General features: G+C 60.4%; 39 protein-coding genes and 1 pseudogene. 18 read left to right on the top strand and 22 right to left on the bottom strand.

Going from position 1 to position 47,326, the window contains the following annotated elements; all coding sequences use genetic code 11:
* Positions 1–53 precede the first annotated feature (53 nt).
* The 5 genes from glpK to SMC1_RS07415 all read left to right on the top strand — a co-directional run bounded on the left by glpK (position 54) and on the right by SMC1_RS07415 (position 5,127).
* A complete protein-coding gene (gene glpK, locus SMC1_RS07435) occupies positions 54–1,553 on the top strand; it encodes a glycerol kinase GlpK (protein ID WP_119086149.1) in 1,500 nt (499 codons plus the stop codon).
* Positions 1,554–1,693: 140 nt separating this feature from the next.
* The gene (locus SMC1_RS07430) at positions 1,694–3,184 is read left to right on the top strand and encodes an NAD(P)/FAD-dependent oxidoreductase (RefSeq protein ID WP_119086148.1); all 1,491 of its coding nucleotides are present in this window, start codon (positions 1,694–1,696) and stop codon (positions 3,182–3,184) included.
* Positions 3,184–4,458, top strand: a complete 1,275-nt coding sequence (locus SMC1_RS07425) for an NAD(P)/FAD-dependent oxidoreductase (RefSeq protein WP_207799357.1) — start codon at positions 3,184–3,186, stop codon at positions 4,456–4,458. Before SMC1_RS07430 ends, SMC1_RS07425 begins: the two co-directional genes overlap by 1 nt.
* Before the next feature lie 10 nt (positions 4,459–4,468).
* Positions 4,469–4,852: a DUF1667 domain-containing protein gene (locus tag SMC1_RS07420; protein ID WP_119086146.1), complete on the top strand. Its 384-nt coding sequence runs from the start codon at positions 4,469–4,471 to the stop codon at positions 4,850–4,852.
* Between the two features lie 8 nt (positions 4,853–4,860).
* Entirely contained in the window at positions 4,861–5,127 is a 267-nt protein-coding gene (locus SMC1_RS07415; protein ID WP_119086145.1) for a hypothetical protein, read from the top strand.
* Positions 5,128–5,518: 391 nt separating this feature from the next.
* Here the strand turns inward: SMC1_RS07415 and SMC1_RS07410 are convergent, their stop codons facing one another.
* The 3 genes and pseudogenes from SMC1_RS07410 to SMC1_RS07400 form a co-directional block, all read right to left on the bottom strand.
* Positions 5,519–6,718 (bottom strand): BMP family lipoprotein, encoded by a 1,200-nt coding sequence (locus SMC1_RS07410; RefSeq protein WP_119086144.1) that lies wholly within the window; start codon positions 6,716–6,718, stop codon positions 5,519–5,521.
* Positions 6,719–7,042: 324 nt separating this feature from the next.
* Positions 7,043–7,351, bottom strand: a complete 309-nt coding sequence (locus tag SMC1_RS07405; protein ID WP_119086143.1) for a hypothetical protein — start codon at positions 7,349–7,351, stop codon at positions 7,043–7,045.
* Between the two features lie 114 nt (positions 7,352–7,465).
* Positions 7,466–8,910: pseudogene (locus tag SMC1_RS07400) on the bottom strand (bifunctional metallophosphatase/5'-nucleotidase).
* A 191-nt stretch (positions 8,911–9,101) separates the two neighbouring features.
* Between SMC1_RS07400 and SMC1_RS07395 the strand changes: the two are divergent.
* Positions 9,102–9,422, top strand: a complete 321-nt coding sequence (locus SMC1_RS07395) for a tRNA-binding protein (RefSeq protein WP_165849319.1) — start codon at positions 9,102–9,104, stop codon at positions 9,420–9,422.
* Between the two features lie 64 nt (positions 9,423–9,486).
* Entirely contained in the window at positions 9,487–11,799 is a 2,313-nt protein-coding gene (locus SMC1_RS07390; protein ID WP_165849318.1) for a helicase HerA-like domain-containing protein, read from the top strand.
* Between the two features lie 84 nt (positions 11,800–11,883).
* Here the strand turns inward: SMC1_RS07390 and SMC1_RS07385 are convergent, their stop codons facing one another.
* From SMC1_RS07385 to SMC1_RS10650, 4 genes are all read right to left on the bottom strand, one after another.
* Positions 11,884–14,517 (bottom strand): response regulator, encoded by a 2,634-nt coding sequence (locus SMC1_RS07385; RefSeq protein WP_119086140.1) that lies wholly within the window; start codon positions 14,515–14,517, stop codon positions 11,884–11,886.
* Between the two features lie 199 nt (positions 14,518–14,716).
* A complete protein-coding gene (locus tag SMC1_RS07380) occupies positions 14,717–15,913 on the bottom strand; it encodes an ATP-binding protein (protein WP_119086139.1) in 1,197 nt (398 codons plus the stop codon).
* 3 nt (positions 15,914–15,916) lie between these two features.
* A complete protein-coding gene (locus SMC1_RS07375; RefSeq protein WP_165849317.1) occupies positions 15,917–17,530 on the bottom strand; it encodes a PAS domain-containing protein in 1,614 nt (537 codons plus the stop codon).
* Complete coding sequence (locus SMC1_RS10650; protein ID WP_165849316.1) at positions 17,527–17,826, bottom strand: hypothetical protein; 300 nt, start codon at positions 17,824–17,826, stop codon at positions 17,527–17,529. The genes SMC1_RS07375 and SMC1_RS10650 overlap by 4 nt, the downstream gene beginning before the upstream one ends.
* A 306-nt stretch (positions 17,827–18,132) precedes the next feature.
* Here SMC1_RS10650 and SMC1_RS07370 point away from each other — a divergent pair, with 306 nt between their 5' ends.
* The 5 genes from SMC1_RS07370 to SMC1_RS07355 all read left to right on the top strand — a co-directional run bounded on the left by SMC1_RS07370 (position 18,133) and on the right by SMC1_RS07355 (position 23,467).
* The gene (locus SMC1_RS07370; RefSeq protein ID WP_119086137.1) at positions 18,133–18,777 is read left to right on the top strand and encodes a TetR/AcrR family transcriptional regulator; all 645 of its coding nucleotides are present in this window, start codon (positions 18,133–18,135) and stop codon (positions 18,775–18,777) included.
* Positions 18,770–20,512 carry an ABC transporter ATP-binding protein gene (locus SMC1_RS07365; RefSeq protein WP_119086136.1) on the top strand — a complete coding sequence of 581 codons (1,743 nt, stop codon included), beginning with the start codon at positions 18,770–18,772 and terminating at the stop codon, positions 20,510–20,512. The genes SMC1_RS07370 and SMC1_RS07365 overlap by 8 nt, the downstream gene beginning before the upstream one ends.
* Complete coding sequence (locus tag SMC1_RS07360) at positions 20,505–22,337, top strand: ABC transporter ATP-binding protein (RefSeq protein WP_119086135.1); 1,833 nt, start codon at positions 20,505–20,507, stop codon at positions 22,335–22,337. Before SMC1_RS07365 ends, SMC1_RS07360 begins: the two co-directional genes overlap by 8 nt.
* 310 nt (positions 22,338–22,647) lie before the next feature.
* Positions 22,648–22,818 carry a hypothetical protein gene (locus SMC1_RS10645; RefSeq protein WP_165849315.1) on the top strand — a complete coding sequence of 57 codons (171 nt, stop codon included), beginning with the start codon at positions 22,648–22,650 and terminating at the stop codon, positions 22,816–22,818.
* Positions 22,819–22,870: 52 nt separating this feature from the next.
* Positions 22,871–23,467: a LysE family translocator gene (locus SMC1_RS07355; protein ID WP_243626528.1), complete on the top strand. Its 597-nt coding sequence runs from the start codon at positions 22,871–22,873 to the stop codon at positions 23,465–23,467.
* A 203-nt stretch (positions 23,468–23,670) separates the two neighbouring features.
* Here the strand turns inward: SMC1_RS07355 and SMC1_RS07350 are convergent, their stop codons facing one another.
* The 10 genes from SMC1_RS07350 to SMC1_RS07310 all read right to left on the bottom strand — a co-directional run bounded on the left by SMC1_RS07350 (position 23,671) and on the right by SMC1_RS07310 (position 38,322).
* Positions 23,671–25,842, bottom strand: coding sequence for a histidine kinase N-terminal 7TM domain-containing protein (locus SMC1_RS07350; RefSeq protein ID WP_243626527.1), 2,172 nt, complete (start codon positions 25,840–25,842; stop codon positions 23,671–23,673).
* A 219-nt stretch (positions 25,843–26,061) separates the two neighbouring features.
* The gene (locus tag SMC1_RS07345) at positions 26,062–28,818 is read right to left on the bottom strand and encodes a DUF4209 domain-containing protein (protein ID WP_165849313.1); all 2,757 of its coding nucleotides are present in this window, start codon (positions 28,816–28,818) and stop codon (positions 26,062–26,064) included.
* 35 nt (positions 28,819–28,853) lie between these two features.
* Entirely contained in the window at positions 28,854–29,225 is a 372-nt protein-coding gene (locus SMC1_RS10640) for a hypothetical protein (protein ID WP_165849312.1), read from the bottom strand.
* 542 nt (positions 29,226–29,767) lie between these two features.
* Positions 29,768–32,851 (bottom strand): PAS domain-containing sensor histidine kinase, encoded by a 3,084-nt coding sequence (locus SMC1_RS07340; RefSeq protein WP_165849311.1) that lies wholly within the window; start codon positions 32,849–32,851, stop codon positions 29,768–29,770.
* Positions 32,852–33,243: 392 nt separating this feature from the next.
* Positions 33,244–33,801: a GNAT family N-acetyltransferase gene (locus SMC1_RS07335; RefSeq protein WP_207799353.1), complete on the bottom strand. Its 558-nt coding sequence runs from the start codon at positions 33,799–33,801 to the stop codon at positions 33,244–33,246.
* A gap of 20 nt (positions 33,802–33,821) precedes the next feature.
* Positions 33,822–34,904: a VIT1/CCC1 transporter family protein gene (locus SMC1_RS07330; protein WP_119086129.1), complete on the bottom strand. Its 1,083-nt coding sequence runs from the start codon at positions 34,902–34,904 to the stop codon at positions 33,822–33,824.
* Positions 34,905–34,972: 68 nt separating this feature from the next.
* On the bottom strand, positions 34,973–36,055 hold the full coding sequence (locus SMC1_RS07325) for a DUF362 domain-containing protein (protein WP_119086128.1): 1,083 nt from the start codon (positions 36,053–36,055) through the stop codon (positions 34,973–34,975).
* 48 nt (positions 36,056–36,103) lie between these two features.
* Positions 36,104–37,291, bottom strand: coding sequence for an MFS transporter (locus SMC1_RS07320; RefSeq protein ID WP_119086127.1), 1,188 nt, complete (start codon positions 37,289–37,291; stop codon positions 36,104–36,106).
* A gap of 264 nt (positions 37,292–37,555) precedes the next feature.
* On the bottom strand, positions 37,556–38,068 hold the full coding sequence (locus SMC1_RS07315; RefSeq protein ID WP_119086126.1) for a hypothetical protein: 513 nt from the start codon (positions 38,066–38,068) through the stop codon (positions 37,556–37,558).
* Complete coding sequence (locus SMC1_RS07310; protein ID WP_119086125.1) at positions 38,068–38,322, bottom strand: hypothetical protein; 255 nt, start codon at positions 38,320–38,322, stop codon at positions 38,068–38,070. The genes SMC1_RS07315 and SMC1_RS07310 overlap by 1 nt, the downstream gene beginning before the upstream one ends.
* A gap of 188 nt (positions 38,323–38,510) precedes the next feature.
* Here SMC1_RS07310 and SMC1_RS07305 point away from each other — a divergent pair, with 188 nt between their 5' ends.
* The 3 genes from SMC1_RS07305 to SMC1_RS07295 all read left to right on the top strand — a co-directional run bounded on the left by SMC1_RS07305 (position 38,511) and on the right by SMC1_RS07295 (position 40,485).
* Positions 38,511–38,690 (top strand): hypothetical protein, encoded by a 180-nt coding sequence (locus SMC1_RS07305; protein ID WP_119086124.1) that lies wholly within the window; start codon positions 38,511–38,513, stop codon positions 38,688–38,690.
* A gap of 153 nt (positions 38,691–38,843) precedes the next feature.
* Positions 38,844–39,266, top strand: a complete 423-nt coding sequence (locus SMC1_RS07300; RefSeq protein WP_119086123.1) for a MarR family winged helix-turn-helix transcriptional regulator — start codon at positions 38,844–38,846, stop codon at positions 39,264–39,266.
* 43 nt (positions 39,267–39,309) lie between these two features.
* Entirely contained in the window at positions 39,310–40,485 is a 1,176-nt protein-coding gene (locus tag SMC1_RS07295; RefSeq protein WP_207799352.1) for an FprA family A-type flavoprotein, read from the top strand.
* 124 nt (positions 40,486–40,609) lie between these two features.
* Here SMC1_RS07295 and SMC1_RS07290 read toward each other — a convergent pair whose 3' ends face one another.
* The 4 genes from SMC1_RS07290 to SMC1_RS07275 all read right to left on the bottom strand — a co-directional run bounded on the left by SMC1_RS07290 (position 40,610) and on the right by SMC1_RS07275 (position 44,083).
* The gene (locus SMC1_RS07290) at positions 40,610–41,671 is read right to left on the bottom strand and encodes a WD40/YVTN/BNR-like repeat-containing protein (RefSeq protein ID WP_119086121.1); all 1,062 of its coding nucleotides are present in this window, start codon (positions 41,669–41,671) and stop codon (positions 40,610–40,612) included.
* Positions 41,672–41,882: 211 nt separating this feature from the next.
* Entirely contained in the window at positions 41,883–42,629 is a 747-nt protein-coding gene (gene gpmA / locus SMC1_RS07285; RefSeq protein WP_119086120.1) for a 2,3-diphosphoglycerate-dependent phosphoglycerate mutase, read from the bottom strand.
* Positions 42,630–42,718: 89 nt separating this feature from the next.
* Positions 42,719–43,249: an ECF transporter S component gene (locus SMC1_RS07280; protein ID WP_119086119.1), complete on the bottom strand. Its 531-nt coding sequence runs from the start codon at positions 43,247–43,249 to the stop codon at positions 42,719–42,721.
* A 186-nt stretch (positions 43,250–43,435) separates the two neighbouring features.
* A complete protein-coding gene (locus SMC1_RS07275; protein ID WP_119086118.1) occupies positions 43,436–44,083 on the bottom strand; it encodes a hypothetical protein in 648 nt (215 codons plus the stop codon).
* Between the two features lie 281 nt (positions 44,084–44,364).
* Between SMC1_RS07275 and SMC1_RS07270 the strand changes: the two genes are divergently transcribed.
* The 3 genes from SMC1_RS07270 to SMC1_RS07260 all read left to right on the top strand — a co-directional run bounded on the left by SMC1_RS07270 (position 44,365) and on the right by SMC1_RS07260 (position 45,272).
* On the top strand, positions 44,365–44,571 hold the full coding sequence (locus SMC1_RS07270) for a cold-shock protein (protein WP_119086117.1): 207 nt from the start codon (positions 44,365–44,367) through the stop codon (positions 44,569–44,571).
* A gap of 230 nt (positions 44,572–44,801) precedes the next feature.
* Positions 44,802–45,005, top strand: a complete 204-nt coding sequence (locus SMC1_RS07265) for a cold shock domain-containing protein (RefSeq protein WP_207798757.1) — start codon at positions 44,802–44,804, stop codon at positions 45,003–45,005.
* A gap of 123 nt (positions 45,006–45,128) precedes the next feature.
* Entirely contained in the window at positions 45,129–45,272 is a 144-nt protein-coding gene (locus SMC1_RS07260; RefSeq protein ID WP_119086116.1) for a TipAS antibiotic-recognition domain-containing protein, read from the top strand.
* A gap of 77 nt (positions 45,273–45,349) precedes the next feature.
* Here the strand turns inward: SMC1_RS07260 and SMC1_RS07255 are convergent.
* Positions 45,350–47,326 (bottom strand): DsrE/DsrF/DrsH-like family protein (locus SMC1_RS07255; protein WP_119086115.1); only part of this gene is annotated, 1,977 nt, incomplete at its 5' end.

The following is a 47,326-nucleotide window of genomic DNA, read 5'->3' as shown; positions in this document are numbered from 1 at the left end:
ACTCCGAATCTCCCCGAGAAGAACTAGCAATAGTTGACAAAGGAGAAATCGTCATGGCAAAGTATGTAGGAGCAATAGATCAGGGTACGACCAGCACCCGGTTCATGATCTTCGACCATGCTGGACAGGTCATCGGTATCGACCAGAAAGAACATGAGCAGATTTATCCCAAGCCCGGCTGGGTCGAACATGATCCAATGGAAATCTGGGCAGCCGCGCAGGCGGTTATAGCCGGTGCACTTGCAAAAGCACATGTCGATCCTAAGGATCTCGCAGCAGTCGGCGTCACCAACCAGCGTGAGACCACGGTGGTCTGGGACAAGAACACTGGCAAGCCGGTCTACAATGCCATCGTATGGCAGGACACACGTACTGACCTCATCTGCAATGAGCTGGCAAAAGTCGGTGGACAGGATCGCCTTCGTGCCAAAGTAGGACTCCCCCTGGCCACGTACTTCTCCGGTCCCAAGATCAAATGGATTCTTGACAACGTTCCTGGCGCCAGAGAGAAGGCCGAGAAGGGCGAACTGTATTTTGGCAACACGGACTCCTGGATTATTTGGAACGTGACGGGCGGAGTCAAGGGCGGCGTTCATGTCACCGATGTGACAAATGCCAGCCGCACTATGTTGATGAACCTCGAGACCCTCAACTGGGACGAAGAGAACCTCAAGCTGATGGGAATTCCGCGCTCTATGCTCCCCGACATCAAGGCCTCTTCAGAAGTCTACGGTACAGCCGTTGGCGCACTCGCAGGCATTCCTGTCTCCGGTGACCTTGGCGACCAGCAGGCAGCTCTCTTTGGCCAAACCTGCTTTAGCGCGGGAGAAGCCAAGAACACCTACGGTACCGGCTGCTTCATGCTGCTCAACACCGGCACCAAGCCCGTTCCTTCCAAGAACGGTCTGCTTACCACTCTCGGCTACAAGATCGGCAAAGAGCCCGCCGTGTACGCTCTTGAGGGCTCCATCGCCATTACAGGCGCTCTGGTTCAGTGGCTGCGCGACAACCTCGGCCTGATCCAGAAATCCTCCGACATCGAGGCCCTGGCCAACACGGTCGAGGACAACGGTGGCATCTACTTCGTACCCGCATTCTCCGGCCTCTTCGCCCCGTACTGGAAGAGCGACGCTCGTGGTGTCATCGTCGGCATGACCCGTTACGTCAACAAGGGTCACATTGCCCGCGCCGCACTCGAAGCGACTGCGTATCAGACCCGCGAAGTCCTCGAAGCCATGAACAAGGACTCCGGCGTTCCGCTTACCGCACTCAAGGTAGACGGCGGCATGGTGTTCAACGACACATTGATGCAGTTCCAGTCGGACATCCTCGGCGTTCCCGTCATCCGCCCGAAGGTAGCCGAAACCACCGCTCTCGGTGCTGCCTATGCAGCTGGCCTTGCAGTCGGTTTCTGGGCCAAGGTCGAAGATCTGCGCGCCAACTGGGGAGTGGACAAGACTTGGGAGCCCAAGATGGACAGCGCCAAGCGCGCCAAGCTCTTTGACGGCTGGCTTGAAGCCGTCAAGCGCACGTTCGGTTGGGTAAAGCAGTAGGAGTATCGTTGTAGGTTTCTCGTATCCGAAACGAGCCGCGACCGGCGGTCGCGGCTCGTTCTTGTTTGGTCAGAGTCTATCAACGATGTTCCGACTCTGTTCTCTAGAATTACGATACTGAGCAAAAAGGAATGGCGAATATGGCGGATAAGAATTATGACGTCATCATCATAGGCGCGGGTGTGGTCGGGAGTATGGTGGCCCGGTTTCTCTCGCGCTACAAACTTGATGTCCTTCTGATTGAAAAGGATTCCGACATCGGCATGGGTGCCTCCTCCGCGAATACGGCGATTATCCACGCCGGCTATGACCCAAAGCCAGGTACTCTGAAGGCCGAGATGAACGTTGTGGGAAACCAGATGTTTGATCAGCTGGCAGGCGAACTCAACTTCACCTTTGAGAGGCGCGGTGACTATGTCGTTGCTATAGGACCGGAGGAATTTGCCAAGCTTGAGAGTCTGCGGCAGCAGGGACTTGAAAATGGGGTTCCCGGAATGGTCATACTCAACGGTGCAGACGTTCGCCGGCGGGAGCCCAACATCAATCCCGAGGTAAGCGGTGCTCTCTGGGCCACTACCGGCGGTATCTGTGACCCCTTTGGTGTTGTGATTGCTGCTGCGGAGAATGCTGTCGTCAATGGGGTCACCCTTATGACCGACACGGCATTTCAGGACTTCATTATGGATGGAAAACACATCGTCGGCATCAAGACAAACCGCGGCGATTTCAGTTCTCGCTGGGTCGTCAACAGTGCAGGCCTGTATTCCGATGTGGTGATGCACAAGGCTGGCCTGCGGCCGGAGTTCAAGATTACGCCTCGAAAGGGCGAGTATTACGTCTTCGACAAAGCCGAAATCACCATCAATAACGTGCTTTTCCCGGTGCCGTCTGCAACCAGCAAGGGTATTCTAGTTACCACAACCGTGCATGGCAATACCATCATAGGACCGAACGCCCTGGAGATAGATGACAAAGAAGACCGCTCCATCACCCGTGAAGGATTGGATGAAATCTGGCAGGGGGCTATCAACCTGGTTCCCTCGCTCAGTCTACGATATTCGATAGCCGAATTTGCTGGACTCAGGCCGGGAGGAAACGCCCCGTGCGAAAACCCCGACGTCAAGTACAACAAGGATTTCATTATCGAGATTCCCAAACAGGTCGAGGGATTGGTCAATCTTGGTGGCATCGAGTCGCCCGGACTTAGCTCGTCTCCTGCCATTGCCGTCCGAGTCGTCGAGCTGCTGAAGGGCGCCGGTGAGAAGCTGGAGGAGAAGTCGGAATGGAACCCCATACGCAGGGCTCGTCCGCGCTTCCGTGACATGTTGCCGACTGAGCAGAAGTTGCTCATAGAGAACGATCCCAGCTATGGACGCATCATCTGTCGCTGCGAGAACGTCACCGAGGGCGAAATCGTCGCCGAAATACACGCACCCATACCCGCGCGAACCTACGACGCCATAAAGCGGCGCACCTGGCTAGGTACGGGACGCTGTCAGGGTGGTTTTGATACTCCGCGCGTCGTCGAGATTCTTGCCCGCGAACTGGGTGTCTCACCGCTCGAAATCAGCAAGAAGGGTAAGGGATCAGAATTCCTTGTCCGGCCGACCAAGGATGAGGAGGCAGAATAATGTTAAAGGAAAAATACGACGTGATCGTCATCGGTGCTGGCCCTGCCGGTCTGGCTGCGGCCATAGAAGCAAAGAAGACGGGTGCCCAGGAGGTGCTCGTTATCGAGCGGGCACAGGAACTGGGCGGGATTCTGCAGCAGTGCATTCATAACGGATTTGGCCTCCAAATATTCAAGAAGGACCTGCCGGGTCCTGCCTATGCGCAGCGTTTTATCGATGAGCTTGCAGGGCTTCACATCGATACGTTGCTGGATGCGATGGTACTCAATGTGACCAGCGAAAGGCGTGTGTATGCGACGAGTCGGTGGTCCGGTTTTGTCGAACTGGACACGAGGGCTCTGGTGCTGGCTATGGGCTGCCGTGAGCGAACGCGGGCACAGATTGCTTTGCCGGGAACAAGGCCGGCGGGCGTGTATACCGCGGGAACGGCCCAGCGCTTTGTTAATATCGAAGGCTTTATGCCTGGCAAGCGCTTCGTGATTCTGGGCTCGGGCGACATCGGCATGATCATGGCACGTAGGCTCACCTTCGAAGGTGCCAAGGTAGAACGAGTGCTGGAGATTATGCCCTTCCTGACCGGCCTGACGCGCAACTATGTGCAATGCCTTTTGGACTACGATATTCCACTCCAGTTGCATCATACGGTCAAGCGCATTATCGGCAACGACAGGGTAGAAGCGATAGAATCGGTTCAGATCGATGAACAGCGCCAGCCGATACCGGGCACTGAGGAGACCATTCCCTGTGATACACTGTTGCTTTCGGTGGGTCTCATCCCGGAGAATGAACTTTCACGCAAGGCGGGCGTTTCACTTGACCCCGTCACCGCTGGCCCATTTGTCGATGAAAAAATGCAGACCAGCGTGCCCGGCATTTTTGCCGCGGGCAACGTGGTACATGTCTACGACTTGGTGGATTGGGTGACTCAAGCCGGGTTGTTATGCGGGCGGAACGCGGCGCAATACGCCATCGCTGAGCGCAAACACCACGGCCGACGGGTAAAGATGAAAGCCGGAGACAATGTTCGCTACGTCGTCCCTCATGTTTTGGACAAGGAAAGCCTTGCGGAATCGGCCCAGCTTTTACAGATGCGGGTGACACTGCCGATCGAGGAACCCGTCTGGGTTGAAGTCATGAACGGCGAAGAACGCGTGACCAGAAAGGCGGAACTCTATGTGCGCCCCGGCGAGATGGTCAATATCGACATTCCACAGTCTGCCTACGACGCGGTGCAACGCGCGTCCGAGTTGAGCGTGCGAGTCGTCAGGCGATAAGGAGACTGATATGACGCAGGAACATAGGAAGTTTATCTGCATTACATGTCCAAGGGGCTGCGCCTTGGACGTGACAATGGAGGGTGAGGCCGTCGTCAAGTTGGAAGGGAACAGCTGCAAGCGCGGTGTCGACTATGTGACGGGGGAACTAAAGGACCCGCGGCGCATGGTGACGACCACGGTCCGGGTAAAGGGCGGCGTACATCCTCTTGCCCCAGTCTACACCGAATCGCCGATTCCCAAGCCACGTATTCTTGATCTACTGGCCGAAATCCGGAAGATCGAGCTTACGGCTCCCGTAAAGTTCGGGGACGTAGTGATTGCAAACGCATTCGGCACCGGCGTCAACGTTCTGGCAAGCAGAAATATTCCGGCAAAAAGCGAGGCATCATAGGAACTGACATGGCAAAAGACCTGCAGGAAGATAAAGGCGTCATCGTACCACCAGAAACACCGACATCCACTGTCGAGCCGAAGCCTGGGCTGAGTCAGAAGAAGCAACCACGCTACTGGGTCAGGCTCGCAGTATTCCTTGTGCCGCTTATCCTCAGCGAGATCATGTTCTTGCACGTCGGAAGAAGATGGAACGCTGTGATATTTCCAGTAGCCTGGGTAGCCTTCTTCTACTTCCAGATGAAGCGGGGCGGGTGGAACGTTTTCAGACCCTGAAGAGGTAGCCAGTATCTCAACTGGACGGCAAGCGAATAGCGGTCACCATTGGTTCTGGCTTTGAAGACCTGAAGTACTGCGCGCCCTTGTGCGCATGCACGAAGAGGGCACCTTGGTTTCTGGAATCGGGTGTTCGTGGACTGCCGTGCGTTTACCGCAGGCGTGACAATAGTGTGAAAAATCCGGTTGCATTGCCCTCCCGGGCGCTATACTGTTCGCAGCTGTAGCAAGCAGCAATTCCCTTTCCTTTTTCACATTGCTCCGGGCTCAACCCACCCGGGGCATCTCCTTTTCTGGGCTCATCCTCTCCTCATCGTTCACATGAGAGCGTCCGCAGATGCAAAACCCCCGGCGTAAAGCCGGGGGTTGGCGGTTTGCTCTGGAACAGATTCTAGTAACCGGTCGGAGCGGTCCAGGCTGGAACGGCCTTCGGATCAGTCGGCGGAACGATGGTACCGTCGATGATGGCCTGGCGGAGGTTGTTGATCTTGGTGATCTGGTCAGCGGACAGGACCTTGGCAACGTTATCTTGGGCCCAGCCAACGCCACCGTCGGTCAGCGACAGAGTGACAACCTCTGACTTGAAGGTGTCGTCAACAACGGACTTGATGGCCGTCCACGTAGCAAAGTCGACGTGCTTGATGGCGGAGGTCAGCGTTCCCGCGGGATACAGGTTCGGGTTCTTGCCCATGTCGACGTCGACACCGATGCCCCACAGACCCTTGTCAGGTCCGCCGGCTTCCTTGATGGCTTCGAACATGCCGTTGCCAGTGGCGCCGGCAGCGTGGAACAGGATATCACACTTCTGAGCAATCATTGTCTGGGCGATAAGCTTGCCCTTGGGCTGGTCGCCGAAGCTGCCAGCGTAGACGTCAGCCACGTTCTTGCCAGCGGTGCCGTAGGCAGTCGGGTTCGTGGTCTTGATGCCAGCGAAGAAACCTGCTTCATAGCGCTGGACGGCCGGAACGGCGATACCACCGATGTAGCCAATTTTGTTCGCCTTCGTGGCATAGCCAGCGATGGCACCGACAAGGAACCCGCACTGCTCTTCCTTGAACAGGTAGTCGACAAGGTTGGGGAGGTTAGGGAGCGGTGCAAACGTCGTGGCGTCGGAGGGAACGGCGTCGATGAGCATGAACTTGACGTCCGGATGATCCTTGGCGACCTGGTACGTGGCGTCGGCGAGCATGAAGCCGACGGCGATGATCATCTTGCAGCCCTCGTCCTCGGCAAGCTTGGTGAGGTTGGGGACGTAGTCCGTCTGTTCCTTGGACTCGAGCACGACGGGGGTGATGCCAGGGATCGGAGCGATGTTCTTGTCGGTAAGGTCAGGGGCGTTGTCGGCCAGAGACTGTGCATAGTCTGCATCAGACATGTCAATGTAGCCGCCACCCTTGACGAAGGACTTCTTGGCAGCCCAGATCTCGAGACCGCGCAAGGCGGAATCGTTGAATGACTGGTCGCCACGGCCACCGACATCGGTGACAAGGCCAATCTTAATCTCGTTGACGACCGGCGTGGCCTTCTTGCAACCGGTGAAGACGGAGGCAGCAAGAGCTAGAATCAGTACAACAGACAGCAGTCTTCTCATTTGTTCTCCTCCAGAACAGAATAGCCTAATAGTAAGTATTCTAGCACAAATACGTGATCCATGTCTCGACACCGGCAATTGCGCCGGTCTGTCAGTCACACGCCAAGCTCATGTACCTGTGGTTCACCTCCCATTACGCATGTCTGAGCGCCCGCTCATAGTCAGGACATATCCAGCCGTCAGCGAAATGCATCAAACTGGCCTCAGTCTCCTGGGAGACTGTTCACCGACGTGATCGTCGGTCTACTTCCCATGTGGGGCGCGACAGACCTCGAGGAACATGCCAACGCTCCACCCATGAGCCTAACCATAACACATCTTCGGTCAAGGCTTGTGGGGTCCCTTCGTATCGTTCTCCGGCCTGCCGACGTAGATGCCATGCTGTGATGATAGGGCAAGACCCGTCCGCAGGAAGACAACCGGCGGGACGTAAACTGTCCAGACTCCGGTCAGGGCATAGCGGACGAACCGCCCGATCTGGGCGGTCAGGCCAGTGCCGGGGGGCAGGACAACGGCGAGTCCGCGCGATATCAGGAGGACTGCGACGATGCCCAGCACGAACCGGAGAATCCTGGTTCGGACGGGACCGGCTGCATTGAAACGGGTATGCCGCTGCTGGAACACCAGACCCACGAGGCAGCCCCCATTGCAGGATGGGACCGGGAACAATGGTCATACAGACGCCTCTTTGTCGTACCGTGGTCTGGTCCGTCTACAGACTAAGCCGGTTCAGCACGGGCGCAAGGTCTAGAGATACTGGAGGCGGCGCTCGACCTTCGCCTGAAGGTTCTGGTGGTTACGCAGGTACTCCTCGACGACGTCCCGGCCGGACGTTGCAAGCAGGCGGGGCTGCTCCACCTGTGCCAGTTCCTCGCCCGTCAGCTGCAGCCCGACGGTCGAGTTCTTGTAGTGGTATCCCTGCAGACAGATGGAGTACCGCGAGGAATCGTCGACAGGGACGCCGTTCAGAGTCAGCGACACCAGTTCATGCTTCACCAGGTCGTAGACCGCCTTCACGCCCCTGTTCACCTGGTAGTACTCGCCCTCGCCTTTGCGGTTCTCCGGGCGCATGAACCCGGCGAATGCGTGCCTGAGTTGTGCGCGGGTCACGGTGAACCGGGTGACGGAGTCGTCGTAGGGGAACAGCGTCAGGTAGTCGCCTAGCGTGACGACGGAACCCAGCTCCGTCTTGCGGATGCTGCCGCTGCCGACGAATGTGACGTCGACCCCGGTCTTCTCCTGGATTGCGTCGGCAAACAGGTTTCCAGGCTCTGTCTCGCGTGTGCGTTCCGGGTGCGTGAGTGTGCGTGGGAACTTGGAGATGATACTGCCGTACTTCCTGTCGACGACGTCCTTGAACCCGTCGATGAACGCGGTGAGCTTTTCGTCGGGCTGGCAGTGGGCGTTGTCAATTGGGACCAGCTTCCATGTCCAGTCGACGATACTGTTGGTGTCGTCATCCACGGTGATGTCGAACCGTCCAACCTGGTCGGTGCCGGTGCCGGCCTGTGCGATCAGAATGTTGTTGACGATGGCGGGCTGCTCCAGTATCGTGTGGCTATGCCCTCCGATGATCATGTCGACACCCCATGCGGGGTCCAGCAGGCTCGCAAGCTCCTTATCGGACTCGAAGCCGATGTAGGTCAGCAGGATGGTCAGGTCGATGTCATCATTCTTGTAGGCGTTGCAGATCTTCCCGACTTTGGAGGCCGCCTCCTGCAGCGTGATGAACGACGATAGCATGTTGTCGGTCTTCAGCATGTCCATGACCTTCTCCGTGATGATCCCGATGAACAGGATGTCGAAGCCGTCGACGTTCTTCACCACGTACGGCTGGAACAGGCGCTTGTTGTACTGGGTGATGTAGAAATTGGCCACCTTCTCCAGGAACAGCAGGTGTGGCAGTCCATAGTCGAATTCGTGGTTGCCCAGCGTGGCGACGTCCGGCGCCAGGTAGTTCATGATCTCCATCGTGTGATACCCTTGTACTCGGCGTCGATGAGGGACCCCTGCACCATGTCGCCTGCAATGCAGTACAGGACATTCTTCTCCTCGTTCCGGACCTGGTTGATATACCCGGACAACAGTGACAGGCCGCCGATAAGGTGGCCCTCTTGGCCGCGCATCTCTGCGAGGAAATCGCCGTGCATGTCGTTGCTGTGAAGGATGGTGAACCGCTTCGTGGTACCCATGGTGGCCTCCTGTGGAGAATGGCGGTGAGAACCTCTGGGAATATCCTCCGAGACACAGGTCCGTGTCAAGCCCGTGCCGCTTATCATGAAGACTTGTCGTTCGATGGAGTCGCCGTGCGCCACGTAGCCATTGCCACGGGCGCCTGGCTGCGTACTATTGACCAGAAGGACTGGAGGCGACTGTGGCGACGATGCAGGACTTTGAGCAACTCGACATCAGGACAGGGACGATCACTGCGTGCGAGCCGTTTCCCCAGGCCCGTAAGCCTGCGTATAAGCTGACCATCGACTTTGGGCCTGACCTTGGCGTCAAGCATTGCAGCGCACAGATCACCGTGCTCTATGTGCCGGAACAGCTTGTTGGGCGGCAGGTGCTGGGCGTCGTCAACTTTCCCAGCCGTATGGTGGCGGGGTTCCCGTCAGAAGTGCTAGTCCTCGGCGTCTACGCCCCCGAGGGCGTGGTGCTGGTCGGTGCCGATCGTCCGGTACCCAACGGGCTCAGGCTCGGCTGATCCGGGGGTATTGCGCCTCAGCGCGGCCCCTATCATGAGAGAGAACCTCAACCAGGAGGCAACCATGGACGAAGACAGAAAGACCTTCTATATCGGTACCGAGGTGGACCCGTCGACGGGTCAGGCTGGAGCCCCTGTCCTGTATCCGAGCAAGGACCTGACGACGCACGGTGTCATCGTCGGCATGACCGGGTCCGGCAAGACGGGTCTGTCCATCGACCTCATCGAAGAGGCCCTGATGGACGGCGTTCCTGTCATCGCCATCGACCCCAAGGGTGATCTGGGCAACCTCCTCCTGACATTTCCGGGCCTGAGTGCCGCGGAGTTTCAGCCGTGGGTGGATCCGGCTGAAGCTGAGCGAAAGGAACTGACGGTGGAGCAGGCGGCTCTCGAAACGGCAACGACATGGCAGAAGGGTCTGGCTTCATCAGGGATTGCGCCGGAACGGATCGCGCAGCTGAAGGCGAAGGCCGATTTTGTCATCTTCACGCCGGGGTCGACTGCGGGCATCCCGGTGTCGGTTCTGCAGAGCTTCCGCAGGCCTGCGGGAGACCTCGGCGACGAGGAGACGCAGGAGAAAGTCAAGGGTGTCACCTCCGCCCTCCTTGGCCTCGTGGGCATCGACGCCGACCCAGTTCGCAGCCGTGAGCACATCCTTATCAGCTCCATCATCAACGATACGTGGGGCAAGGACACAGACCTGACCCTCCCGGACCTTATCGTGCAGCTGCAGAACCCGCCGTTCGAGAAGCTTGGCGTCTTCGAGGTGGACACCTTCTTTCCGCCAAGGGAACGGCTGGACCTTGCCATGCGCATCAATGGGCTCATCGCTTCTCCCTCGTTCCAGTCCTGGTTGAACGGCGCTCCTCTGGATGTCGAGAGGTTCCTTCGCGCACCGGACGGCAGGCCGCGTTGCAGTATCTTCGCCATTGCACACCTGTCTGACGTGGAGCGCATGTTCTTCGTGACGCTCCTGCTTCAGGAGGTTCTTGCCTGGATGCGTCTCCAGCAGGGGACCGATTCTCTGCGGGCTCTGCTGTACTTCGACGAGGTGTTCGGGTACTTCCCGCCGTACCCTTTCAATCCGCCCTCCAAGGTGCCCCTGCTCACCCTGATGAAGCAAGCACGCGCGTTTGGCCTCGGCGTGGTGCTGGCGACCCAGAACCCCGTGGACGTCGACTACAAAGGCCTCAGCAATGCCGGTACCTGGGTCATCGGCAAACTTCAGCAGGACGGCGACCGCGAACGTGTGCTCGGCGGCCTCGAGGGAGCCCTGCAGGAAGGGGGTGGCACGCTCGACAGGGCGTGGTTCAACGGCGTCCTGGGCAGTCTCAAGCCGCGCCAGTTTCTGCTGCACAACGTCCATACCGCGAGGCATGTCGTCGTGGAGTCCCGTTTTGCGATGAGCTACCTGCGTGGACCCCTCACCAAGGGTCAGATTGGACAGCTGATGGCGTCACGGAAGATCGAGTTCGAGAATGTCACCCACGAAGCGTTGCCGACCTCGGGACCGTCACGATATCTGGCCGCGTTCCCCGACGGCATCCCGGTTCAGTTCGCTGCCGTCCCGGCGGGGACCACGCTCGACCCATACGTGTTCGGCGAAGCGGACGTGGCTTACGAGGACAAGACGACCGGAGCATTCGTGCAGGAGCATCTGCTGCTTTCCGTCCCGGTCTCGCAATGGCCCGCCGTCGACTGGACAACCGCGGAGCAGCTACCCGAGGGCATGACGTGGTGGGACAAGGCTCCCGACGGCGTGCTGTTCGAAGAGGTTCCTGCGGACCTGCAGAAGCCGGCGTCCTGGAAGACCCTCACGGCGCGGCTCAAAGACGTCCTGAAGGTCCGGCCCCTGACGTTGTTGACGAGCAAGCCGTATAAGGTTGCTCAGCAGAACGGTGAAACGGAAGGCCAGTTCATGGCGCGGCTCGGCGTCCTGTCCGCTCCCGACATCACCGGAGCCGTAAACAAGGTACGGGAGAAGCTGCAGGAGAAACAGCACAAGCTGCAGGACGACCTGACCGAGGCGCAGCAGCGGCTGAACATCGCGCAGATGGAAGCGCGCAACCGTAGCTCGGCGGCGACCATGCAGACGGCGGAGGCGTTCCTGGGTCTGCTGGTGGGGCGCAAACGCAGCTTCGCGACGGGCGCCCGGACACGGGGAACAGCCCAGACGTTACAGGAGAAAGCCAACGATCTTCAGCAGAAGGTGAACGACCTTCAGCAGCAGGTGGCGGTGCTGGCGGCGCAGACGCAGGCGACCGTGATGGCACAGGAACAGGCTGCCCGGGCGAAGTATCTGGCGGTGGAGGCAAAACTGCTGCGTCCGAAGGTGAGCAACATCGTCGTCAAGCGGGTAGGCGTCGTCTTTCGCTAGACGCCATAACGTTTCCACTACTGAATCTGCCCGGTTCCACGCTTGATGGGACCGGGCAGACGCGTTGCAGGGGCCTGTGGCAACTCAGGATGGCTGGTCTGCCAGTGCGTCGGCGACTGCAGTGACGAGGTCGTCCATGTGATACGGCTTCTGTACGTAGCCGACCATGCCTGCATCGAGGGTATCCTGTGCATGTCCATCCAGACCGTAGCCCGTCGACAGGATGGCGCGCACGTCGGGGTCGATGGCCTTGAGGGCTTTGAAGCATTCCTGACCATCCTTGCCAGGCATGACCATGTCGATGATGACGAGGTCGGCTTCGTGGGGATGCGCGCGGTACCAGGTGACCGCTTCCGTGGTACCGATGGCGGTGACGACGTCGTATCCTGCCCGGCGCAGCATCTCGCGCGCCAACTTGCGGACGACCTCTTCGTCGTCGACGATCAGGATGCGCCCGTGTCCCTTGCGTGGGAGATCGGCAGCGTGCGCAGTCGCTGGTACGACGTCGGTTACCGGGACGTACACGGTAAACGTGGTCCCCTTGCCGATATCGCTCTCGACGTCGATGAACCCCTGGTGTGCCTTCACGATCCCATACACCATAGCCAGTCCCATGCCGGTCCCCTTGTCCACGTCCTTGGTTGTGAAGAAGGGCTCGAAGATGCGGCGGAGGTTCTTCTTCTCGATGCCGACGCCGGTGTCAGAGACTGATAGCGCGACAAACACGCCTGGCTCCGCTCCGGGGTGTGCCATGAGCCGTTCGGCGTTGAGTGCCTGGCGCCATGTCCGGAACGTCAGACTCCCACCCTGCGGCATCGCGTCGCGCCCGTTGATGGCTAGGTTGAGGACGATTTGCTGGAGTTGTCCGGGGTCTCCCAGGACGGTTGCCTGGTCCGTATCGAAGTGTTCGGTCACAATGATGTTCTTGTTGACCGTTCGGGTGAGAAGCGACACGACCTCGAGGATGGTGCTGTTGAGGTCGACCGTGGTGTTCTGACGCTTGCCCCGCCTCGCGAAGCTTAGCAGCTGTTTGGTGAGCTCGGCTGCTCGCTCGGCCGCCTGCTGGATGACGTGCAGTCCCTCCTGCATGGTACTCCCCGGAGCGGCATCCGGCTCCAGCATGTTGGCATATCCCAGGATGCCCGTCAGGATGTTGTTGAAATCGTGGGCGACACCGCCAGCTAGGAGCCCGATCCCTTCCAGCTTCTGGGACTGGCGCAGCTGCTCCTCGAGAGCAGCCTCCTGTGTGATGTCACGCCCGACGTAGGTATAGTTTGCAACCTCGTCGCCGGGACCTCGGACGGGACTGACTGTCAAGTCGAGTTCCACCAGGCTACCATCCTTGCGAACGCTGGTGATTTTCTTCTTCCAGCTGTCGTAGATGGCCAGGTGCTCCTGCGCGCGCCGTTCGAGAGGGACTGCAACCTCGTCGCCCAGAAGTCCCCGGATGTTGCGCCCTCTGCTTTCGACGGCGGGGAGCCCTGTTGCGTGCTCGAATGCAGGGTTGATGTAGGTGACGACGCCGTCGGGATCAGTGATCGCGATGGCCTCGGCGGCCTGTTCGATGGCGGTGGCCAGGCGAAGCACCCTGGCTTCGGCCCGTTCGCGCCGGACATTATTGATTGCGAGGAAGACAATACCCAGGACCAGCAGCAGCATGACCACGGTGGTGAAGACGACAAGCCGACGGTTGGTGTCGAGGATGGTGACGGGGCGGTTGATCACCATGGCCCCGGCGGGAAGGCTGGACACGGGAATGCGGAAGGCCTCCAGCCTGTGCCAGTCGAATGCCACGCGCGTCGACTGCCTTGTCACCACTGGGATTGAACCGGCGGGCTCACCGGCCAGGATGCGCACGGCGAGTTCGCCCGCTTTTGCACCCTCCAGTTGAGGGCTCGTGAGCACGCCACCGACGATGCCTTGACCCAGGCCCTGTTCATACATGCCGTAAATCGGCAGCGCCGTGTGCCGGGCAAGCTCAGCGGTGAACGCTGGCATGTCTATGAACACGCCGTCGCGGTCGCGAATGAACAGTGCAGCCAGAATAATGGTATTGCCAGGGAGTGCTGCCACTGCGTCCATGAGCTCTGCGACTGTCGTGACAGGGGAGAACGTAAACGCAGCGTGGTCCTGAAATTCCGGGATGACGCTCTGGATGGTTCGGCGAACAGCAATTCCGGTCTCAGTGAAGTCCGTGATGACGTAGACGCTGCTGGCGTGCGGGTGCAGCCTGAGCGCCAGCGCGAGTGTCCCGACGGGGTCGATCTCCTCGGCCACACCAGTGACATCTTTCGCTCCCCTGAGCAGAGATGTCTGATAGTCGTTGATGCCGCAGAACACAATGGGCACGCCGGCAAACAGATTGCTGCGGTGGTCCAGTGCAAAGTCCAGCGCCGGGTTGTCGGTGACGATCAGGACGTCGGGTTTGTTGACACCGTAGCGGGTCTGCAGCAGCTTCTCGAACTGATCGTGGTTCTGCTGCGAGGGGAACCTGCTCCAGTCGAGGTACTCCGCAGAAAGCTGAATCGACGACGGCGAGTCATCGAGGACACTGCGGATCCCTGCGACCTCACCGTCTGTCCATGAGTAGCCCTGGTCGTAGGAGTTGAGGATGAGGACGCTGCTGGGAGGCGCTGTGGCAACAGCTGGCGGAATCCCCAGCATTGCTGCGAAGACTGCTGTCAGAACGAGCAATATGACCAGACGGGATGCCTTCACGCGTATTCCTCCGAGCCACGATTGCCAAGGAACGAACGGCGACACACGACTATTGTGACGCGTAGGCTCTGCTATTCAAGAGGGGCGCTGCCTGGCGAGAGCTGATGCAAACCCTCCCATGTCATATGGTTTCGGGAGGACGCCCTCGAACTGGTGGCTTCTATGGTCTGCAATGACGGCATCCGGTAACCTGTCGACGTCAGGCATCAGTGCCGAGGATCGATGGCTGGTCGGCGAGGGAGGCGAGGACCGACGTCAGTTCAGCAAAGCTGTACGGCTTGGCCAAGACGGCGTCGAACTGGTAGGAACGGTACTGAGCCATGATGGGGTCATTTGCGTACCCGCTCGAGGCGATGAGGCGCGCCGTCGTGTGCTGGGCGCGGAGGGCCACAACTGCCTCTTCACCACCCATGCCGCCGGGAATCGTCAGATCCATGATGATGGTGCTGAAAGGATGCCTGGCTACACAGGCCTCTGCATCCGCACGAAGTGCGCTGGCCCCGTCAGAGACAGCTTCCGCCTCATATCCGAGTTTCTTTAGCATTGCAACTACCACTTGTCGCACCGTGAGTTCGTCGTCCATGACCAGGGCGCGGCCGTGTCCACTGAATCGGGGCGCTGTCTCACGCGACTGAGGGGGTGGACTGGCAGGGGCAGCCGGCAGGGAGATCGAGAAGGTCGTGCCGGCACCTGGTGTCGAGGCAACGCCGATGTATCCGTCATGCTTGTGGACGATGGCGTAGGATGTCGCCAGGCCGAGGCCGCTGCCGCGGCGCTTCGTACTGAAGAAGGGATCGAAGATTCTGCGAAGGTTCGTCTCGGCGATCCCGACGCCGGTGTCGCTGAGGTCGATGCGGACATAGTCGCCAGGAGCCAGGTCCGGGTACGCGCCGTCGTCTACGGTGACGTTGCGTGCAATGACGGAAATCGTCCCTCCGGCAGGCATCGCCTCGTCAGCGTTGATGACGATGTTGGAGAAGACCTGAGACAGTTGCCCCTTGTCGACGCTTGCCCACCAGAGGTCCGCGGGCAGGTCGAAACGAGCCGAAACGTCAGAACCGCGCAAGGCGCAGCTGACAGCTTCCCGCAGGATATGAGCAAGGTCCTGGACGGAACGGACGGGAGCCCCTCCCTTCGCGAATGTCAGCAGCTGCTGCGACAGCCCGCGAGCCTGGAGGATCTCCTGCTCTGCTTCCTGCAGCAGTTCGCGGGAATGGTCCGTGTCATCCTCGATGTGTGCGAGATTGATGTTGCCGATGATACCGGTCAGCATATTGTTGAAGTCATGTGCGATGCCACCTGCCAGGATGCCCAGCGACTCCAGCTTGTCCATCCGCTGAAGCTCGCTTTCGAGACGTAGCCGTTCGGTGATGTCGCGGGCGATGTTGAGCACCACCGACTAGTCTCCGAGTACGAACAGGCTCGCGCTGACTTCCACGGGGATGCGGTGACCGTCGCGGGCCTTCAGTTCAGCAAGGAAGCTTGTCTTTCCGTGTTCCCTCAGCTGGCGCCCCGTGGCCTCGGGCATCTCAGGCGTTGCGGTGACTGAGACGTCGGTGATGGTCATGTGCCGCAATTCCTCGCGTGTGTAGCCTACCCACTGGCAGGCGACGTCGTTGGCCTCGAGGATCGAGCCTGTCGTGCCATCCGCGTTGACCACATGGAGAAGAATGGCGTCCTGGGCCTGGTTGAACAACTCCCTAAACTCGAGTTCGCTGGCCTGCAATGCGCGTTCCGCACGGACGCGGTTGGTGATATCGGTGTCGGTGCCGACCCGCTTGACGACGTTGCCATCCTTGTCGAGCACAGCCTGCGACGATTCGATGATGGTGCGCCATGTGCCGTCGGTGCAACGCAGGCGATACGTGACGCGGAGGGGCGTATGCGTCCTCAGGTGCTCCTGGACGGCCTGCTGGAGCGCGGGAAGGTCCTCAGGGTGCACATATGACTCCCACTGGCTTCCTTTGGAAGGCAAGCCCCCGATGGCACGGGCGAGGTCCCCGTCGACGTCACCGTAGTAGGTGCAGCGATCCTCGACGGTGTCCCACTCATAGACGATGTCACTGGTGCTCTGCGCGGCGATGCGGAACCGCTCCTCGGAGGTGGCCAGCGCGTCGCGGGAGCGCCAGCGGTCTATCGAGACGGCGATCTGATCCGCGACGAAGGACAGGATATCCCGGTCCCGTTCGGTGTAGCGGTAGCTTCCATGGTACACCTGGACAGCGATGATCCCGATTGCTGTCCCCTTCAGCCGCAGCGGGACACCGAGCCAGCTGATGGGGAGCGTCCCCGTAGGAGTGACGCTTCCAGACTTGACCGGTTCTGCCTCGTGGAATTCGCTCATGAGCAGCGGTGTGCCGGTGTGCAGGATGTATGCTGTCAACCCCGTCTCGGCCATCTGCGGGTCGGGCGGCACGACGTCGTACTCGTCGATGTAGTACGGAAACGTGATGGACCCCGTCTTCGGATCCCGAAGTGCGAGGAACAGGTTCTCCGACGGCATCAGTCCGGCGACGATGTGGTGGATGTGGCTGTACAGCTCCTGCAGACTCTCGGCGGATGCTGCCGCCTGCGAGATGCGGTACGTGGGGTCCTGTACCTGCCGCGCGTGTACTGGTCCCTCGATATCAATGATGCTTCCTTCGATGAAGCAGGATCCGTCGGGAACGCGGACGGGCCTGCCCTGCTCCCACACAATACGTTCTGTGGCGTCAGGGCAGATGACGCTGTACTCAATCTGAAACGTGTCACCACGTTTCACCGCGTTCTCCACGACTGCTCGGTAGCGAGCGAGGTCATCGGGATACATGAGCGTCGAGCGGATGTCCCGCTTCGTCGTGAGTTCGTCCAGGGACCGGCCCAGGATACGTTCGTAGCCCCCACCGACAAGTTCGAAGGTGAACGGTGCCTGCGGCGCAGCTCGGTAGACCATGCCCGGCAGACCTGCCATCAGCCGGGTCAACCCCCAGTCGTTTGCTGCGCGCTCCGTGACCGGTATGTTCCTCTCGCTCATCCCAGCCTCATCACTGCGAGTGTCCAGAGGTCGACGGCGACGACGATGACGGTTGCCAGGACCCATGACGTCACGTAGACGGCTGGCCGCACGGAACGCCCGGTTCTGTACGATGCCAGCAAGTCCAGGATAGACCACACCACGGCCGCGATCGACAGCACCATCGAGAGAGCATTGCTTGCGAAGAACAGGAAGCCGCTCGGAAGAACGAACAGCCATCCGTTGAAGACCAGATTGAGGACAGCAAGGGCGAACGCAGCCAGCAGCAGCCACCACCACAATTGCCTTCGCACCATGCTTTCTCCTCCATATCGTTCATAGTATGATAGAGAACTTACTGCGTGCAAGGAGAGCTGCAACGGCGCGCCGACAACGATTGTCAGGATTCGTCTGCTCCCCGCTCGTCTTGGCAAGGCACACTTTCAGAGTCGCCGGGCGTTGCCGTGTCGGACCTGGCGTCGCGCACGCCATGCCACACCACACCTGCAGTCTGTGAACGACGATTCGTACTTGGCTGTTTGCATCGATCCCCTGGTTATCTATACTCTGACGAGTATGAGCGAATGCTCAGAAAATGAGTGAGCATTCAGGAAGGAGTCACAATGACACAGAAACAGGAGCAGGATGCGCTGTCCAGGCGCGATCGCCGTATCGAGCGCCGACAGGAGGAGATTCTCCAGGCAGCTGCCTCGGTCTTCGCCGCCAAGGGATATGCGCAGGCGACGACCAGGGAGATCGCGGCAGCGGCCGATATCGCCGAGGGCAGCCTTTACAACTACTTTGCCAGCAAACGCGACATCCTTGTCGCCATTATCTCGCGGTCACCGTCACCTGTAGACCGTCTGTGGTCGGAGGCTCAAAATCTGGCGGACCGCGATGGGTTCATCGGGCTCGTCGAGCGGGCCCTTCTGGCGCCTGCTTCCGAGCAGCCATGGATACGCACGGTCATCAAGGAGGCGTGGACGGACGATGAGCTGTTCCGACAGTATCAGGCAGGTCACGTGCGGGAGACGGTCGCCCATGTCGCGCGTCTCATCGAATGCGGCATCGAAGCCGGATGGCTCCGGAAGGTGGACCCCGAGCGGGCCGCACAGGCCCTCGTCGGTGCGCTCATGGCGTCCATGATGCCGTTGCTGCGCCTTACCCGGGGCTCCGAGGAGCCAGCCGAACGGGAGCAGGCTGCGCGTGCGACAGCCGATCTCTTGCTGTTCGGATTGATGATGCCGGAAGGGGGATCACATGCGTAATTTTCTGAAGATCCTCACGTACCTGAGGCCTTACCGTCGCAAGGCTGTCATCGCGTTGGCTGCGCTGACGGTCTCCATCCTGACTGACTTGGCGGTGCCGCGTCTCATCCAAACGATCGTCGACAACGGTATCTCGAAGGGAGACATGCACGTGGTCCTGGGGACGATGGGCATCATGCTGGGCGTCTCGGCGCTGGGGGCCGTCGTCTCTATTATCAACACGCGCTACTCGGTCGATGTGGCGATGGGATTCGGGACCGACGTCCGCACGGCGACCTTCCGCAACATTCAGGGATTCAGTTTCAGCAACCTCGACGATAACCGCACCGGAGCATTGATGACCAACCTGACCAGCGACGTCACGCGGGTGCAGGGCACCGTGCAGATGGCCATGCGCATCATGACCCGCGCGCCGCTGATGCTGCTTGGCAGCATCGTGCTCATGCTGGTGACCAGCCCGAGCCTTGCGGTCTGGGTCGTGCTGCTCCTGGCTATAACCGGCGCGATGGTCGTGGTGCTGTCCACGAAGGCGCAGCCCATCTTCCTGCGCGTCCAGGCGAAGCTGGACCGGCTGAACACCTTGCTCCAGGAGAACCTGGCGGGCATGCGGCTCGTGAAGGCGTTTGTCCGTTCGAACGAGGAGAACCGTCGGTTCGGAGTGGTCAACGATGACCTCATGGATCAGAACGTGCGTGTTCAGAGACTGTTCGCGGTCATCATGCCGACCATGACCGTCATCGTCAACCTCGGCACGGTGCTCGTCATCCTCATCGGCGGACGGCAGGCGATTGGTGGCACGTTGACAACAGGCCAGCTCATGGCGTTCATCAACTACCTCATGATCACGATGTTCCCGCTGCTCATGATGGGAAACCTGCTCGTGATGCTGTCGCAGGCTGAGGCGTCTGCGGGACGCATCAATGGGGTGCTGGACACGAAGAGCAGCATCGTCGACCAGCCAGGGGTCATCGATCTGTCCGACGTCAGGGGCAGGGTAGCCTTTGAGCACATAACGTTCAGCTACGACCACGAGTGTGGTGAGTCGGTGCTCCAGGATGTGAACTTCGTCGCCGAGCCGGGACAGACGGTGGCGATCCTTGGCGAGACCGGTTCGGGCAAGACGACGCTGATCAACCTCATCCCACGCTTCTACGATGTGTGCGGCGGTCGCGTGACGGTCGACGGCGTCGATGTCCGGGACGTGACCCTTGCGTCGCTGCGCAAGCATGTCGGCATTGCGCTGCAGGAGGCTGTGCTCTTCACCGGCACGCTCCGGGACAACATACGCTACGGCCGTCCCGACGCCAGTCAGGAGGAGGTCGAAGCGGCCGCGCAGGCCGCGCAGGCCGAGGAGTTCATCCTTGGGACCCCAAAAGGGTACGACACGATGGTCGAGGAACGTGGGGCCAACCTCTCGGGGGGTCAGAAGCAGCGCATCGCCATTGCCCGTGCCCTGCTCCTCAAGCCGAGCATCCTCATCCTGGACGACAGTACGAGTGCGGTCGACGTCGACACCGAGGCCCGCATCCAGGAGGCTCTGCTGCGCCTGCACAGCCAGTGCACCGTCTTCATCGTCGCTCAGCGTATCAGCACCGTGCTGGCTGCAGACAAGATCCTGGTCCTGGACAAGGGGCGCATCGCGGCCGAGGGAACGCATCAGGAGTTGATGCAAACCAGTTCCATCTACCGCGAGATCTATGAGTCCCAGCTCGGAGGAGGAACCACAAATGGCTGACCAGAACGTACGTGGGCAGGTTGCTCGCGGGGGCGGCCCGATGGGAGGAGCCATGGCTACGGCCAGGGCGAAAGACGCACGCGGAGCTGCGCGTCGCCTCATCGCCTACCTGAAGCCGTACCGTGGGAAACTCGTGCTGGTCACGGTCCTGCTGGTGGTCGGAGCGGGACTGTCTCTGGTGGGCCCGCTTCTCATCGGGCAGGCCATCGACACGATCATCAAGACGCACAGCGCTCAGGGTCTGCTGCGCATCGCCGTCTTGATGACTGCAGCAGGGGTCGGCACATGGCTTGCCGGGTCGTGGCAGGCATGGATCATGGCAGGCGTCTCGCAGTATGCCGTGCGTGACATGCGGCGGGGCCTCTTCGAACACCTGCAGACACTGTCCATGAGCTACTTCGATCGCCATTCCCAGGGAGACCTGATGAGCCGCCTTACGAATGATATGGACGCCATCAGCCAGACGCTGTCGCAAGACCTGACATCACTGGTCAGCAACGTCTTCAGTGTCGCAGCCATCATCGGCATCATGCTGGTCCTCAACAGGTGGCTTGCGCTTGCTGCCTTTGTCATGATGCCGTTCATGTTCCTCCTGACGGGCGGGATCATGAGCCGGACTCGTGCGCTGTTCCTTGAACAACAACGCACGGTCGGGGCACTGAACGGTGTAATGGACGAGACGGTCAGCGGCCAGCGCGTCGTGCAGGCGTTCGGCCAGGAGGCTACAGCTCTCGGCGTGTTCGGCAAGAGCAATCAGGCGGCGCTCGTGGCAGGACGGAAGGCGCAGTTTGTCGCCCTGCTCGCCATGCCGCTCCTCATGGTGCTTGACCACATGGATATCGCCATCGTCGCGGGGGTTGGTGGCACACTTGCCATCAAGGGCATCGTCACGGTCGGCGTTGTCTCGGCCTTCATCACGTACACGCAACGACTGTCGCAACCCCTCCTGCAGGTGGCGAACCTTCTCAGCACCATCCAGGCAGCTCTGGCGGGTGCGGAACGCGTGTTCGAGGTCATCGACCATCGGCCGGAACTGCGCGACAAGCCGGACGCACCCCAGCTCGGCGAAATCCAGGGCGACGTCGTGTTCGACCACGTCGACTTCGGGTACCTCAGGGATGTCCCGGTCTTGCGTGACGTCAACCTGCATGCGCTGCCAGGCCACATGGTGGCGCTGGTCGGACCCACCGGGGCCGGCAAGACGACCATGGTCAGCATTCTCTCCCGGTTCTACGACATCCAGGGCGGGCGCGTGACGGTCGACGGCACCGACATCCGTGACGTGCAGGTGGACAGCCTGCGCCGTCAGCTAGGTATCGTGCTGCAGGATGGATTCCTGTTCTCGGCCAGCGTGAAGGAGAATCTCCGCTATGGGCGCCTCGATGCGACAGACGAGGACATCGTCGCGGCGGCGACGCTTGCGAACGCCGACCAGTTCATCCGGCGTCTCCCGCAGGGATACGACACCGTCCTCGCCGAGAGAGGAAGTGATCTCAGCCAGGGACAGCGCCAGCTGCTGACCATCGCACGCGCTATCCTCGCCGACCCCCGCATCCTCGTCCTCGATGAGGCCACATCATCCGTTGACACCCGTACTGAAATCCATATTCAGCGGGCGCTGCTCAACCTGATGAAGGGGCGCACCAGCTTCGTCATCGCCCATCGGCTCAGCACCATCCGCAGTGCGGATCAGGTCCTGGTCATCGACGGGGGGCACATCATCGAACACGGTACGCACACGTCACTGCTGGAACAGCATGGATTCTACTACAACCTGTATATGTCGCAGTTCAAGGGGACCGCGACTCTGGCTGCTGTCTCCTGAACCGTGGTGCGCCCGGCTTCATGACGGGTCTCCTCTGCCCGTGACGTGACGCCGGACACTAGGACTCGAGCAGCATATCGCCCGGAAGCAGCCTGCTTCCGAGCGACCGTGTTACAAGCCCATCCGTTCGGCAGTCTCTCCTGGTCCGTCGTTCCCGCGGAGGTGGGAACCCATGTCCCTGTGAAGGCACCGATACCCGCCTGCGCGGGCATGACGAATCAGCGGCTTTTTATCAGCAGACTGGGATGAGACAACGCGGAAGGTCGTGCGCGCAGGCGATTCCTGCTACACTGTCACCGGAGGGGGAGCCATGACACAGGAGAACGATGTGGCGACATGGATCTATGTGGTACACCTGACCAGGCCTGCGGCGATGGCGTCACCGACGGAGGACGAGTCCGCCGCCATCGATCGTCATTTTGTGCGTCTGCAGCGCGCTCGTTCATGGCAGACGACCCGGCCGTACGCGCAGGTGTCATGACCGCGGAGCTGCACCCGTTCCGCATATCGCTGGAGCACCTGCCGTGCAGGTGATGGGGATCGAGCTGCTGCCAGTGCTCGGCTACGCGCTAGTTTCCATCTTCACTCCGGGTCCGAACAACATCACCTCTTCCTCGCTGGGGATGCGCGTAGGGTATCCCCGCACGCTCCGCTTCATCGGGGGCGTCGTTACAGGGTTCTTCTGCATCATGGTGGCGTCGGGACTGCTGACGGAGCTCGTCGTCTCGGCCTATGACAGGATCGCGGTCGTCCTGAAGATTGCGGGCGTCGCGTATCTGCTATGGATCGCCTGGACCGTCGCGCGGCCACAGGACCATGCACACGCGTCTCCGACGGCGACCGGCACGCGGTACCGCGACGGGCTGCTGCTGCAGCTCGTCAACCCCAAGGTCATCCTGTTCGGGCTGACGATGTATGCCACCCTGCTTGCCCCGTTGGCGAAGAGCTGGGTGGCAGTCGTCATCTCTGCAGTGTTGCTTGCTGTCCTGAGCTTCTGTTCGACCTCGCTGTGGGCACTGCTTGGCGCCGGCATCCAACGTTTCATCGCCAACTCGAAGGTCAGGTTCGCCTACTCGCTCGTCCTCGTGGGACTTCTGCTCTACGCTGCCTGGTCGATCGTCGCGTCGTAGACAGCACATAGTGCATGCCATCGACGCAGTTGTTGCCCTGCGCCGACGGGTGGTTACTGTTTCTCTGGTTGGACGGGGTTCACGGGACAAGGTCTGCCGAAGTCGTAGTGGATGACTCTGTGGGGACAGACATCGGCGTACTCATGAGACCACCTCCTGCGAGCAGCATGGCGACGATGCGCCGTGGTGCAACACGGGCGTGCTCAGCTCGTCCGGACGCCGCCCAGAGCCGCGCAGACCGCCTCTGAGAGTTCCTGCATGGTGTACGGCTTGGGCAGGAACCCGTCGGCGCCTCCAGGACCCCGAACCAGATCCTGGATGCTGCCACCTAGCGAATACCCCGACGAGATGAGGACAGGGGCCGAGTACCCCAGCCGTCTCAGTTCCCGGAGCACCTGGTCCCCCGTCATGCCTGGCATGGTCATGTCCAGCAGGACGAGGTCCACGGCGGCAGGATTCCCCTGGATGACGGCGACTGCCGACGGACCGTCCGCAGCGGTCACTACCTTGTAGCCAGAGCGTTCCAGCATGCGCCTGGTGAGCTGCAGGATCATCTCCTCGTCGTCCACGACCAGCACCGTCTTGTGCCCCTGTGTTCTTTGCGTGCGTGGTTCCTGCGCCGCCCGAGCCTTCGCCGGTTCCCTGCACCGTGGCAGGTATGTGGAGAAGGTGGTCCCTTCTCCTGCCGCCGTGTCCACCGTGATCCAGCCGCCAGCCTGCTGGACTGCCCCATAGACGACCGCGAGGCCCAGGCCGGTTCCATGTCCGACGGGTTTGGTCGTGAAGAATGGCTCGAACAGGTGCTGCCGCACCGTGTCGGTCATTCCGCCGCCGGTGTCGGTCACCTGCAGGAGGACGTGTTCGCCCGGCCGAGCGTCGGGATGTGCCTGGACAAACCACTCGTCAACGTCGACGTTGCTGGTCCGGATGGTCAGCGTCCCTGCGCCGTTCATGGCGTCTCGGGCGTTCACGACGAGGTTGATGACAAGCTGTCCAAGCTGAACCTGGTCGATGAGAACGTTCCAGAGCCCCGGTGTATAGTCCCGGGCGATTGTCACGGAGGGCGGCACCAGTTCTGCGATCGACTGCAGCGTGAGGTCGACAGACTGGCTGAGGTTGACGTACGTCGGCGCTGGGCTCCCATTGAGGCTGAACGTCAGTAGGTTGTGTGTGAGGCCGGCAGCCTGCCTAGCAGCCTGCTCAGCCTGGGCCAGCGGCTCTGCGATGGAGTCCGGCTGGCCTGCCTGGTCGCGCACGATACTGAGGTTGCCGAGGATGCCCGTGAGCAGGTTGTTGAAGTCATGGGCGATTCCACCTGCCATGAGGCCAAGGGCGTCCATTTTCTGTGCCTGAAGCAGGCGCGTGGTCATGCGCTTGCGGTCGGTGACGTCGACCAGGAGAGCGAGCTTCCCCATGCGCTTGCGCAGCGGAGCGACGTGAAGGTCGTAGGAGCGCTCCACCCCGTCACGGACGAAGGCCAGCTCGACATCAGTGCCGGACGCTGCGGATGAAAGGGCAGGCAGGACCTGCGTCCCCTCGGCGCCCAGGACGTCGCGGGCGGAGCACCCCAGGATTGCCTCGGCGGCGGCGTTGATGTCGACGAGTCGACCCTGGCTGTCAAGGACGAGCGCTCCGTTTGGGCTGGCCTCCAGGACGAGCGAGCGGGGGATGGGGACGAGGTCGAGGAAGCGGAAGCGATACAGGGCGAGGAAGAGGGCTATGCCGCTCAGAGCGAAGGCGAAGGGAGTGAGGTCGACCCCGGTGACTGGAGTCCGACCAACCAGGAACAGGACATTGGCGGTCCACGGTACGGCCATCGCGACCAGAACGGCGACCGTCTGGCCACGGTAGGCAGAGGGCACCCTGAACAGGCCGCGCAGCAGGATCACGACACCCGACAGCAGAAGTGCATACTGGTACGCGCTCCAGACCCAGAACAGTGGACCAAGGCGTGTGTCGACGCGCAGGAGTGCGCCGGGGGCCGTGATGGGCGCGGCGACGGCCTGAGTCCAGAGCAGGTGGTGCAGGTCGTTGAACCAGGCCAGGACAAATACCACTGCCGGTTCAACTGCTGCAAACGCCGCAATGCGAGTGACATCGCGCAGTGATCTCCCATCGTACCTGAGGGTGAAGACCAGCCATGCGACGCTCAGGGCTCCACCCAGAAACGACATCTTCACCCAGAACAGGAAGGAATCCAGTGTCGTACTGCCGAGGAGGAACAGCGAGACGAGAATGTTCAGGACCACCAGAGACATGGTTGCCGAGAAGGCACGGGCGCCCCGGGAAGGCCTGCGTCGCCAGGCAAGGACTGCGACGGCTGCTGAGATAGCGGCTGCTGCCAGCAATGGCAGCGTGAACGGTGTCGCCTGCATGTTCAACGTTCGTCCATCCATTTCATGTGCGCGATCGCTCCACTGGGACGATTTCTGGCCCTGGTCTTCCGCAAGGCTGCTTGTGTGGACAGTCTAGCCACAGATGTGCGTGTGTCAAAGAGCGGAGCGGCAGGAGGTCCACGCGGAGCGCCCGGGGGGCGAACGACGAAGCCCCGGGACCGTGGTCCCGGGGCTGATAGCTGAGTGATGCGGAGCAGACTACTTGGCGTCGTTCGTCGAGGGCTTGGGAGCCTTCTGTCCGCGCTGGGGCTTCGCGGGAGCCTTTGTTGGCTGTGCACCTGGTCTTGATCCAGGCTTCGGAGCAGCCACCTTCAGGGCTTCCTTGCCGCCTCTGACGACAGGAGCCTTGTTCGCTGCTTCCGGTTTCTTCTCGCCTGGTCTTGCCGGTCCATGCTGCGGCTGGGCTGTCCTTGCAGGCTGCTGTCCACGGTGTGGAGCGTTCTTCACAGGAACCTTTGTCTCGACAGGTTTCTTCTCGGCGACCGTCGGTGCGATCCCAGCTTGTGGCTTCTGAACGCTGGGTGTCTGTGGTGCAGGTTTTGTCTCAGCGGTCACTGGGCGTGATGGCCTGCGGCCGCGTCTGTGAGACGGAGCGGCGACGGGAGTGGTAGTGGCGGAGGAAGGTCCGGGCTTCTCTGAGGGACGTTCCCTCGTGGGGGCGGCAACAGGTAGCTGCTGGGGCTTCGTGTCCGTGGAGCCGACAAGACCGGCTGCCGCCATCGCTGCGCGTACTGCGGCGCGGAAGTCGACAACGGGTCTGGTGGAGCCGGCAGGTCTTGTCACGGGGGCCGAAACTGGAGGCACCACTGGGGTGATCCTGGCCTCGACGACAGGAGCGGGTGTCGGCTGGGCCGCCACAGGCGTTGGTACAGGTGCGGACACCGGAGCAGCTGCAGTAGTCGTCGCTACCGGTCTCTGTTCCCGGTCACGGCGTGCGAAGCGGCCACGTCCTCTGTTACGGTCACGGCCATGCTCAGGAGCACGCTGAGGCGGCGTAGACAGGGCGGTGGCCTGAACGGGAGCAGGTGCTGGAGCGGTGATGGCCGGTTGTGCAGTCACCGCTGGTTCGGCAACACCGTTTTCCTGATGGTGGACGCGTCCATGCACATCGATCAGATCAGGCTGCTGACGGGCGGGCGTCCCGGGACGGAGGCGCGAAAGGTCGGTCTTCACTCCCTGCAACGACGGAAGGAACATAAGGCGGAGAGCGCACCACCACAGGTACTCGGCGTCGGGTCCCTTGAAGTCGTCGAGGTCGAGAAGGCCGTGGGCCAGCTCGTTGCGCATGTTGGAGCCGAACTTCTCGACAAGCAGGCCTCTAAGGTCGAACATGAGGTCGCGCCCGAAGACGCGTTCAGCTTCGTCCATGTCCAACAGGGCTCCGAGTACGCGCTCCTGCTCGACGTTGCGCATGTCGATCTTGCTGGTGACGACGCCGGCCTTCTTCAGGACGATGCGTACGGCATTTTCGACCTGTGGTGTCAGCAGTGAGACTGCGACAAGGAAATCGCCATCCATACCCGCATCCATGCCACGGGCAAAGATCTCCTCGCGGCCGACGGGGACGAATGGGTTGTCGGTCGTGAAGGAACGCCAGTCATCCAGTCGAACGACATGCTCCGACAGGACCTGACGGCGAGCGGGATCGATAAGCGCGAGCACGGCAATCTGACGATTGCGGGCGGCCTCCTGGTACAGTTCGGCTTCCTTGGCCGTGCGAATCTCGCGGGTATCGCCCGTGAAGGCGGCGGGAGCGTGAGAGGAGGCCTTTCCCTCCTGATCCATTCCAACCGTGCTGATGAGATACTGGAACGGCATCCGGCCCGTCTTGGCGTCGACCTGCTCTTCCAGTTCTGCGGGCTTGGGTGTTTCGGCCAGATTGGCGAGCGCGACGAGCGCGGCGCGCAGGTCCTTGCTCTTGACCTGGTCACGTGCCCACTGGGTGATTCCGGCCGGATCCATACGCGATGGCTTCTTCATGGGAGCATCGTTGCGCTTCAGCTCGAGCGCGTCGACCTGCTTCTTGAGCTCGATGACAGCTTGCTCGTTGCCTGGGACCTTGGCAAGCGATTCCATGGCGCTGCGCATCAGTTCCAGCGCGTGGTCGGTGTTGGGCTGGGCCTCGGACTGCACGACGTCGGCTTGTTTGACATAGGTGTCGGAGGCGCGCTTGAGAGCCATTTCCCTGTTCTTGTCCTGCCCTGCGGCGGTTTCGCAGCGAGCCTTGACCTGCCAGTACAGGCGGGCGCTTTCCCACTGTTCAGCGGTTTCGCAGCGCTGTGCGCTTGTCCCGCAGATGCTGGCGAACCGGGAGGCGTTGCCTTCGCCGGCGTCCAGCAGCAGGTTGATGAGCTTGGCCCACCAAGGCGTCGGCTCCTCAGCGCCAAACTCACTGAGCTGTTTCTGAAGGTAGTCGATGGTCTTGCGGTACGCCTTGGTCTCCTTGCCCAGGAAGACGGCGATGTCGAAGGAACGCTTCAGGCGATCGTAGCCATCTGCCCACTGGACGACGTCCTTGAGATGCAGGGCGCTGCTCAGGTAGCTGTCGACAGCCAGGCTGGCGACGCTGGCGTCCCCCTGACGTACCCAGAGAATGTCGGCTAGGCGGGACCGCAGTTCCGCGTCCTGGACAGTCTCGATGAGCTGTTTGATCACACGTAGCTCGTCGGCCGAGAAGTCTTCAGGGAGCGGCGTGCGCGAGTACTGAAGATCGGCAGCGGGGACAAAGGGGTCGCGCGACGGGGTCTCGAGCTTGAGTTCGGGCGAAGCGACGGCGCCGAGGAACGTGTAGACGGCCTCTGTGCGCGAGTCGTGCGCCTTGCCTGCTTCCTGCGCGCGCTGGTAGAACAGTCTGCCGTACACCGAGCACAGTTTCTGGTCGGCCTCGACCAGGACCTGTTGCCAAGCTGTGCGGTCGATGTCTTCTTTCTTGATGACGAATCTGGTGATTGACACGGGTTCCTCCGAGTGGATGGGTGGTGTGGAAGATATCACGTGGAAAAGGGGAGGCTGACGCCGGGAAGCAGTTTCTTGAGGGCGCGTACAAATGTCTTGAACTCGTCGGTCGCGCTCGACTGACCAGAGGCAGTGACGCGCTTCGCACCAGTATCCAGTGCGATTCGCCAGAGCACAGGCCGGCCAGCCGGCTGCATGCTGTCCCAGTTCCAGACGTTCGCCTTGTCGGCGGCACGCCAGAAACGCTTCCATGCTTCAAGGGATGGTTGAAACGCGAGCTGAGGCTCTGAGCCTGCGCGCGCGTACAACGTTCCCCCCTCCCAGTGGACCGTTACGGTCCGCGAGGTGCCACAGCCGAGCGCCACTTCCACAGTGACAGGCTCAGCCGGCTCGATAGCAACAGTCATACAATCCTCCCTGCGGCCAAAACGCTGTCCCACGGCAGCGGACGGCCACACGCACGACTTGGGGGTGCGATCGCCCGTGCACTCGGCAGCTCAGGAGCCCCTTTCAGGACTCGCAGACGCCCGTGCACCTTTGCTAGTATAACGGATTTGTGGCGCGACAACAGGCACGTTCCCTCACATGCTGCGTAGTCACGGCCGGGAAAGGAAGTCGCCCGGCAGGGCAGCCGGGCGATGTGGAGGGAGGAGAAGAGAGGAAGGTGGTCTGGGCCTTCGTTGTGTGGTCCTGTCGGCGCCTCTGAGGTCCAGCCCTTGCCGGCCGGGCTCTCAGGCTTCTGTTGCCACCTGTGCTACACGTCTCTCGAAACATCCGTACATGCTCATCTTCATCCTCTGACCTGTCATTCCCGCGTATTCGGGGATCCAGTCCTGTTCGTGCATCCGTCATTCCCGCGCAGGCGGGAATCCAGCGTTGTCTTCGGGGTCTGTTGTTGGGGTAGCTGCCAACTATAGCTGGAGTCGTTATCTCGACGCCAGCAGCCCGCTCAACTTCTATGGAGAAGCTCTTGCACCTTTCCCAGCAACTGGTCCAGGTCGTATGGCTTGCCCAGGAACCCCTGGACACTGTTCTCCTCGAGCATCTGCTTGACGGCGCCGTTGGAGGTGTACCCGGAGTTCAGCAGGATGGGGGCCGTGGGGTCCAGGGCACGGATGGCCCGCACGATTTCGCTGGTCGTCATACCCGGCATGGTCATGTCCAGCAGGATGAGCCCGATGCCCACAGGGTGATCCCGCAGGACGTTCAAGGCCGATGCTCCGTCCAGTGCTGTCAGAACCGTATACCCGCTTCTGCTCAGGAGAGCCTGAGTGACCGTGCGCACGACCGGCTCGTCTTCGACCACCAGGACCGTTCCCCCATGTACGTTCACAGAGAGGGGACTGGGAGTGAAGGAGTGCATGGGTTCTTCCAGGCATCGAGGGAGGTAGATGTCGAAGGTGGTCCCGACACCTTCCGTGGATACTGCCGTGATCCAGCCGTCGGCCTGCTTGACGGCACCGTAGACGACGGAGAGCCCCAGCCCCGTCCCGGATCCTATTGGTTTTGTCGTGTAGAAGGGTTCAAAGAGATGCTGCATGACTTCCGAAGACATCCCGGGACCCGTGTCTGTGACGCTGAGATGGATGAACTCACCCGTGCGCGCATAGAAGTGTTCGTGGACATAGGCTGTGTCGATGGTCACGTTCCTGGTGCGTATCGTCAGCGTTCCTTTGCCCTTCATGGCATCGCGTGCGTTCACGGCCAGGTTCAGCAGAATCTGGGTCAACTGCGACCGGTCCAGCAGGACGGTCCAGGCTGGCTGCTCGACATCGCGGATGATGTCCATGGTGGCTGGCAGTGACTGTTTCAGGATGGTCAGCGTGGTGTCGACGGCTTCTGCCATGTCAAGGGGCACCGCTGAGACCATAGCCCTGCGGCTGAAGGTTAGCAGTCCTTTCGTGAGGTCAGCTGCCTGACGGGCGGCGGTCTCGGCTGCGGCCAAGTTTTCCAGCAACGGGTCGGCTGGGGGCAGGCTGCCGCGCATGAGGGCGATGTTGCCCAGGATGCCGGTCAGCAGGTTGTTGAAGTCGTGCGCCACCCCTCCTGCCAGTGTCCCGATGGCCTCTATCTTCTGGGACTGACGGAGTTGAGCCTCGGCCTGCTTGCGCTCGGTGATGTCGCGGTAGATGGCGTAAAGCGCCTCCGGCTTCCCTGCGACCAGAATAGATGCGCCGATGAGGGACACATCAACGAGGGTGCCGTCCTTCCTGCACCGCACCGTTTCCAGAAGGTTTTTCCCGCCTTGAACGGTAGACCTTGTTAGCGCCCTGGCTTCTTCCTGGCGCGCGGGAGGAGCCACCAGGTCGTCGAGACATTGTCCGACGACCTCATCAACCCCATAGCCAAACATGCGCACGAACTCGGCATTCACCCGCATGATCCTGCCTTGGGTATCGGCGATCGCAATGCCTTCCGGGGCTGTCTCCACCAGTTGGTCGAAAAACGCTCGTTCCCGCTGAGTCTCTTCTTCCGCCTGCTTACGCTCGGTGATGTCCCTGACGACATGTACCAACCCGATGCACTGGTGGTGAGTGTCAAACCTTGGTATGGCCCGGATTTCCAGATGCCTGTTCAGGTGGGGTTCAAAGAATTCAGAGGAGCACGGCTGCTCGGTCACGAGACTTCTGCAACTGGGACATCCTTCAGGCGGCTTTTCCGTGCCGTGGTAACACATGAAGCATTTCGCGTTTGTGAGATTGCCCGAGAGAGGCAGCTGCAGCATCCGACGCGCACTGCTGTTCGCACGGACAATGTTGAAATTCTTGTCATGAATGGTCACCATGTCTGTCAGGGCGTCGAAGGTGCTTTCCCAGTCGTCTCTTGCCTGCAGTAGCGCCTCCTCCGCCTGCTTGCGGTCTGTGATATCTCTGCTGACGCCCAGAGTTCCTGCTACCGAACCGTCCGGCGCGCGCAGGACGACCTTCTTGGTCAGAAAAGTGCGGAGCTTGCCATCATCACCCACAGCAGTGAACTCGCCCTCGCTCGCACCTGTCTCGATGGCAACACGGTCATCGGCCACATACACCGCTGCTTTTTCGGGCGGAAAGCACTCGGCATCCGTCTTGCCGATGATGTTGCCTTCAGCGCTTGGGTCAACGTGAAAGTACGTCTTGCTAGCCGCGACATACCGTCCTGACGGATCCTTGATCCACATTGGGTCTGGCGAAGCCTCCAAAAACTGACTCCACTGCAGCTGTGCGACCTGTAGCTTGTCCTCCGCCTGCTTGCGCTCGGTGATGTCGCGGTAGAGCAATTGATATTGCTTTTTACCGTTCCAAAGCTGCCCTTTGCGGGAGACCAGAAGATGCCGGACCTCGCCGTTTTTCCTCACGACGTTGACTTCATATTCCGAAGGAGAATCCTCGCCCTGCTGTCTTCTCTCATATCTCTTCTTGAATTCGATATAGCTCTCAGACGTGTACCGCTTTTCCACGGGTGTTGTTCTCAATTCCTCAAGGCTGCTGAACCCATAGATATCCAGGATCGCCCGGTTGGCATACATTGTCTCGCCTTCCGCAGTAACTATGCGCACGCCGAGCGGAGAGTCATCCAGAAAGTGCCGGAAGTTCTCCTCGCTCTCCCGCAGCGCCTCCTCCGCCTGCTTGCGGTCGGTGATGTCGGTGATGTTGCCGACGACGCGGGTCGGGTGGCCGTCCTTCAGCTCGGGTCGCCCCATCGTCCTGACCCATCGGTGGTTGCCCTTGGCAGTCATGAACTGAAGCTCCAGGTCATAGGACTCGCCGACGGTGACCGCTCGATCAAAGGCCTCCTCTATCCGCGCCTGGTCGTCTCTCAGATAGAAGTGGATGTCGTTTGCGATGTCGTTGGGGTCATAGTCTGGCGGCAGCTCGTGGATACGGTACACCTCGTCGGTCCACGTGAGATGCCGCGTCTGGATGTCATACTCCCAGCCGCCGACGCGGGAGACCTCCTGGACTTCGTTGAGCAGTGCCTCGCTCCTGGCCAGTGCCTCCTCCGCCTGCTTCTGCACTATGGGAGCCTCACGTGAATGAATTTCCTTGTCAGTCATGGTCTCCCGTTTGCCTGTGTCCGAGTTACGTTTGGTCATGTTCTCCAGGCGCCTGGTTGAACGATGCCCAGACCATCGTCAGCAGCAGCGCGGCGTTGTTGATGGGCGCAATGAAGGATTCAGTGGACACGGGTCGCCTCGCAACCACGGTTGGCTATGCCGGCCTCGCCGCGCACTATCGACGACCGTTTTCTGAACGTTCTGCCCATTCGCAGCTCCTGAACTCTCGTTGACTTCGTCGAATGGCAGTTCTCTTGCCACACGCGCGAAAAGTGGGGGACTCGCACGATACTGCTCTCAGGATACTCGTGGCACAGAGCGGGTCAAGTGCCGCAATGCGCGCGCCACTCCGTCATTTCCGCGCAGGCGGGAATCCAGCTTTGGCGTTGGGTTCAGTCTGTCAGCCCAGCAACCTCGCCCGGCACGATGTCCATGATGACCTCTTGCACCATGCGCGCGCCATGACGCACACCCCGGCGTCGGCCGACTTCGCGGAACCCGGCCCTGCGGTACGCGGCGACGGCCCGCTCGTTGAAGTCGTAGGCATTCAGGATGACATTGCTCAGCCCCAGGACATCGAAGGCGTACCGCGCCAGCAGGGCGACGGTCTCGGTTGCATACCCGCGGTTCCAGCAGTCCTTCTCGCCGATGATGATTCCCAGTTCGGCTGTGCCTGCCGCGTGGTCGATATCGAACAGTACACAGTCCCCTACTAGGCGCATGCCGTTTACCTCATGGATGTCGAAGTTCACACTGCCCCCACCGGCCTTGGCGACGTTGTTGTCATACCACTCGTATTGCTTCTCGATGGACACGCACGCCCCGGTGTCGGTCAGCCCAGCGTTGACTTCGGGGTCGCAGATCCACTTCCAGTACGTCGGCACGTTCTCCCGCTGCTGCGGGGTCAGTACGACTTTTGTGCCTTTGACGATGACGGGGACGTCACTCATCAGTTTGTCCTTTGGCTGCATCATGCGTGGATGCCAAACATGGCCTGCATCAGGCGGCCGAACGCATAGGAAGCGGCGGCGGCGGCAAGGCCGGTGATGACCATCTCGCGGATCTTGCGGCGGAAGGCGTTGCTGCCGGCCGTCAGGGTGATGATGCTGCCGACAGTGGCAAGGGCAAGCCCTGCGAACAGGACGCTGAGGATCAGCGCCGTGAACGAATTCCGCGCGAAGAAGTAGGGGAGGACGGGGAACAGCAGTCCGATGGTGTAGGCAGCGCCGGTGAACAGGGCGCTACGGATCTCGTTGACGGAAGTGTTCTCGGTGAGGAGCCCGATCATCGCCTCTTTGTTCGATGCCAGCTTGCCGGTGACCTCGTCGGTCAAGTCGGAGGGTATCCCGGATTGGGTAAGCTTCTTGGCCAGTTCTGCCTGTGCCCGTCTGGGCGCGACACTGAAGAGGATGTCGGTCTTGCGCCGGATACCTTCGTTGACTTGGCGCTGACTGCGGACCGAGGCCCAGGTCGCAAAAGCGATGGACAGCGCGCCAGCGAGGCCGACGACGAGGCCGTTGACGCCGACGGTCTGCGGACGCATCGGGTAGAGGGCCGAGAGACCGGTGACCGCGCCAAGCAGTTCGACGAGACCGTCGTTCATGCCCATCACGAAATCGCGGACGTTGTCCTTGGGCAGTGCGTTGAACTGCGATTTCAGCTCTTCCTCATGGCCCAGCTCGTCCCCGATGATGCGCGTGATATCGGTCTTCTCGGCTTCTTCCAGGACTGCGGACTTCAGGAAGTCATAGTACGAGTCGACGGTGGTCGCCTCGGTGATTTCGAGGAGGGACAGGTAGTGTCGTGTCCCGAGTATCCGGCGCAGGAGTCGTGCCCAGGCGAACGAGAACCACGACGGCTCGGCGGTGGTGATGCCGCGCTTGAGAAGGAACGCGCGCCAGAAGGCTATGTGGAGGTTCTCGACCCGAGCCAGTTCCGCAAAGCGCGCCCGGAGGGCAGGGTCCTTCTCGGACCCGGCCAGGTAGGCATATAGGCGCGATGCACCCCGCTCGTCGGCGTAGAAGCTCATCGCTTTGGCTGTTTCATTGATCATGGAAGACTCCTTTCAGACTCGCTGACATTGTGAAGACCATTGTGCCTGGCACTAAGGGCGTTCACAATTCAGCGGCGGAATGTATGCCGGAGGACAATTGCCTGCTGGGGACACATCTCGTGACAGCAGTAGCAAAGCACGCAGGTCCTCCGGTTGAACTGCGGGTACGGTGCAAGCCTGATTGCCTTCGCAGGGCACCGCTGGGCGCAGATGCGGCACTTGACGCATTTCGACGTGTCGACCATGGGGATGGGTCGGTTGGAGGCGCCTACGATGCGCTGGAACGTTGCTGCGATCGACACCACCGCACCACCCATGTAGCTGCGGGGCCTCGCGAATGCCGGCTGGATGGGCGTGAGGTCGCCGACTGCGAGTGTACCGTCAGGGGCAGGAACGACATGCGACAGCGGCGTGAGTTCCCAGTCGATACCCATCATGCGACACATGGCCCAGTCCGCGAGGACAGGATCGTCCGCGACGACGACGGCCCGCAAGTGTCTGGGCCTTCCTGCCGAGGGTCCCTCGCCGTCCATACCGAGGATGCCGTCCATGACGACCCGTTCATGCACTGGGAGGGCGGTATGGAGGTCCAGGAGGCACCTGGCAAACTCGTCGCCGGACGGAATCATGTGGAGACCGGTGCGCTCAGCCTTGGGCGTGAGCCCGAACAGGTTCTTGACGGCACCCGTGACCAGCGTCAATGAATGAGTTTTTGCCTTGGGCAGGTTGAAGAGGACCTTGGACTGCCACAGCAGGTCGGGCAGGGTGATAGGCCGGGGGCTCCGTGGGTGCTCGAGATGGACGTGCCTGAACCCGTACTGGTCCAGGTGGCAGATGGTGACCCGATCGTCGCCGGCGTATTCCTCGAGGCCAAAGTCAGCTGCCAGGCGTTCGCTGGGGACATGGTTGCCCGGAATGTCGCCAACGATGACGCGCAGCCCGTGTCCGAGCAGAAACCGGATGAAGGCATGAATAAAGTGAGGGTTGGTCGCCAGCGCTCGCTCAGGTTCTGCTTCCTGTAGGATGTTTGGCTTGACGAGGACCGTGTCGCCGGGAACGAGCCCGCCCAGAAGGAACTCCTGGCGGCTTGCGAACACGTCACTTAATCGCCCTTCGTCATAGTCGTCGACCCGGTCGATCCATGCCTGCATATGTTCCTCCTGTCGTGTATCAACAGGATAGCCGCAGTAGCCCGTGACTCAAGCCTGTTCCTGTGCAGGGACGGGCTTGAGAACAGCCCTGAGCGCGTGGCGTGTCGGCAGGAGGAAGGCCAGTACTACCAGGACGGCCGCAACGCCGAGCAGCAGGTGATACGCCGACGTGATGCTGGTGTGCTGCGCCCACTGACCCAGGATAATGACGACAATGCCGCCGATGCCCCAGGAAAGGCCCATGATAGACGCGGAGACGAGGCAGCGGTGATTTGTGACCAGTTCGTGCGCGAAGACGATGTTGGAGCTCAATGTGAAGCAGCTGAAAAAACACATGGCTGGGAACCAGACGATGCTGGTCGAACCGGTCAGGACGAACATCAGGAGGGTCACGGCCATGCCTGTCGCCCCGATAATGTTGATCGCCCTGCGCCCGATGTGGTCGGAGAGTTCGGCCCCGATGACATTGCCGACCGCGCCTACCAGTGAACCAAGAGCAAGGTAGACACCGGCTTTGCCCGGCTGGAACCCGAGTCCCTGGAACAGCAGGGGCAGCAGGATGGTGACGCCGTTGTAGACCATCGCGTTCAGCGTGGAGTTGGCGAATAGCATGAGGTACCCTTTGAACGCAGGACTGTCTGTCATGCGACCACCGTTGCTGTTTCGTACAGCTATTGTGGGGTTTTCTTGGCGTGGGAGCGCGAACACCTGGAAGAAAGCCAGCGCGATACTCGGGATGGCTAGGATCCAGAAGCGCTCGAGGTGCAGCAATCCAAAGAGAGGGATGATAGTCAGCGAACCAACAAAGGAGCCCATGGACCCGCCGAAGTTGAAGATGGACATGAACCGGCCCCTATTCGTCGAGGACAGCTGACTCGTACCGGCGGCCCCCTGTGGATGAAACATCGCAAGCGACAGAGCTATGGCGGTGAAGATGAGCAGGAGCCAGCCAAAACTGCGGGCGAAAGGCAGTAGTGCCAGCGAAACGGCGGCGAGGATGGAAGAGGTGACGACAAGCGCGTTGGCATGCCGCATGCGGTCGGACAGCAGGCCGAAGATCGTCTGGACAAGGCCCGAGACGATGGGGAGACTGGCACCAAGTGCGGCGGCGGCCCCGAGAGAGAAACCCAGACGGGTGCGGAAGATAGGAACGAGAGGGGGAAGGAAGGCGGCGTACCATTCGACGAGGAAGTGACCACCAGAGATTGCAAGCAGTGCTTTTCGTATGCGGCTCATCGTTCGGCTCTCTCCTGGGACATGCGAAAAAGGCAACCTCGAAGCGAGCAGACGAGTCCGCCATGAACGCAAGCAATGTTCCGCGCGAGGCTACCTTCTTCTGTTATTAGTATAGCAAACCTTTGAACTATGTCAACTTCCGAAATACTTCAGGCTGCATGCCGCTTCCGGACATTGGTGATGCAATGTGTGGCGTCCAGACTTCTGCCCGGAGGTTCCACGGTGGGCGTGGCAGTTCGGCGTTGACGATCCCAGTTGCCTGGGTCACTCATTCGCGACGAACCTGTCTCCGGCAATCCCTTTGAGTAATCGGCGCAGTTCGCGTGGGTCCGTGTGACCGTCGACCTGCAGGGAGATCTCTCCAGTCGTCGTCGTGAGCATGAGCTTGTGGGGAGGTTCTCCGGGGGTGCGTGGACCGAAGCGGCCCGGCGGCGGGGTGTTCTCGACAAGAGTGACCTCCTCGAGGTCGGCATAGCCCAGCGTACGCGCTGTCGGCAGTTCCACATGGACATCGGCGAGCGTCATCCCGGGATACCCGTCAATGAGCGCGAACGGCGCCTGGGCGGCGTACCACATCTGCTGAAAACGGCTTGCCCCCTGGGTTTTTGCGTCAGCTGTTCTCGCCTCACGAATCTTGCGGACTTTCGCCTGGTCGAACGGGGCAAGCACCACAAACGAGCGAGTCAACAGCATAGTCAGCTCGATGGACTTGAAGGCGCCCTGCCGCTCGACCGCCTGAGAGGCGAGGAGGACGGTCTCTACTTCAGGGGTATTCATCAGAACCTCAGGTCCAGGACGAGCACGAGGGCGGAGACGAGAATCATGAGTACCGAATACGGGACGGCAGAGACGGACTCTTGCGCGCGACTCGCTGATTTCCAGCTGATGTAGAAGACAAGGAACAGCGCAGGGATGAGCAGGCCCCAGTAGTCAGTACGCGAACCAAAGCTCCAGAACAGGGCCCCCATGACAGCCGTACAGACGGCAGCGACAATTGTCACCAGCAGTTCACTGACCCATCGCTTGCTCATGTTGACCCCCTCTCACCTATGTCGCCGGAACGTATGCGCACTGTCAGGATAGTCCAAGGCGGCGCACGGTCAATGAGTGGTGACCTCTGATCGGGAAACGGAGACGAGATGACAGGCGTCTCCTGCGCTCCGCAGGACGTGTAACGTTTGCGCGCGGCGACCATAGACAAGGTGTGGAGGTGGTGGCGATGGAATTGGTCCTTGTACCGTTTGGCATTGTTGTCGCGGCGCCTCTCGTGGTGGGAGCAGTCACGGGGGCTACGTTCAAGTTCGTGTGGATTGTGCTCAGGTTCATCTTCGTGCTGTGTTTCTGGTGGCTGCTCCTGCTTATCGGCGGGGTCGCCCTGCTGAGGTCGATCCTGCATTGACCGGGGCATCGTTCACACCTGTACCGAGTCAACACTGCAAATGCTGTCAAAATGCAGCAAGCGGTCTCCTTCTCCTTGATATCTTTACAAAAGACCATTGACGGATGTCAAATGCCCTCTACTCTTAGCTTATCAAAGTAAGGGGGAACCGTGATGAAAAAGATGACCAACAGCAAGCGTATGGAACTAGTTCTGGCGGAGCTGCGCAACTACTGGGAGACTGAAGATCCGCGTCGAGTTGGTGGACTGACCGCGTCTCAGCTCTCGTTGCTGCTGTCGCTTTCTGAGCATCCTGGATGCCGCGTGCAGGACACTGCCGAACGGCTCGATTTGACTGCTCCGACCATCAGCATTGGAGTCCGCAGACTGGAGAACCTGGGGCTGGTGCAGCGCGGCGCCGATCCTAATGATCAGCGTGCCGTGTGCCTGTATCTGTCCCCGCAGGGCAGAAAAATCGCTTCCAAGGCACGTTCTCTGCGCGCAGCCAAGTTGGAGACGATGCTCGGTGCGCTGGCAGTAGATGAGCAGGAGGCTCTTCTCGAGATGCTGGAGAGGGTGATTCCACATATCGATTGAAGGCACGTTACTGTAGCCTGTTGATAAGAACAAGGAGGTTACCGTGAATGCACGCCCAATAATGCCTGGCATCACCCTCATGGGAGCGGTTGACTGGGACCGCAGGCTGTTCGACTCGCTGATCCCGCTGCCTGAAGGGACCAGTTACAACGCGTATCTGGTGCGGGGCAGTGAGAAGACCGCGCTGGTCGACACTGTCGATCCGGCCAAGGTTGACGTCCTGATGGCTCAGCTCGACACTGTCCAGCGCCTGGATTACCTTGTTGCACAGCATGCCGAACAGGACCACAGCGGCTCCATCCCTGCCGTCCTTGCCCGGTATCCTGGGGCTGTGCTGGTAACGAATCCGAAGGCAAAGGAGTTGCTGCAGGAACACTTGGATATCCCGGACGATCGGTTCAAAACCGTCGCCGACGGCGAGACTCTGTCGTTAGGCAACAAGACCCTGCGGTTCATCTACCTGCCATGGGTCCATTGGCCCGAAACGATGGGTACGTACATCGAGGAAGACCACGTCCTATTCTCGTGCGACTTTCTTGGCTCGCACCGGGCGCAGTCGGGCGTGTTCGCCGAGCGCCACATCGTCATGCACGGCGCCAAGCGCTACTACGCCGAGATCATGATGCCGTTCCGCAGCTTCGTCATCAAGAATCTGGACAAGTTGGCCGGCATGCAGATCGACATGGTCTGCCCAAGCCATGGTCCTATCTACAAGGACCCGACGTTCATCATGGATGCCTATCGCGAGTGGGCAGGCGACCCTCCGCACAACAAGGTTGTCATCCCCTTCATCTCGATGCATGGGAGCACGCTGAAGATGGTCGATCGCCTCACGGCGGCCTTGGCCGACCGGGGGGTCACCGTCGAGAGGTTCGACCTGACGACCTCCGACCTCGGCGAGATCGCCATGTCCCTCGTGGACGCTGCGACCATCGTCATTGGCACCCCTGCCGTGCTGACGGGTCCGCATCCCAAGACCATCGAGATCGCGTACCTGGCTGGAGCTCTTCGTCCCAAGACGCAATTTGTGTCCATCGTCGGGTCGTTCGGGTGGGGTCAACGCATCGTCGACATCCTTGGCGGACTCATCGCGCCGCTGAAGGCCGAACTCCTCACACCCGTCCTCGCTAAAGGCGAGCCTCGTGCCGCCGACATGCAGGCTATCGATGTGTTGGCGGACACGATTGCCGCCAGGCATCGCGAAGCGGGCCTTCACTGAACCACGCACGTTCTTCGTACAACGAACCCCCGGCCGTAAGGCCGGGGGTTCTGTCTTTATATCACCTGTCGGGGTGACAGGCGTCCAACAACGCGAAGGGCTATTGCAAGATGTTCAGAGGTTGCTACGGGTTGCTTGTCTTCACCGGTATCCACGTCGCTCCACTATCCGTTGTCGTGAAGATCTTGCCGTTCTCGTCCAGGCCCCAACCGGTCGTGGCATCGATGAAAGAATAGGTTCTGACATCCGGATTGTTCGAAGCAGGACCCAACGTCCAGGTGCCGCCACCGTCGGTAGTGCGGTACGACTGCATCACGTGTTTGCCGTCCTGCACAAAATCCAGCATGACAACACCAGTCTTCTTCTGTTCTCCAAAGAACACGGGAGGATACGCGTCGGCGTAATAATCATTCGCAGGGGACAAGCTCTCATATGCAGCAGGAACAGGCAAGGACCATAGTTTCCACGTTACACCACCGTCCGTCGTTTTAAACATCAGCACAAACGTGTATGCACTATAGGAGCACGTCACAAATCCGGTTTCAGGCGTGGAGAACGTCATGCCAGTCGGATAGCCCGCTACTCCGTTCAGCGTTCCAGTTGCATCCGTTATGCCTGTGATGTCCCCGACGAAGGAGAAGGTCTTGCCACCGTCGGTCGTCCGGTACAGTGATTTTGCCATCTGTCCAGCCCCGGGTGTCCCCGTGATCATGAGGTAACCGTTTGACGCGTCAGCGAAGCTAATCTTGACGCCGCCGATGTCGTCCTTCTCCCAAGGCAGCATGGTCGTGATCGTTGTTCTGTTCCATGTCGAGCCCTTGTCGCTTGTATGGTAGACCACAATCTGCGGGTGGTTGGCGGTGCCGGCATTGGTTGCGACGAACGCCGTCTGCCCGTCAAAAAAGCAGGTACCAATCGTTGGGGGGGCCTGTACAGGGAGGGGCGCCTGAAAGATGGAAACGTCGGCCCACGCAGCTCCACCGTCCACGGTCCTGAGTATCTGGCCGTTCTTGGTCAATGCCCAGCCGGTCCTGCTGTCTATCAATGTGATCTGCGAAAGGTCCTGCGGCTGCGTCATGATGGGCTGTTGATCCGACCTGGCAAGGATTACCGCGATCCCTGCTGCCACCACCAGTACAGCAACTGCGGAGACAATAGCCGCAGTCCTTGTTCTCCTATTGAGCATAACCGCCTCCAAGCGTCTGTTGGGAGTTTCTCTAGATGGTGTCGGTCACCGGACATGCCATATGAACCCATCCATACGGCCTATCTCTACCTAAGACGTCGCATCACCTCACGAAGTTCCCGACCAACCACACGATATGGGGGGATAGCAGTCTCCGCAGGCACGACAACCGGGACACAGGGTCGTTGTACTAGAGCAGACGCTGGTCCAGTTACGTGGCCTTTGCCTGGTTTGCGACAGCAGCGGCAGCTCGTGCAGCAGCCTCAGGGTCGCCGAGGTAGGTGTGGCTGATAGGCTTGAGGTGCTCGTCCAGCTCGTACACGAGCGGGATGCCCGTCGGGATGTTCAGATCGACGATGTCGTCATCGCTGATGCCATCGAGGTACTTCACAAGGGCGCGGATCGAGTTGCCATGGGCGACGACGATAACCTTCCGACTGGCCTTCAGTGAAGGCGCGATCGTCTCTTCCCAGTACGGGATGAACCGTGCGACGGTGTCCTTGAGACACTCGGTCAGCGGCAGATCGTCTTCGGGCACGTCGGCATAACGGGGATCGTGTCCCGGCCAGCGGTCATCGGTTTTCAGCAGAGCGGGCGGCTGCGTGCTATAGCTGCGCCGCCACAGTTTGACCTGGGCGTCACCATATTCCTGTGCCGTCTCAGCCTTGTTGAGTCCCTGCAGGGCCCCGTAGTGACGTTCGTTGAGCCGCCAGCTGCGGACCTGAGGGATCCACATGAGGTCCATCTCGTCGAGGGCGATCCACAGCGTACGGATGGCCCGCTTGAGGACCGAAATGTATGCCAGGTCGAAGGTGAACCCGCTCTCCTTCAGGAGCTTGCCCGCGTCGTGTGCCTCGACGATTCCCTTCTCGGACAGGTCGACGTCGGTCCAGCCAGTAAACCGGTTCTCTTTGTTCCACGTGCTTTCACCGTGCCGGAGCAGTACTATTTTGTACATGTGTCTCCTCCTCGGAAGGTTGATTCTCCTTCAGCATAGCGGAAGCAACGAGGACATCGTGAAACCTCTGTGGAGGGGCGCGGATCCCGTCAGTGGTCCGCAATCAAGCGCTCGAGGCGTCCGCGCGCGAGAAGGAGCGGGATGACCACGATCTGCACGACGATGCCGGGAAGGCTGGCGACGATGCTGGCAAGGACGTAAGCGACAGGTTCAGGCTTCAGGCCGATGGATGGTCCCAGCAGGGCGACTGCCAGGCCCAATGCGATTCTACCCGCGGCCATGGCAAGAAGGAGCGACCACAGTGGCGCGAGTCTCCAGTGACGATGGGCAACCCCGGCGACCAGACTGTAGACGGCCAGCTCGACGACCATGGGTGGCAGGATGGCGACCGGAGCCATGCCCGTCAGGAGCGTGCTGAGCACGGGGGTGGTGACGCCGAGGAATGCCCCTGCAACGGGGCCCAGCAACAGTCCACCCAGCAGGACGGCATAGTGCATCGGCAGGAACATCTGGCCGCCCGCCGCTCCGAACAGGGAGTGAAAAATCATGGGCAGCAGCAATCCCACCGCCAGCAACAGGCCGGTCGTCGTCAGGGTTCGCACAGGGAAGCGTCGTGTCATTCGTACCTCGATGTTCAACAGGATGGGTGCCTCTCACTATAAGAACAGCCCCCGCAACTGTCAACCCGTGTCTTGGATCCTGTAACGCTGCGGACAGTCCTCATTTGCGCTACAGGAGGCACTGGATTCCCAAAGGAAAGCCCGGCCGCACAGCAGCCGGGCGGAGGAACGGATACGTCTAGTGTTCTAGCGGCGCTGGGTGATGTCGTCCTGGGAGTCGACCTGCTGGACAGGGGGTTGCGGCGGAACAGGCGTGCTCTGCGGGCGCGACGGAGGCGGGGAAACCTGTTTGCGGCCGCCGTTCATCGACATGATATACAGGGCTGCTCCACCGGCGATCAGGAGGACGGGCACAACGATACGGCTCGCCGTACCAAGATGGAACCCTCCGAGCCCGAGGACTACTTCGAAGAAGAGACCGAAGGCGACAAACAGAACGAACGCAGTCTGCATGGTCTTCTCACCCCTCTGGACCTCTGTCACGTCGCCGGCGCGCTTGCCCCACAGGTACTGACCAAGACCAATACTGCCCGGAAACAGGAGAGCCCACGCATATGCCCAGCTCTGCCATTGCCCTGTGATGTCCTGGACGAAGAGGATAATGCCTGTTACCGCAACGATGCTGCCAAAGGTGACCAGGCCTTTACTGCTACGCTGTGTATCGCGGAAGCCGAGTGCCATGATGAGTCCGCCGGGGACGATGATCCAGAAGGGCCACAGCCAGGCTCCCAGGTCGATGTGGATGAATCTGGCGACCAGGATCCAGGCGCCCACGGCCAGAAGCAAGAGTCCAAGGGTTCTCGTGTTGCGTTCGTGCTGTTCATTGTTGTTCATCTCGTACCCCCTTGTGCAGGCTGCAAGAAGACCTGGGCTCAGGCCCGTCATGACGGGTGAGCTGGTTCATGCACCGTTCACTTCGTATACGGTAAGGAGGCTGGTCAGGTTACGACGGGGTTTCCGCCTGCGCTGCCACAAGGGCTGAAGGCGAGATGAGGAGTGACACGACCAAGTGAACTGTTTTGCATTGCCTCAGTGGTATTGACGTGTTTTTCTTGGAATTGTATACTTCTTACTGGCAAGATAGGATATGCCAGAATTGTGTATGGAGGTCATCAGTGCTTACAGGTAAGGTGAAGTGGTTCAACGCAGAGAAGGGCTATGGCTTCATCAGTCGTAATGACGGCGAGAAGGACGTTTTTGTCCACTACAGCGCAATCATCGGCTCTGGCTTCAAGTCCCTCAAGGAGGGTGACCTTGTGGAGTTCGAGGTTGTGCAGGGCGACAAGGGCCCGCAGGCGAAGGACGTCCAGGCTAAGGCCTAATCACTGGCACCTAAACCCAATCGAGTCCCCGGCTTACGCCGGGGACTTTTCTTGGTTGTCCACCATAGATATTCCCGCCGTCGTTCCTGCGTTCACGGAAATAACACACGAGAAGGCAATGCGAGTATATAATGAATTTACATATTGCAACGCGGCACTTGTATCGGGGAAGATACTCCATATACTGCTTTATGGCAAGATAGTACATGCCAAGTTTTATGGAGGTTTCAGTGCTTACAGGCAAAGTCAAGTGGTTCAACGCAGAGAAGGGTTATGGTTTCATTACTCGTGATGACGGCGACAAGGACGTTTTCGTCCACTACAGCGCCATCCTCGGTTCAGGTTTCAAGTCGCTGAAGGAAGGCGACGCGGTCGAATTTGAAGTCGTGCAAGGCGACAAGGGTCCGCAGGCCAAGGACGTCACGATCAAGTAGTTCTCCCCCTATACTGAACCCAATCAGCCCCCAGCGTAGGCTGGGGGCTTTCGTTTGTCCTACCCTCTTGACTATGACGCAACGTCATGGTATGTGCTGCCATGACAGCGGAAAGGAGCAGAGATGACCTATATGATCGGGAAGGTAACACACATGGCCCACGTGGGTGATTCTCGCTTCAGTGCGACATATGACAAGGTGTGGCCCGGACTGGCGACGTTCTTCCGTGACGCCATGAAGGTTTACTGTACGGCCAACGGCGCGTAGGATCGACGAAGCACTGGACCAATAACAATCGCCCCGGCTGTATGCCGGGGCGATTGTTGCTCCAATGAAAGAGTAAGCTAGATGAAGAAGTTGATATGACCCTGGTCAGCGTCGCCCAGCATGGTCGCCACACCGCCTTCTTCAATGCCGTCGATGAGCTCTTCGCGGTGGATCCCCATGAGGTTCATCGACATGGTGCACGCGATGAATGTGCCGCCGCCATCGAGGACAGACCGCATCATTGCCTCGACAGGTGTCACGTTGTACTTCTTCATGAGGCTCAGGATCATGCGGGTGCCCATGCCCATCATGTGCATCTTACTCAGGATGAGGTGCGTGGCGCCACGCGGCATCATCATGCCAAACATCCGTTCGATGAATGTCTTCTTGATGCGCACGTTCTCATCTTTGCGCAGGACGTTCAGGCCCCAGAAGGTGAAGAACATGCTGATCTTCTTGCCCATGGCCTGAGCGCCGTTCGCGATGATGAACGCCGCGATGACCTTGTCCAGGTCGTTGCTGAACACGATGATGGTCGCGTGGTCGTCCGCCTTGCCCGGGACGACGACTCCTGCTGTGGCAGCTGCCTGAAGAGGCTTCCGCAGTGTCGCGGTGACCAGTTTCCCGCGCTGGCGGTCCACCACTTCCAGACCCTGTGCCTGGGCAAAGGCTGCAACGTCGGCGTAGAACCCGGGGTCCGAAGCCGTGACCTTGATCAGGTCACCGGGCCCTGTCTGTGCCAGGGCTTCCTTCAGTTTGAGCAGCGGTCCTGGGCACTGAAGGCCACAGGCATCGATCTCGACGGTTTTGGCGGAAACTGGAGCGCGTGGCGCCGGCAATTCCGCCTTCGTGACACACGGCCCGCTGGTGCAGGTCTGCTGATCGTCCGCCTCGCGTTCGGGCCGCGTCGGCTGTTCCTCAACACCATGTGTCACAGAAGCCTCCCAGCTTGTATAGCCACCGGTCAGGTTGGCAACCTGGAACCCGTTCTGGGCCAGGATCCTCTGTGCAACGTACCCACGCAGGCCTGCCTTGCAGTAGGTAAGGATGATCTTTGCTCCCGCGGGCAACTCGCCGATACGGTTGCGCAGTTCGGGAAGTGGAATGGTCAGCGCGCCGGGGATGATGCCACAGGACGTCTCTTCCGGTTCACGCACGTCCAGGAGAACGGCTCCCTTGGCGAGTTCCTCGGCCAGATGGTCAGGTGTCACGACGGGTGCCAGGTTCTCGAGGTCGTTCTGAGCAACAAAGCCCGCCATGTTCACTGGATCCTTGGCACTGCCATAGGGTGGAGCATAAGCAAGCTCGAGGTCGGTGAGGTCGTCGACGGTAGCACCCAGACGCATGGCTGTGGCCAGGACGTCGATGCGTTTGTCCACGCCGTCGTAGCCGGCGGCCTGAGCGCCGAACAACTTGCCCTCGGGGCTGTAGAGCAGTTTGATATGGACCGGCGTGCTTCCCGGGTAGTATCCAGCGTGCGAACCCGGGTGGATGGTGACAGACCGGAAGGGGATGCCCAGTTTCGTCAACAGAGCCGCACTGGCGCCGGTGGCGCCTGCTGCCAGGTCGAAGACTTTGACGATCGACGTGCCCTGTGTTCCTTTGTAGATATCATCTCTGCCGATGATGTTGTTGGCAGCGATGCGTGCCTGCCGGTTCGCCGGGCCTGCCAGCGGGATGAGCGCCTTGCTCTTCGTGACGAAGTGTTCGACCTCGATGACGTCACCGATGGCATAGATATCGGGGTCACTGGTGCGGAGGTGCTCGTCCACCAGGACGCCGTGGGAGGTGCCGATCGTAAGTCCAGCGTGTTCGGCTGTCTGCGTGTTTGGTCGTACGCCGATGGCGAGGATGACCATATCTGCTGCAAGCTGTGTCCCGCTGGTCAGGGTTACCGTCAGTGTGCTGTCCACGTTCTTCGCAAACGACTTGACTCCATCACCCAGGTGCAGGTCGACACCATGCATCTGCAGTTCCTGATGAGCGTAGGCAGCGATGTCGGGGTCGAGGAACGCCAGTACCTGCGGCAGCATCTCGACCAGTGCGACGTCGAC

Source organism: Candidatus Cryosericum septentrionale (assembly GCF_003570995.1).
GTDB classification, from domain to species: Bacteria; Caldisericota; Caldisericia; order Cryosericales; family Cryosericaceae; genus Cryosericum; species Cryosericum septentrionale.
Note: the sequence above shows the minus strand (reverse complement) of the source record. Positions and strands in the feature narration are given on the sequence as shown.

What these genes read in the sequence shown, in the direction of transcription:
- glpK (WP_119086149.1), top strand. Translation starts at nt 54, where the DNA reads ATGGCAAAGTATGTAGGAGCAATAGATCAGGGTACGACCAGCACCCGG.
- SMC1_RS07430 (WP_119086148.1), top strand. Translation starts at nt 1,694, where the DNA reads ATGGCGGATAAGAATTATGACGTCATCATCATAGGCGCGGGTGTGGTC.
- SMC1_RS07425 (WP_207799357.1), top strand. Translation starts at nt 3,184, where the DNA reads ATGTTAAAGGAAAAATACGACGTGATCGTCATCGGTGCTGGCCCTGCC.
- SMC1_RS07420 (WP_119086146.1), top strand. Translation starts at nt 4,469, where the DNA reads ATGACGCAGGAACATAGGAAGTTTATCTGCATTACATGTCCAAGGGGC.
- SMC1_RS07415 (WP_119086145.1), top strand. Translation starts at nt 4,861, where the DNA reads ATGGCAAAAGACCTGCAGGAAGATAAAGGCGTCATCGTACCACCAGAA.
- SMC1_RS07410 (WP_119086144.1), bottom strand. Translation starts at nt 6,718, where the DNA reads ATGAGAAGACTGCTGTCTGTTGTACTGATTCTAGCTCTTGCTGCCTCC.
- SMC1_RS07395 (WP_165849319.1), top strand. Translation starts at nt 9,102, where the DNA reads ATGCAGGACTTTGAGCAACTCGACATCAGGACAGGGACGATCACTGCG.
- SMC1_RS07390 (WP_165849318.1), top strand. Translation starts at nt 9,487, where the DNA reads ATGGACGAAGACAGAAAGACCTTCTATATCGGTACCGAGGTGGACCCG.
- SMC1_RS07375 (WP_165849317.1), bottom strand. Translation starts at nt 17,530, where the DNA reads ATGAGCGAGAGGAACATACCGGTCACGGAGCGCGCAGCAAACGACTGG.
- SMC1_RS10650 (WP_165849316.1), bottom strand. Translation starts at nt 17,826, where the DNA reads ATGGTGCGAAGGCAATTGTGGTGGTGGCTGCTGCTGGCTGCGTTCGCC.
- SMC1_RS07370 (WP_119086137.1), top strand. Translation starts at nt 18,133, where the DNA reads ATGACACAGAAACAGGAGCAGGATGCGCTGTCCAGGCGCGATCGCCGT.
- SMC1_RS07365 (WP_119086136.1), top strand. Translation starts at nt 18,770, where the DNA reads ATGCGTAATTTTCTGAAGATCCTCACGTACCTGAGGCCTTACCGTCGC.
- SMC1_RS07360 (WP_119086135.1), top strand. Translation starts at nt 20,505, where the DNA reads ATGGCTGACCAGAACGTACGTGGGCAGGTTGCTCGCGGGGGCGGCCCG.
- SMC1_RS10645 (WP_165849315.1), top strand. Translation starts at nt 22,648, where the DNA reads ATGACACAGGAGAACGATGTGGCGACATGGATCTATGTGGTACACCTG.
- SMC1_RS07355 (WP_243626528.1), top strand. Translation starts at nt 22,871, where the DNA reads ATGGGGATCGAGCTGCTGCCAGTGCTCGGCTACGCGCTAGTTTCCATC.
- SMC1_RS07350 (WP_243626527.1), bottom strand. Translation starts at nt 25,842, where the DNA reads ATGCAGGCGACACCGTTCACGCTGCCATTGCTGGCAGCAGCCGCTATC.
- SMC1_RS10640 (WP_165849312.1), bottom strand. Translation starts at nt 29,225, where the DNA reads ATGACTGTTGCTATCGAGCCGGCTGAGCCTGTCACTGTGGAAGTGGCG.
- SMC1_RS07340 (WP_165849311.1), bottom strand. Translation starts at nt 32,851, where the DNA reads ATGACTGACAAGGAAATTCATTCACGTGAGGCTCCCATAGTGCAGAAG.
- SMC1_RS07335 (WP_207799353.1), bottom strand. Translation starts at nt 33,801, where the DNA reads ATGAGTGACGTCCCCGTCATCGTCAAAGGCACAAAAGTCGTACTGACC.
- SMC1_RS07330 (WP_119086129.1), bottom strand. Translation starts at nt 34,904, where the DNA reads ATGATCAATGAAACAGCCAAAGCGATGAGCTTCTACGCCGACGAGCGG.
- SMC1_RS07325 (WP_119086128.1), bottom strand. Translation starts at nt 36,055, where the DNA reads ATGCAGGCATGGATCGACCGGGTCGACGACTATGACGAAGGGCGATTA.
- SMC1_RS07320 (WP_119086127.1), bottom strand. Translation starts at nt 37,291, where the DNA reads ATGAGCCGCATACGAAAAGCACTGCTTGCAATCTCTGGTGGTCACTTC.
- SMC1_RS07315 (WP_119086126.1), bottom strand. Translation starts at nt 38,068, where the DNA reads ATGAATACCCCTGAAGTAGAGACCGTCCTCCTCGCCTCTCAGGCGGTC.
- SMC1_RS07310 (WP_119086125.1), bottom strand. Translation starts at nt 38,322, where the DNA reads ATGAGCAAGCGATGGGTCAGTGAACTGCTGGTGACAATTGTCGCTGCC.
- SMC1_RS07305 (WP_119086124.1), top strand. Translation starts at nt 38,511, where the DNA reads ATGGAATTGGTCCTTGTACCGTTTGGCATTGTTGTCGCGGCGCCTCTC.
- SMC1_RS07300 (WP_119086123.1), top strand. Translation starts at nt 38,844, where the DNA reads ATGAAAAAGATGACCAACAGCAAGCGTATGGAACTAGTTCTGGCGGAG.
- SMC1_RS07290 (WP_119086121.1), bottom strand. Translation starts at nt 41,671, where the DNA reads ATGCTCAATAGGAGAACAAGGACTGCGGCTATTGTCTCCGCAGTTGCT.
- gpmA (WP_119086120.1), bottom strand. Translation starts at nt 42,629, where the DNA reads ATGTACAAAATAGTACTGCTCCGGCACGGTGAAAGCACGTGGAACAAA.
- SMC1_RS07280 (WP_119086119.1), bottom strand. Translation starts at nt 43,249, where the DNA reads ATGACACGACGCTTCCCTGTGCGAACCCTGACGACGACCGGCCTGTTG.
- SMC1_RS07275 (WP_119086118.1), bottom strand. Translation starts at nt 44,083, where the DNA reads ATGAACAACAATGAACAGCACGAACGCAACACGAGAACCCTTGGACTC.
- SMC1_RS07260 (WP_119086116.1), top strand. Translation starts at nt 45,129, where the DNA reads ATGACCTATATGATCGGGAAGGTAACACACATGGCCCACGTGGGTGAT.